The following is a 57,671-nucleotide window of genomic DNA, read 5'->3' on the forward strand; positions in this document are numbered from 1 at the left end:
GTTTTATTTATTAATGCCGGATCAGAAGGACATATCAATCCAACTATTGGAGTTGTGCAAGAGCTTATTTCCCGCGGCGAAGAGGTAGTGTACTTTACGATAGAACCTTTTCGAGAGCGAATTGAGAAGACGGGAGCTACTGTACGTACGTTGGACGGTCAAAAATTTATAACAGCCTTTATTTCGGGTGGAAGAAATTATTTACTTGAAAGAATTAACGGTCTTTTACTTACGGCAGATATTGTCATACCCAGCGTGCTTGAACAGATTGAAGGAGAACATTTTGATTACATCATTCATGATTCCATGTTTGGTTGTGGACGTTTACTTGCCCAAATCCTTAAGCTTCCGGCAATTAATTCTTGTACTTCCTTTGCAGAGACAAAAGAATCATTCGATAAAATGTTGGAACAGCTTTCTAAAAACATTCCTACAGAAGTGGTTAATGAAATAAATGAAGAATATCAAAGCCTGACAGCAATGCTTAAGGAAAAATATGATATCGAGATTAATTCTCCTTATGAAGTTTTTTGCAATCCTGCACCACTTACAATCATTTATACCACTAGGGAGTTTCAACCTAATGGAGAAGCATTCGACCAAGCTTACAAATTTATAGGTCCATCCATCTCTACACGATTAGTTCAAGAAAACTTTAATCTAGCAGCAATCCAGGGAAAAAGACCAATTTACATTTCACTGGGTACGGTCTTTAACCAAGCCATTGATTTTTATAAGCTTTGTTTTAAGGCATTTGGGAACACAAATCATACCGTTGTCATGTCGATTGGGGAAAAATCTCAACTATCTGATTTAGGAGAGATCCCTAAGAACTTCATTGTAAAAAGATATGTTCCACAAACTGAGGTACTGAAGTATACTAAATTATTTATTACACATGGTGGAATGAACAGTACCCATGAAGGTCTCTATTACGGTGTTCCGCTCATTGTAATCCCACAAAGCGCGGATCAGCCGATCATTGCCGGGCAAGTTGCCAATATGGGTGCGGGGATTAAATTACAAATGGATGGCTTGACTGCGAATCAACTACGTGAAGCCGCAGATTATGTGTTAAACAGCCCATCTATCCATAAGGCTGTTTCTAATATCAGGGAATCGTTTCAAAAATCGGGTGGATATCACCAAGCTGGTAATGAGATTTTTGAATTTAAAAGTAAATATAATATTAAAATATAAAAGATTCTCTGCTGAGTGTGAACTCACCAGCTCCTTACAATGCCCTATATACTCCACATAAGTCGAGGCTGTTGTAAAGTTTGAATTTAAATTAATTAGTAAGAAATAGGAGGTCCCTTGATGGACAATAATGATATACTAATTCGGTTGCGATATGCGCTAGAAATAAAAAATAAAGAAATGGCAGAGATCTTTAAACTTGGCGGTGCGGAAGTAACCGTACCAGAAGTAATACAAATCCTTACAAAATCAGATGACGATTATGAAGATGACTATCAAATAAAGTGTAATAACAGTATGTTCGATTCATTTTTAAATGGCTTTATTATTTTTAAAAGAGGCAAACAAGAGCCCAAACCGGAACAGTCTACTACACCGGAGCCGGTTTCACCAAAAACCGCTAACGTTAATAATCTCCTGTTAAAGAAAGTAAAAATAGCTCTATCATTAACGACCGAGGATATGCTGGAAATATTCGAATTGGCTGGAATCAGGGTATCAAAAGGAGAACTAGGTGCTTTATTAAGAAAAGAAGGGCATAAAAATTATAAAGAATGCGGAGATAAATTCGCTCGTAATTTCTTAAAAGGACTAGCGATTAAATACAGGGGATAATGCACCAAAGGTGATAAGATGATACATACGTACAAAGGTAAGACTATTCGTTTTGAAATAAAGTACAAAAACCGGACCTCCATAGGAATGACGATCGATAGCTATGGAAATCTAGAAGTCCAGGCTCCGAAAGGGACGCCTGATGAGAGAGTGCTTCAGTTATTAGAGCAAAACTGGGAATCAATTCAACAAAAATTAAAAGAAATGAAGGATAGACTGCATGGACCCCAGAAAAAGCTCTATGAGCCTGGTGAGAGTTTTCTCTATTTAGGAAGCACTTATCCTATACAATTTTGTGAAAACAAAAATATTGAGCAGGACTATGTGGTATTTGATGGTGAAACGTTACAAATCTATGTGAAGCAGCTAGAGGACGGGAGCATAAAACATGCTTTAAAACGCTTTTATTATCAGCAGTGTAAAGCACTAGTTGAGAAGAGTATCAGCTCCTATCAAAGCCACTTTAAAACAAAACCACGTTCTATACGGATTACGGATAGCAAAACTACCTGGGGAACCTGTGATTCCAGACAGCAGTTAACATTTAATTGGAGGCTGGCAATGGCACCACGTGAAGTCGTCGACTATGTAGTCGTTCATGAAATGTGTCATATGGTCCATCTGAATCACGACCGCTCTTTTTGGCGGCTTGTTGGAAAAATAATGCCCGATTATAAGGAAAAGGAAAACTGGCTGGTATTTTCAAATTGGAAAATGACTGTATAAAAGTTATTTTCTTGTTAAGTTTTCACCAGCACTCCAATATCAAATAAAGCATCTGCATTATGCAGGTGCTTTTTAAAAAGATAAGAAAGTAAAAATTTCAACTTTGAGAATTGTCCAGCTCTAGGCGCGATCGGCTCGAGGTCACAAGCTTATCCAGTTGCGGCTCCTTGGGACGCAAGTCTAAGCCGCCCCCTGACGAAGGCAAAAAACTCCTTCTTACAGGGTGCGGCTTATGCCTACGTCCCAGAACAGTGGCCTCCACATTTAGATCAATCCGTCCAAAAGGTTAAAGAACAACCTTTCGGCCGGCTCGTCTTGTGCTTGTCGCCGAAGTCTAAGCGCCTTGCGCTTTTCTTACATAAAAAACACATCTCCCCAAATTGCAGAAAGATGTGTCATTTGTTTAAACCTAATTACCAATAAGATGCAGACAAAAGTCTAAATCGGCCTGTAAATGACTTTTCATTAGCATTTCGGCTTTTTCACCGTCTCTGGCCTTAATGGCTTCATAGATTTCTTCGTGTTCATCAATGAGATGGGGGCGGTTGTAAAATACAACGGTTTTACGGAAAAGATAAATCGTAGATTGCATCCGATCAATAATATCAATCATAACTGGATTATTGCTGGCGTGAACAATAATTTCATGAAAGCGTTCATTAGCACGCATGATCTCTTCGACAGTACCTTTCCTTCCAATCTCAACACAATTATATAGAGATTCCAGTTCGTCTTCCTTCAGATAGGATGCTGCACATTTTGCTGAAAAGCCTTCTAATAAAATACGGACTTGAAACATATTTCTCAAATCCTTTTCGGTCGGCTTAACCACCCTCTTATTCACAATAAGCCCTTCTTGTTCCAATTTGCGAATGGACTCACGTATAGGGGTTCGGCTCACACCTAATTCGGCAGCAACCTTTTCTTCAACGATCTTGGTCCCTCCGGGAAGCTCTCCATTTAAAATCTTATCACGAATAATTTCATAGGATTGATGGAAAGCAGGACGAGAACGATCACTTCCTAACAAAGATTTCACCTCAAATATGATTTCACTAATAAAATTATCTTACCAAATTTAAAGACAAAAAAATACCAAATTCATTTTATAACCATAATACAGTATACACTAAATAAATTTTTGTATACAAAAATAAATAAAACCGTATACAAAATTAAAAAGTTAGTATACAATGACAAATGTAATCACTAATTGAAAGCGATTGCGACAATATTGAAAACGCAATCAGCTAATTGCATATAAAATGAAAAGGTGTTAAGGAGGAATAAAGATGGAACGGAAAGTTGGTTTTATTGGGCTAGGAATCATGGGAAAGCCAATGTCATTAAACCTTATCAAGGCAGGGCACTCACTGACTGTTTTTGATCTTAATCAAGAGGCGGTAAATAGTTTAGTAGAGGCTGGAGCGGCTGCAGCGGCATCACCTAAAGAAGTGGCAGAAAAAAGTGATGTCATTATTACCATGCTGCCAGCTTCTCAACACGTGAAACAAGTTGTTACAGGTGAAAATGGCATTTTAGAAGGAGCAAAAGAAGGTTCCGTCATCATTGATATGAGTTCTATTACTCCTGAAGTATCAAGAGAACTTGCAAATGAAGCGGCAAAAAAAGGTGTAGGAATGCTTGATGCCCCTGTAAGCGGCGGGGAACCAAAAGCCATTGACGGTACGTTAGCCATCATGGTCGGCGGTAAGGAAGAAGTTTTTGAAAGCGTACAATCCGTTCTTTACGGCATGGGAAAGGACGTAACCTTAGTAGGTGATAATGGCTGTGGTGTAACGGCAAAACTTGCCAATCAGATTATTGTAAACCTTAACATTGCCGCTATGTCTGAGGCACTTGTATTAGCAGCAAAGGCAGGTATTAATGTTGAAAAAATGTACCAGGCCATCAGAAGTGGACTTGCAGGAAGTGCAGTGCTCGATGCAAAGGTACCAATGATTTTAGACCGAAACTTTGTTGCAGGCGGAAGCATTGCTATCAATATGAAAGACATAACCAATGTAATGGATACAGCCCATGAAATCGGTGTTCCATTACCGCTATCAAGCCAATTATTAGAGATTTTCCATGCGTTAAAGGTGGATGGAAAAATAAAAGACGATCATGGCAGCATTGTTAGATATTATGAAAAACTTGCAAATGTTGAAGTAAAGAGGGTTTAAAACATGAATGAGACAAAGAGCGTATCCGTAGAAATTCTTGAAACTCTTCCTGAAGTAAACCGTGCCCAAGTTGATCTTTTGCTTGCGGAAGCACTAAAGACTTTGAATAAAAAAATTATTGTCCTGGATGATGATCCAACAGGTGTACAAACAGTCCATGACATTTCGGTTTTTACAGATTGGTCGCTAGAAAGCATTGAACAAGGATTTAATGAAGAACAGTCCATGTTCTTTATCTTGACCAATTCAAGAGGGTTTACAGCAGAAGAAACTGAGAAGGCCCACCGGGAAATGGCGGAAAATATTCTAACGGTGGCTTTGAAATTAAACCGGGAATTCATGATTATCAACCGTGGAGATTCAACTTTAAGAGGCCACTATCCTTTAGAAACAAACGTTTTAAAGGAAACGATTGAGACTGCTTCTGATTTGAAAATTGATGGCGAAGTAATCCTGCCTTTCTTCAAAGAGGGAGGACGCCTTACCATCAATAATATTCACTATGTTCAGTACGGTGAGGAGCTTGTACCTGCCGGCGAAACAGAATTTGCCAAGGATCGCACCTTTGGGTACACAAAATCTGATTTAGGTGAATGGATTGAAGAGAAGTCTAATGGAGAATTTACAGCTGAAAATACGTTATATATTTCACTCGAACAGCTGCGTTCATTGCAGATTGAAAAAATAACCGAGCAGCTTCTTCAAGTAAACAACTTTAATAAAGTAGTAGTTAATGCTGTTGATGAGGCGGATGTAAAAATCTTTACCATTGCTTTAGTACAGGCTATCAACAGAGGTAAGAACTTCTTGTTTAGGAGTGCAGCGGCTCTTCCAAAAGTTATTGGTGGAGTGAGCAATAAACCGCTGCTTACTAGAGCAGAATTAGTGGGAGAAGAAACAGGGAATGGCGGATTAATTATTATTGGTTCCCATGTGAAAAAAACGACCGAACAGCTGGAAGAGCTTAAAACGTTAAGTGCCATTGAATTTATTGAGCTTAATAGCCATTTAGTTTTACAGCCTGAAGCATTTCAGAAAGAATGTGACCGGGTAATTGAAACAACTGAAGCTCTTATTAGTTCCGGTAAAACCGTTGCGGTTTATACCAGCAGAAAGCGTCTTGACCTTGGGGAAGGCAAAAAGGAAGAAGAATTAAAACTCTCCGTTTCGATTTCAGATGCGGTCACAAGTATCGTCACTAGATTACAAGTTAGACCGAACTTTCTCATTGCAAAAGGCGGGATTACCTCAAGTGATGTTGGGACAAAAGGCTTGAAGGTGAAGAGAGCAACAGTCGCTGGTCAGATTCGTCCTGGTATCCCGGTGTGGAGAACAGGGGCTGAAAGCAAGTATCCTGGTATGGCTTATGTCATTTTCCCAGGGAACGTAGGATCCAAAACCGATTTAAAAGAGGTTGCTGAAATTTTAAGCGGTAACTAGAATTTCTAAAAGGATGCCAATTAAGTTTGGTTGGCATCCCCTTAAACAAAGGAGAAGATGGAGAAAATGCCAATAGTATATATCTGCATAGGGGTAGCATTATTACTATTATTGATGGTGGTCTTTAAGTTAAATGCATTCATCTCGTTGATTGTAGTCGGATTGCTCGTAGGTATAATGGAAGGAATGTCACCAGTCGAAGCAATGACATCCATTACAACTGGTTTGGGCGGTACCTTGGGAAGTCTAGCTTTAGTAATTGTATTTGGGGGTATGATTGGGAAACTGATGGCTGATTCCGGGGGTGCTCAGCGAATCTCTGTTACCTTAATTCGTGCATTTGGCAAGAAGCGAGTGCAGTTAGCTGCTGTTCTTACTGCATTTGTTGTTGGAATCGCTTTATTTTTTGAAACAGGCGTTGTTGTTTTAATCCCATTAGTATTCACGATTGCCGCAGAAGCGGGTGTTCCCATCCTATACATTGGAATGCCAGTTATCGCAGCGTTAATTACAATGCACGGCTTTGTCCCGCCGCATCCAGGACCAACAGCGGTTGCAGGTATCTATCAAGCAAATCTAGGGAAGACATTATTATACGGGATTATCATTGCTATTCCTGCTGTTATCCTTAGTGGACCATTATATACGAAGTTATTTAAAAAGGAAGATTTAGAAGTAGAGGTTCCAAAAGGTCTCTTTACACCGAAACACTTTAAAGAAGAGGAAATGCCGGGATTTGGTATTAGTATGTTTACTGCTCTTATTCCAGTTATTCTTATTGCCTTCCAGGCTATTGTAGAAATTGTAGCACCAAAATCAGGTCTTTTACCTGCTGCTCAATTTTTAGGTAATCCTGGTGTTGCGTTGTTAATTTCTGTAATCGTTGCCATTTTCACATTTGGTCTTAACCGCGGTAGAAAAATGCCGGAACTGATGAACTCACTTACAGCATCGATTAGTAGTATTGCAGTCATTTTATTGATTATCGGCGGCGGCGGTGCATTCAAACAAGTATTGATTGATAGCCATGTCGATAAATACGTTGCCCATCTAATGGAAGGATCATCGATTTCTCCATTAGTCCTAGCATGGTTAATTGCCGCAATATTACGTGTCGTTTTAGGCTCTGCTACTGTCGCAGGTATGACTGCTGCAGGGATTGCAGCACCACTGGTTGCAGCAACACATGTAAGTCCAGAGCTTATGGTTTTAGCTACTGGTGCTGGAAGTATGACGTTCTCCCACGTAAATGATGCTGGCTTTTGGATTTACAAAGAATTCTTTAACCTTTCCATTGGTAAAACCATTAAAACATGGTCAGTTATGGTTACGATTGCTTCTCTTGTCGGACTGGCAGGGGTGTTAATCATCAATCTGTTTATTAAGTAATCAATTGAAATTATCCATAAATAATCGGAAATATGAAAATACTAAAATGAATGAAATTACAAGCATCCGTAAAAAAGAAAGAAGGCAACTCTCACTAGTTGCCTTCTTTCTTTTAAATTATCAGTTATACCTTAAAGATTCACCATAACAACCTTTTTTTCGTTCCCCTCATAAAATTGCTTAATGGCCTGGTCCGTGTAAACCCAGCCCTTCCAGCCAATGTGAATAGTATCCTTCATGAAATACGGATCATATTCGTGGCCTGAGAAATCGGCAACTTGGAACCCTTCAGCAGCTATTTGCTGTTTAATCCGTTCATAATAAGCAGTACGTCCTTGTTTAGGAAACCCAGTATAATCATAATAATGCCCATTGACCGGGACAGAGATAAACAGAGGCTTTGCTCCGGATTGTTTTAATACATCTAGGACAAGCTGGAAGTCTCCGTATTCTTTCGACTTTCCATAGGAACGATTAATGTCTTTATTTTTAAAAGACGGCAAGAAACCTTTAATTTTATTATATTGCGAGTTTACGATATAAAAATGATTGTTCGTTGCCCTCTTGGCACCAAATTGATCCGCTTCCTGCGCTAACTCGTTCCACGATTTATTTCTGACTTTCGGGGTAAGGTCCCGGTGACGAGAAAAACCGCCGGCCAATGAGTAATATAAATCTTTTTTCTCTAGCAAATGCCGATAGACAGCAGCAACAGGGCGAAGAACACTGGCTTCCCGCTTTGTCCATGGATCATTCGTGATCTCAGCTTTGTATAGAGTAGAGAGAATAGGATCGTTTTTAACAGATGAATAGGTTAAGAGGCGCTTAATGGCCTTTTTCTTCACCTCTGAATCAATTTGGTTATTAAAAGCAAAATCATATCCTTGCAGGGAAGAATAATTAGGTACAAAATGCGATTCATCTGCTCCTAGTGGATTAAACCATTGCGGAGACAACACAAACACGATTTTCTTATCCTTTAGCTGATTAATATGTTCGGAAAAATTTAAAAAATGAATCAGTGATTCGGTTCCGCCGCGGCCTATCAGGAAAGGTGTGAAGTCTTCATGGACCTCTTTAAAATAGTTAGAAGGATGAAAACGATCCAGCCTAGCCAGTTCTGATGAACCATAGATAGGCAAATATCGGCTATCCGCAAGCATTTTTTGCTGTATATACTTCCCTTGAAACATGAAAGGATTTAATTCAGTTGCTGCTTGGCTGATTCGGTTTTTTGGAATCAGGCTCTCAATCCATCGATCTGGAATGATTACAAGAATAAATAAAACAAAGAAAGCTAAAAAAAGCGGTATAAATACTGGTCTTCTCATTTAAAATCAGCCAACTGAATGGCGATATTATTCGGAGTGTTCCAAGTTTCCCGGTCAAATTCAGTAATAGGGATCGTAATGCCAAAGCGCTCTTCTACTAAAACTAGTAACTCCACTGTTCCGAATGAGTCTAATAATGAGGAATCAAATAAATCAATATCCGGATTTTCCTTTACTACCTCATCTTGACAAATTTCTGCTATTACCTCAATTACTTGTTGTTTAAATTCCATCGAAATCATGCTCCTTTTTGAATAAAATGTCCCGAAAATATATAAAATCCAAAGCATATAAAGTGGAAGGTAATCACAATACTAACGACCCGAGTAAATCTAGTTTGCGGCCACCATTTATGCTTTTTATTAAACTGCTCGAACGTATTGTATCCGACCATCAATAAGGCATGATAGATTCCATAGAGAATATATTGAATCTCAAGCCCATGCCAGAAACCCATTAACAGAAATAACAAAATATATCCGAGGTTAGAGGTAATGTTACGGTTTTTAATCCATTTCTTTTTGGTCATCCAAAAAACAAACCGCATGTAAACATAATCTCGAAACCAGAAGGAAAGGCTCATATGCCAGCGATTCCAAAAATCTTTTATATTCCTGCTGATAAATGGCAGATTGAAGTTTTCCGGCGATTTGATCCCCATAATATAGCTGACGCCAATGGCAAATGCACTGTAACCTGCAAAATCGAAAAATAAATAAAAACTATACCCATACATATAAAAAAGCTGGCTTTGAAAATGACTTGTCGCAATAAATCTTAAGTTTGGAATGAAAAAATGATTAATAGAATAGCCAATAATATATTTATATAAAAAACCCAAGAATATTTTGTTAATGCCATCATATAAAAGCTGTTTATACTGCTCAGCTGTTACCTCTGCTTTTAAATCTTTGTCAAACCGACGGTACCGGTCAATTGGGCCGGATGAAATAGTCGGGAAGAATAAAATGAAATATAGCAGACTAGCAAGGGGGAGTCTTTGTTTTATTAACCCGTCCCTTGTTTCCATAATTAATTGTGTTCCTTTAAAAGTTAAGTAGGAAATCCCCAAAAAGGACATCCAGTTAGTATCTGAAAAGTAAGGAAGCAGTTTATAAATCGCTAATGGAAGAATTGAAGCAATTACGGCAAAGGAAAAAATCCAGCCGCTGTTTGCCTTTTTTCGATAGGCTATATAGCCTTCAATTAATAGAACCTGCCAGGTTGTAAAAAGGACCAAGGCAAGTGCACTAGCGAGCTTAGATGAAAAAATAATGGCTAAAACGATAACGGTTATAACCATGTTATATGATTGAAATCTCTTCCCTTGTAAACCAAGGATTATGGTTGGTGCTAAAAGAATCACTAGGATGAAAAAGAAGGTAAAAGAACTGTAAGGAATCATAGCAATACCTTATCTCGAATTTGTTTTCGGTCCACTTTTCCATTCGCAGTGATTGGCAATTCCTTGTGATACGAGAATTTCCGCGGGATCATATAGGCTGGCAGGACTAATCCTAGTTCCTTTTTTATCGCACCAGTAAGCTGAGATTCTTTTTCAAAATTATGTTCCGCTGGAATAATCAAGACGGAAAGGTACTCTATTTTATCGTCTTGATAAATAGGGACGACAACTGCTGATTTCACATATTTCGATTTTGCAATATGGTATTCGATTTCCTCAAGCTCCATCCGATACCCATGTAATTTGATTTGATAATCTAATCTCCCTTTATAAAAAAGTAACCCCTGTTTGGTGAAGCCGGCATCACCGGTTCGGTAAGCCTGCTGTCCATTAAAATTGAAAAAGGCTTTATCGGTGAGTTCTGGCTGTCCTAAATAGCCTTTGCTTACACTTGGTCCAACAATAATAATTTCTCCTTTTTCACCGTCTGGTACAGGCTTATTATCTTCATTTAATAGGATAATTTGCGTATCTGATTTTGCTGCTCCTACAGGAAGTGTTTGATATTCCTGTATCGCTGATTCGGTAATTTCAAAAAAAGTAACCGCGACAGTCGCCTCTGTCGGACCATAGGTATTAAAGATTTTTGCGTTAGGGAACCGTTCCCGCAGCTGCTTGCAAACCGAAACCGGCAAAATTTCGCCGCAGAAAAGAAATACTGAAAGTTGTGGAAGCAGGTAATCATTAAACGATGGGTCCATCAAACACATTTGGACAAACGATGGCGTAGAGGTCCATACTTCTGTTTCAGATCTTTTTAACTCTTCAAATAAGATCTTTGGCCTAGCGATCATTTCTTTTGTAATAGCAAATAATGTGCCACCACTTGCCAAAGCCGGGTAGAGGTCCATTACCGAAAGATCAAAGGAGAAGGGAGCTTGGTTTAAAAAACGAAGTCCTCCCTTAATTGGGAAGTCTTCCATCATCCAGTCCACGAAGCTTTGCAAATTGTTGGCAGTTATCTGGACACCTTTTGGGTTTCCCGTACTTCCTGATGTATAGATAATATAAAAAACATCATGGTCCTTAACCCAATTGGATGAACCTATTAAGTATTGTTTATCTATGTCCTCAGGGTTTACAACTCTTATCAATGATTCTTCCATCGGAAACTCGAGTCCGGACACATTAATTAATAATTCCGCGTTAGAATTCCTGATTATTTTTTCAACTCTTTCTAATGGAATAGAGGTATCAACAGGAATATAAGGATGACCAGCTTTTACACTTCCAAGGAAGGAAATCACCATTTCCGGTTCCATATGTCCATAAACCAAAATAGGTGAGTGCTCTTTGAGGCTATGTGTCATAATGAAGCCCGCTAATTGATCAGATTTTCGCCAAAGCTCACCGTAGGTAATCTGTTTAGTAGGAGAGATAAAAACCAATCTTTCTGGTTGTAACCAAGCATTGTTTTGAATGGCTTGTAGCAATTTCATTTTGGGATCCCCCCGTAATTAAAAATCATTGTAAATATACGAACCTGCACTTGCATCATTGAAGCCGTACATAAAAAACAGTAAAAGAAGAATAAGCAAGTAATACAAAAATCTACTGGCCCATCTAACTTTCTCCTGGTAAATGAAACTCTTTATTTTATCGAGCATAATGATACCCCACTATAAAAATAGTCAATTGTAACTATAATCCTATATTTTTACGTAATTATCATAATTCGGATTGAAACTCTTTGCATTAAGATTTAATGAAAAGAAAATTAATTTTTAATTTATTTCTTCAAAGATTAAAAGAAAGTTTGAAATTGACCGATTATGCTATATAAAAATCTGGGTGTCCGTGAGATGTAGACAAATGTATTTCGATGGTGCCTGACACCAAAAAGGAGTAAAGTGGATAAGGTAAAAAAGAAAGGAAGAAGGTTTTATCGTTGGAGAAGCTGCAACAAGGAACGACGGCCTTTCGAAGGGCTAATTTTGCGCTCTTTGCCGGAGGGTTTATTACCTTTTCGATTCTATATGATGTCCAGCCTTTACTGCCAATCTTTACAAAGGAATTTGATGTCACGGCGGCGACGGGGAGTTTGGCCTTATCGGTAACCACGTTTGCGCTTGCTATTTCCATGTTATTTATTAGTTCTTTATCCGAAGCGTGGGGAAGAAAGCCGATTATGTCGGCCTCGTTACTCCTCTCTTCACTAATCGTGATTATCACAGCCTTTAGTCCGACATTCAGCTCGTTACTTGGGTTTCGTATACTGCAGGGAATAGTGCTCGCAGGCCTTCCTGCGATTGCAATGGCCTATCTTGGTGAAGAGGTGGATTCTAGGAGTCTTGGAATTGCGATGGGCATATACATTAGCGGAAATTCGATTGGCGGAATGGCTGGCAGAATTATTACCGGGTCGATTACAGACCTGTTTTCTTGGCGCATTGCCATGGGGACTATTGGTGTCATCAGCTTAATCCTAAGCATCTGGTTTTGGTTTCACCTGCCAAACTCTCGTTACTTTGTACCCAAGCCATTAAAGCTAAAGGCACTAAGCAAATCGCTGGTTGGACATTTAAAGGATCCAGCTCTTTTGTGTTTGTTTTGTATCGCATTTATTTTAATGGGAAGCTTTGTTACCCTATATAACTATATCGGCTTTGAACTGCTGGCACCACCGTATCACTTAAGTCAAACCATTGTGGGCTGGATTTTTATCGTCTATCTGACTGGAACATTTAGTTCGACTTGGATGGGGCGTCTTTCGGATTCTCTAGGCCGGAAAAAGGTTTTATGGATTGGCCTCGTTATTATGGCAGCGGGGGCCATAGTAACCTTAGCTTCACCATTAGTGTTAAAAATAATCGGAATTGCTGTTTTTACGTTTGGCTTTTTCGGAGCACATTCAATCGCCTCGAGCTGGGTGGGAAGGCGGGCGCGAACTGCGAAAGCACAAGCCTCGTCGCTTTATTTGTTTTTTTATTACTCCGGTTCGAGTATTGCCGGTACAGCGGGCGGCTTTTTCTTTTCCAACTTTGGCTGGAAAGGGGTAATTGGTTTTATCATCTGTTTGCTACTGCTAGCCTTCCCATTAACGCTCAAGCTTTCTTCTGTAACGGGGAAGCCAGTACAGGCTTTGAACTGATTCATTTTAAAAAGAACCTTTCGGACAAAGAAAGGTTCTTTTTCGTGTTCTAGGAAGTTATAGATTTACAACTGTGGATAACTTTTTACAGGTTTAGACACGTCCAACTCCAGCGCCTAGCCCCTCGAGGTCATAAGCCAATCCGTTCAAAAGGTTAAAAAGCAACCTTTCGGCCGGCTCGTCTTATACTTGTCGGGGCTGACCAAGGCGCTTGCGCTTTTGTTCTGAGATAAGAAAGTATAAATTTTGACTTCGAGAATTGTCCAGCTCCAGGCGCCATCGGCTCGAGGCCACAAGCCAATCCGTCCAAAAGGTTAAAGAACAACCTTTCGGCCGGCTCGTCTTGTGCTTGTCGCCGATAGGCGGGCGCCTTGCGCTTTTCTTATGCCTTAACTATTTTCCCTGTTTTTATATTGGTAAAGTCTAAATTTCTAAAATATGAGTATTATTTTAAAAGAAAGGGAGGGGATATAGAAAATGGCGAAATCAATTGGGATATTAGGTGTCGGTCAGGCCGGCGGAAATATTGCAGAAATTGCAGTATCGATGGGCTTTCAGGCCGCACTAATAAATACAAATCAACGTGATGGTGCAGCTAATACAAGGGTTGAAAAGAAGTACTTCGTCCCAGGCTACAGCGGAGCCGGTCAGAATAGGTCGATTGGGTTAAAGGCAGTGAAAGAAAATTATCGAGAGTTAATTGACTTTGTCAAACGGTCTTTTAAGAATATTAAACTGTTATTGGTGGCCTTCTCTACAGATGGCGGGACAGGGTCAGGAATGAGTCCGCTCCTAATAGATATATTACTGGATCAGCTGCCGGGCATTAACATTGGTGCAATCGCGGTGGTCCCAGACCGTAACGTGCTGGCGGGAAATCGAATCAATGCAGCAGCCTGTATCGAGGAGATTTCGAGAATCGAGGCTCTGTCTTCTGTATTCCTTGTTGATAATGATCAATTACGGAAGACTAATCCTCAATCAAGTAAACATCAGATCTACCTTTCATCCAATCATCAAGTCATGGATGCCATTAATAATGTGCTGCAAATAACGAAGAAGAGTTCCTTATTTGGAAATTTTGATGAAACCGATTTAATGAATATACTAAGTACAAGAGGAGTTACGATTATCTCGTCAACCACCGTCACGGATGCAAGAACAACCGCGGATGTCTCCAGTAAAATCCAGCAATCGTGGATAAACTCCATATTCTGCCCTGTTGAGTCAACTGGGGTTATCAGAGCGGGATTAATCTATGAAGGACCGGAAAGTATAGCAAAACTAATAAATGTTCCATCCATTTTTGAAAGGGTTGGAGAACCGCTTGAATTATTCGAAGGAACGTATATTTCTGAATCAGACCCGACGATTACGACTGTATTAGCGGGACTTTCCTTTCCGGCCCGGCGGTTAAAGGCACTTGAAGACCTTCTTGAAAAAAATAAAGACCGCCTCCAGCACCTTGTCAATAAGGAGCATTCCCAACATTATGAGTCGCAAATTTCCTGGGCCTCTAACTTAAAAGTGCGGCCGCAGGAGAGAAAAGAGGGTAACGTTACATCTAAATTAACTAAATATCAAAAATAACCGATAGGTCAGCCTTCCGTTAGGGGGTTGGCCTTTTTTTCGCTGTCTTTTATTGGGTAATAGTTCCTCAATTTGGGAAGACTTTATTTAAATGGTGACACGCAGGTATTAAGCGAAAAACTAGTAGCTGCTGCCGTTTTTACGTTAAAATTAAATAATAGACAAAATGTCTTTTTTTAATAAAGGAGAAATGAACGATGTGGGAAGAAGTGGTTTCAAACTTTGCCTCTATGCTGGATTGGCAGATGTGGGCAGATGTGTTGTCCTCACCAAAGGCGTGGGGATTAATTTTATCTTTAGCGGTACTGGAATGTATCTTGTCTGCTGATAATGCCTTGGTTTTATCAGCCTTTGTAAAACCTTTGCCAAAGCAGCAGCAAAAAAAGGCCCTGATTTATGGACTTTGGGGGGCTTATATATTCCGGTTTATTTTTATCGGACTAGGAACATTTTTAATTAAACTATGGTTTATTAAACTAATTGGTGCGCTCTATTTACTCTGGCTGGCTGTCAAGTTCTTTATGGACAAGCTAAAACCTAAAGAAGATGGAGATGAGGAAGAGGAACGTAAACCGAAGGGCTGGTTGACCCAAACGTTTGGTGTATTCTGGGCAACGGTTATTAGTGTCGAACTAATGGATTTGGCCTTTTCAGTTGATAGTATCCTTACTGCACTAGCGGTTTCCGATGAAGTTTGGGTTGTCTTACTTGGCGGAATGATTGGGATTCTCTTAATGCGGGGTGTGGCGACCTTTTTTATCAGTTTAATGAACAGGGTTCCAGAGCTTGAGACGACTGCATATTTCTTAATTTTGTTTATTGCGGTTAAAATGGGACTTACCCTCGTCGATATCGAAATTCCTAATGAAATCTTTATCGTTGTATTGGTGGTAGCCTTTGTTATTACCTTTATCGTGCATGGTATTCGCAAGAACAGGACTGAAAAATATTCACATTAAAAGAACTTGGTTGGTATTGACATTATAGGAAGTAAAACTCAATATGGAAATATAAGCAGAAGAATAAAGTATAGGTTCTTCTGCTTTTTTTATGCACAGGTATTTCAGGACTTGCTAGATAAATAGGGGATATTAAAATGTTAAGTTTATTTCATTTAAACCTTTCAGAGTGGATATGGTTAATAGTCGCCGCTGTTTTAATCGGTTTTTCAAAAACGGGAATCAGCGCTTTTTCCATGCCGGTAATTCCAATCATTGCTTTAATCTTCGGTGGAAAAGAGTCCACTGGAATGATCTTGCCGTTATTAATTATTGGGGATCTTTTTGCGATTTATTATTATAATCGCCATGCTGACTGGAAGGACATAAAGGCTTTATTGCCATGGGTAGCTGCTGGCCTATTATTAGGATTGGTCGTGGGTGAGTATACCAACGACGCACAATTTAAAATGATTATCTCTATTTGTGTTATTTTATGTTTAATTATTTTAGTCTATACGGAGAAAAAAGGAGAGGGTGCTAAGGTTCCCAAGGGTAAATGGTTTTATGCCCTAACCGGAATCCTTAGTGGTTTTGCCTCGATGATTGGCAATGCTGCAGGACCCATCTTTAGTGTTTTTTTATTAGCAAAAGGCTTCAAGAAAGATAAATTTTTAGGCACAACCGCTTGGTTTTTCTTCATTGTTAATATTTCGAAGGTACCTATGCAGGCTTTGGTCTGGCATAATATACATTTAAAAACGCTGTTGTTTAGCCTGATGATGATTCCGGCGATTGCTGTGGGTGCCATTATAGGTGCGTTTTTAATAAAGAGGATTAATGAAAAGCCATTTCGTATTATTATTTTAATAGTTACTGCTTTATCCGCAATCAGATTAATATTTTAAAAGGTTTAATAGTAGAAAGACTAAGGCGCTTTAAGTACCTTAGTCTTTTTATGTTAAATTTTATCCTTTATAAACATACAACGTATCTCCGCCGCCAGGTCCAAATGATGTTTGACCTTGTGAGCTAGAATCCGATTGCCATTTGCTGCTCGGAACCTCCACACAATTGTCTTTAATCCACTGTGTTACCGATTGACTTTGTTCAAGGCCCCTTCCGCCGCGTCCAGAGATTAAGAAATACTTAACATAACCGGATTTGGCCATTTCTTCTAACTTTGCAGGAGTTAAAGCAGGATCGCTTCCTGAAAAACCTCCCATTGCCATAACAGCATAATCGGTATTAAGAATATATGGTGCTGCTGATTGTGTGCTGTCGGTAGCTAAGAAATATTTTTCACCGTCGTAATTTTTTTCTAAATAAGAAAGCAAGCCTGTGTTTAATTGGGTTTTAGTGTCCATTCCTTTATCATCAATATTCGCTGGTGCACTTGCTGGGATACTACCAGCCTGCTGACTAGTGGGTGGTGTCATATTCGAGCCATCTTGTTTTTCGGTGGATCCAGGTACAAAATTACCGCCCATTTTTCCGGCAAATTGGCCGCCTCTCATACCGCTGATACCTGAACCTGGTCCTGCAATCGGCGTGCTTGCATTATTTGTTTTATTAATCGTAATCCCCGTCCAGTATAGCGGCAAAATCAATAGAGCCAGCAGAGCCGCCATTGGCAGAGCAGGGGAAATGGCTTCTTTTTTCATCCGCAGAACCATCAGGACAAAGAGCACAGCCCCAACAAGAACAGTCCCGATTACCAAGATTTTTGATTGGGAGTTTTGGTTAAGAATTAACGATTCAAATAGGAAAGTAACCAGGATCCCTGAAGGTAGAAGCCGAGACTTCCATCCCTCTTTGTTTGTGAAAAAGTTCCAGAGTATCGTCCAGCCAATTCCAACTAATGCAGCTATGGCAGGTCCCATCATACTTAAATAATATTGATGGAAGAACTCGGCGATGCTGAAGAAAACCATCATTGGAATCAACCATGCCAGCCAAAAGGCTGCAAATTTAAGGCGGATATCAAATTGCTTTGATTTCAGGTATTCCCCAACTAAACCAATTACGGCAAACAGGATAAATGGTAACAACCAGCTTATTTGCCCGGAAAGCTCAGTTGAGAAAAGTCTTAATGGACCGGTACTACCCGTACCAAACATTCCACTTGTTCCTCCGCCTTTTCCGTCCATGCCTCCATCTTGAAAGTTTGGCGGAGTGCCAGCCCCCGTTGTCCCCTGGGCTTGGATAGCAGCTGTTCCTGATTGATTTTGCCCAGTCTGCTCTTTACTAGTATTGGTTGATGAGCTATTATCCTGCTTTTGAACCCCAGTAGACGTCCCATTATCCTGTCCCAACAAACGTTGGATCCCGTTATAGCCAAATGCTAGTTCCAAGACGGAATTGGTCTGACTACTTCCGATATATGGACGCTCACTGGCTGGAACAGAATCAACCACTAAAGCCCAAGATAAAGAAACGCCCGCCAACACTACCATTGCCGCTGCTAAATGCAGCAATCTCTTCTTCCAGTTTAATTTAACAGCTATCCAATAAAACAAGTAAATGGCTGGGACGACCATATAGGCTTGAAGCATTTTAATATTAAAGCCGACGCCGATTAAGAAAACACTTAGAATTAACAAGCCTAGCTTTTTCCTGTCTACAGCTTTCATTAATGCCCAAGTGGCAATTAAAAGGGTCACAATCAAAATACTGTCCACATTGTTAGTTCTTACAACGGCAACAAAGATGGGTGAACACGCAAGAACTAAACTGGATAGTAAGGACGCTGCGCGCCCGAATTTTGGTTTTACAAGGATATACATAAGGTAAACCGAGAATACCCCGGCCAGTGCTTCCGGCAGTAATACGCTAAAATCACTAAGTCCAAAGATTTTGGCACTTAAGGTTTGAACCCACAGTGCCACAGGCGGCTTATCAACAGTGATGAAACCTACAGGATCAAACGACGCATAGAAAAAAGCATGGAAATTCTGCATCATACTTTTGACTGCTGCCGTATAGTAGGTGTTTGACCCGGCATTGTTCAGATTATAAAAATTTAAACCTGCCGATAATACGAGAATCCCGACTAGGAGATAATCAACTCTTTTCTTTATTGTTTTCATTTGGTTACCTTCCAACTGTTATTTTTTAAAGTAATCGGTTCTTGTCTTATGCTTTTAATTTCATCCATCCCGTATTGGTCACGGACAATATATAATGGCCGATTCTTGGTTTCATCATATATCCGCCCGATATATTCCCCCATAACTCCTAACAAAATAAGAACAAACGAACTGAAGAACAACTGAATGATGATGAGAGAAGACCATCCGGGGACTGTTGCTTCGGTAAAAATTTTTAAATAGAACACGTAAAGCATATAAATCAAACCTGTAATCGCGAGCAATCCGCCCGCATAAGTTGCCAATTTCAGAGGTTTATAGGAAAACGATGTAATCCCGTCCATGGACAGTTTCAACATTCTTTTTAAAGGATACTTGGTTTCGCCTGCGGCCCGCTCATCGCGTTCATATTCGATTGCGGTCTGACGGAAGCCCACCCAGCTCGCCATTCCCCGAACAAATCGATTTTTTTCACGGAGGCCATTCATTTGCTGGACGACTTTCCGGTCCATTAAGCGGAAGTCCCCGGTATCAAGCGGTATATCAATATCCGTCATCGAGCGGAGTGTCCGATAGAAAAGAGAGGCAGATTTCTTTTTGAAAAAGCTTTCGCCTTTCCGTGACAGGCGCTTGGCATAGACGACGTCATAGCCTTCCATCCATTTTTCAATCATGTCTAGTATCAGTTCTGGCGGGTCCTGCAAATCGGCATCAATAATAATGACTGCCTCTCCTTGTGCATAATCCATCCCGGCTGAAATCGCTACTTGATGTCCAAAATTCCGCGAAAAGTTAATGAGCTTGACTCTTGCATCGGTTATCCCAATTTCAATCAGTATTTCTTCCGTTCTGTCTTTGCTGCCATCGTTGATAAAGAGCAATTCATAGGGGGCATCCGCGGAGTCCATCACAGTAATCAGCCGCTGATAGGTTTGCTGGATTACTTCTTCTTCATTAAAAACAGGCACAATAATCGAGTATTTTATATTTTTCACCGTTTTAATTCTCCTTTCAAAGAAATGATGAGAAAGTATTACGTGGTATCTGCCTTTACTTTAATGGTTCAAACTTAATTATTTCTTAAAGTACCAGGGGAAATTGATTTCTTTTACTAGGTAATTGATATACTTAAGGATACAAATGAACTTTTAGGAGAGGGATATAGTGGTTAAATTCGGAGTTATTGGGCTCGGGGATATTGCGCAAAAGGCGTATCTGCCAGTCTATAGCAGCTTAAAGGATCAAGAATTTCACTTTTTTACACGAAACCAGGAAAAGCTAAAGTCCGTTGGCAGCCAATATCGGTTCGAGCACCTCCACTCTACATTAGAATCCTTGCTTAGCAATGGGATTAAAGGGGCGTTTGTCCATTCGTCGACAGCCTCCCATGAAGAGATTGTCGAACAACTGCTCGCGCACGATATCCATGTGTTTGTCGATAAGCCGATTACCGACCATTATGATGGGGCAAAAAGACTCGTCGAACTTGCCGAGCGGAAGGGGCTAATCTTAATGACAGGCTTTAATCGAAGATACGCCCCTGCATACCAACGGCTAAAGGAAGTCGCTGACTCAAATATGGTCATAGTCCAGAAACATCGGAACTCATTGCCTGGTGAACCAAGGACATTCATTTATGATGATTTCATCCATGTGGTAGATACCTTGAGATATCTATTCCCGGCCCCAATCGAAGAAGTAATTGTCAATGGAAAAATTGTTGAGGATATTCTATACCATGTTGTTGTTCAGTTTATTTCAAGTGGCGCAACGGCGCTTGGAATTATGAACCGGGAAAATGGGACAAATGAAGAAATCGCGGAGGTCATGGGGCCTTTAGAGAAACGCAGCGTTTATAATGTTTCAAAATTAGTTGTTTCAAAGGGGATGGAAACAACTGAGGTACGGGGCAGTGACTGGGAATCTACCCTAAAAAAACGTGGTTTCGAGGAGATGGTCACGGATTTTGTCAATGCTGTTACGACGAACACAAAGCCAAGCATATCTGCTTCAGATGCACTGGAAACTCATGAAATCTGTGGAAAAATTCTTTCCAAGCTAAGAAGTTAGTTCAGGCATGGAGGTGAAATGAAAGGTCGGCTTAGGATCTTTTATTTAACCTCTATGCCTTTTTATTTTGTCATTCGTCCCAATATCAGTAATAGTAGTTAGGACCAGACAGTAAACTATTAATGGACACGGTCTTTAAGGAGGTGGTGATTAGAACACAGCCGCTATCTTTCTAGTTTGATAGTCATTATTTATTCGTTGTCTGTTTTTTTCAAGATAGCTGCAGCGTTAAAGAAAAAACATAAATAGGGGGTTCAGCAAATGAGGAAATATCTGCAAAGATTAGGAAGTTCGTTGATGTTACCGGTTGCGGTCCTGCCGGCAGCAGCGATATTAATGGGTATCGGATATTGGATTGACCCGACCGGCTGGGGTGCAGACAGTCCGCTTGCTGCTTTCTTAATTAAAGCTGGCAGTTCGATTATCGATAATATTCCGATTCTATTTGCTGTCGGTGTTGCCTTAGGGATGTCAAAAGAGAAGGATGGTTCTGCCGCACTGAGCGGTCTGGTTGCCTTCTTGGTTGTAACCACTTTGCTTTCAACAGGTACAGTGGCACTATTAGAAGGGGTTGATCCAACTAAAGTTGATCCATCATTTGATAAAGTCAAAAATGCTTTTGTTGGGATTATCTCCGGTATTGTGGCTTCCATGATGTACAATCGTTATAGTCATGTAAAATTACCGGATGCATTCGCATTTTTCAGCGGTAAACGGTTGGTCCCGATTATGACAGCTATTTCAATGCTGGTTGTTTCCGCAGTGTTATTCTTTGTATGGCCGCCGATTTATACTGCATTGATTACATTTGGTAAAGCAATTAGTGATTTAGGTGCTGTTGGTGCTGGTCTTTATGGCTTCTTTAACCGACTTTTAATACCGACCGGATTACACCATGCCTTAAACTCCGTATTCTGGTTTGATGTGGCCAACATTAATGATATTGGAAACTTCTGGGCGAGCAAGGGGGAAAAGGGCGTAACTGGTATGTACCAAGCCGGATTCTTCCCAATCATGATGTTCGGGCTGCCTGCAGCCGCTTTAGCTATGGTTCATACGGCTAAAACGAAGAAGAGAAAGCAAGTCGCGTCATTAATGTTAGCCGCCGGCTTTGCCGCCTTTTTTACAGGTGTGACGGAGCCGATTGAGTTTGCATTCATGTTCTTAGCTCCTATGCTTTATCTTGTGCATGCTATCCTAACAGGTCTGTCATTGGCAATTGCAGCAGCGTTCCATTGGACAGCTGGGTTTGGGTTTAGTGCCGGACTTATCGACTATGTGCTAAGTTTTAAAATCCCAATTGCTAATAAGCCATATATGTTAATCGTTCAAGGCTTAGTTTTTGCGGTTATTTATTACTTCTTATTCCGTTATATTATTGTTAAATTTAATTTAATGACTCCTGGCCGCGAAGATGACGAAGATGAGGCTGTGGAAGAGACCGCAGGCGAAAGTAAGTTTGCTTCAATGGCAGCGATCATTTATGAAGGATTGGGCGGTGATGAGAACGTCGTTTCAGTGGATAACTGTGTGACCCGCTTAAGATTAGAAGTGAAGGATATGAGTAAGGTCGACCAGAAGAAAATCAAATCGGCCGGGGTACCGGGAATTAACATCGTTGGTCCGCAAAGTATCCAAGTTATTATCGGTACGAATGTTCAATTTGTCGCCGATGAGGTTCATAAGCTAAGGAAAGAGAACTAATAAAGAGTGCCGCTTAGATTGATTTTGTATCTAAGCGGTTTTTTTAGGTCTTCTTTGTTAAAATAAATGGAAATAGAGAACTTAGGAGTCACCTATGAAAGAATATTACTATGATAAATTACTTAATATTAAAACCCGCGGCGACCAGCAGGGATTTAATAAGTCCATGCATTATCATCGTTACGAGCCCACACCGTACAGTGCACTAGAGGAACTGTTTCGCCATTATGGGATTCGTCATGACGACCATATTGTGGACTTTGGGTCTGGTAAGGGACGGCTCAATTTTTATCTTCATTTTTTCTATGATGTTAGAGTTGTTGGTGTTGAAATGAATGAAGACCTTTACGATGAGGCACTGCAAAATCAGAAGCGTTATGTGAAAAAGACTGGGAAGGACAAAATTCAATTTGTTTGCTGCCTGGCAGAAGAGTATGAAATCAGCAGCTTTGATAATCGTTTTTATTTTTTTAATCCGTTTTCGATTCAAGTGTTTCGAAGAGTAGTTAATAATATCCTGCGCTCTTTGGAGGGGAACCCAAGGGAAATAAAACTGGTTTTATATTATCCGTCTGAGGATTATATTTACTTCCTAGAACAGGATACTGCTTTTGAGTTACAGAAGGAAGTAATCTTACCGTATGTTTACGAGCATAATCAGAATGAACGGTTTTTAATATATCGGCTAGCGCTGTAGATAAGTGTAAAATAGTAGAAATGGTGCCTGTCACCATTTACAATCTCTCCAAGGGAGTTATAGTGTATGGAAAGTATTACGGTTGTTTCTCTTTTAGATGTGATTAGTGAGTTGTTTTCGGAGGAGATTTCGATTGCGGTTTCTAATACTCGGGAATATATTTATTTCCGGCCGAGTAAGCGGGTTGATTTAAAGATCAGGGCGGGGGATCCTTTGAAGGAGGGGACGATAGCCTATAAGGCGATCCATTCAAAACAAAAGATTTCCGAGTTTATAAATCGGGACCTATTTGGCGTCCCTTATCACGGAATGGCGGTTCCTTTCTTTCATGAAGGCAGGCTGGAAGGTTGTGTGACCGCAATTTATCCTGCTTTAACGAGCGGAAAGCTGGTCGTGACGATCAAAACAGAGGATGGCTGGATACCGGTTCCTTTTTCTCAAGTGATCTATATCGAAGCCAAGGATAAAAAAACGTATGTTACCACTATGGAACTTAGCGGTACACATAAGTACTCTTTACAGGAATTTGAGTTCCATCTGCCAAAGGATTATTTTATCCGTTGTCATCGCTCGTTTATCGTAAATGTAAATCATATTAAAGCGATCTTTCCTGACACTCACTCTACCTTCATCTTGTCGATGGATAACGGCGACAAAGTCCCTGTGAGTCAATCATATTCAAGTTATTTTCGAAGATTGCTAGGTTTTTAATTAGATAAGAAAGAATAGAAGTTTGTGACTTTGAGAATTGTCTAGCTCCAGCGCCTAGCCCCTCGAGGTCATAAGCCAATCCGTCCAAAAGGTTAAAAAGCAACCTTTCGGCCAGCTGGTCTTATGCTTGTCGGGGCTGATCAAGGCGCTTGCGCTTTTCTTAGTAAATACTGTTTGAGAACGTAATAATGCTGGTTTATCTGAATTTTCCGTAATTTATCCTGGAAATCTCTATTTGATAACCTATATCGGTTACAATTATCTCAAAATTCACTTAAGGGAGTGGAGATAGCATGGAAAATTATGTAGAGCGGATTCGTGATCAGCGTTTGTTAAATCGTATCGTAACACCAGAAGAGGCGGCTTCATGGATACAAGACGGGATGACTTTGGGGTTAAGCGGGTTTACACGTGCTGGGGATGTGAAAGCGGTACCATTTGCTTTGGTCAAACGTGCTGAAAAGGAGACATTTAAGGTAAATGTGTATACGGGTGCGTCCTTGGGTTCTGATGTTGATAAGTTGTTTGCAGAGGCCGGGATTCTTGGAAAAAGACTTCCCTTTCAGGCTGATCCGACCATGCGGAATAAAATTAATAATGGGGAAATGATGTTTGTAGACCAGCACCTATCACATACGGCGGAATTAGTAAGAGCGGGTGTAATGGAGCCTGTCGATTTTGCTATTTTGGAAGCGTTCTCTGTGACGGGGGAGGGAATGGTGATACCAACCACTTCAGTAGGGAACTCCCTCTCATTTGCATTAAATGCTAAATCTATCATTATAGAAATCAATTTGGCCCATCAAGTCAATCTTGAAGGCCTCCATGATTTATACGATCCCGGAAAGCAGGGGGAGCGCGGTCCGATCCCTTTAACAAAGGTCGACGATCGAATCGGAACCATCGGCATCCCGGTGGATATGGAAAAGGTGAAAGGGATTGTTTTTACAAATCAGCTAGATTCTCCATCGACGATTGTACCGCCTGATGATGAGACTGTCGTTATGGCGAACCATTTGATTGAGTTTTTGCGGACGGAAGTGAGGACAGGAAGATTGACGAAACGGCTTGCTCCATTGCAATCCGGGATTGGTTCGGTGGCTAATGCTGTCCTGCACGGCATGCTAGATTCGGAGTTTATTGACTTAGAAGTCTATTCAGAGGTATTGCAGGATGCTGTATTTGACTTACTTGATGCCGGTAAGGTGAAATTTGCTTCATGCTGTTCCATTACCCTTTCTGACGGAAAAATGAAGGAGGTTTACGGGAACTTTGAAAAGTATCGTGACCGGTTAATCATGAGGCCGCAGGAGATATCAAATCATCCAGAAATCATTCGCCGTCTAGGGTTAATTTCGATTAACACAGCTTTAGAATTGGACATCTATGGGAATGTGAACTCTACCCATGTTCTAGGAACTAAGATGATGAATGGGATTGGCGGCTCAGGGGATTTCGCACGTAATGCCCGTTTAGCTATTTTTGTAACAAAGTCGATAGCAAAGGGTGGAAGGATTTCAAGTATTGTCCCGTTTGTGTCCCATGTTGATCATACCGAACATGACGTGGACGTCATTGTGACAGAGCAGGGATATGCAGATCTGCGTGGATTGGCACCAAGGGAGAGAGCGGAGTTAATAATTGAGCGTTGTGCTCATCCGTTGTATCGCGAACAGCTGCGCGAATATTATCAAGAAGCACGAATGAGAGGCGGACAAACTCCTCATGTTTTAGAAAAAGCATTATCCTGGCACATAAACTTCTCCGCGAATGGAACGATGAAATTACCGGTTGGACAAACCGTATAATATAAGTGCAAACAGTGCTAAGAGTAGTATGGGTGACAGGCACCACAGATGGACAAATGTCCATCCGTGGTGCCTGTCACCTTTTTATTATCTAGATTTACGTGGATTTATCCTAGAAAAGGGTACAAACCTAGAGCCTGTCTAATTTGGGTTACATATCATGAAGTACAGTCATACAGAGAGATAAATGGAAGGGAGGGACAAGTGCTGACAAACCTGAGGGAGGAGGCAGGTCCGTCTTATGAAACATCATGAATCACTAACTAGAATGAAAGGGGATAGACATGTTATTACAACCAATGGTATGGATGACGATCCTATCTTTTGTGGTTACGTTAATTTTTATTCTTTGGAGGCCAAAAGGGGTTAATGAAGCAATTCCAGCAACAATTGGGGCGATATTTGTATTATTAAGCGGCAGTGTGTCGCTGTCTGACCTTGGAGTGATTACCGAGACTATAAGCGGTGCTGCCATAACGATTATTGCGACAATTGTCATGGCGATCGTGTTAGAAAGCTTTGGATTCTTTAACTGGGTTGCCGAGAAGCTGGCTGAAAAGGCTCGAGGGTCCGGGATTCGGTTATTTTGGTATGTGAATCTCTTGTGCTTCCTAATGACACTGTTTTTTAATAATGATGGAAGTATCTTAATCACTACGCCAATTTTGGTGATGCTGCTAAATAATATGGGGTTAAAGAACCATCAAAAGATTCCGTATTTATTATCAGGCGGGCTGGTAGCGACAGCATCGAGTGCTCCGATTGGTGTGAGTAATATTGTGAACCTGATCGCACTTAAAATCGTGCATATGAGTTTGTATTTGCACACAGCGATGATGTTTGTACCAGCAACACTCGGGCTTCTGTTCTTAGTTTTTCTGCTGTACCTTCGATTTAAAAAAGTCTTACCGAAAACTGTTCCTACCAAGGTAAGCGGATTAACACTCACATCTTACCATCCACTTAAGCCGGGGCCAAAATATTCTTCTGGAAAAGAGCGGTCCAAGTTTATGCGGAATGTGCTCCTATTTGTATTTGCTGTGAGGATAAGCCTGTTTGTCGCCTCTTACATTGGAATTCCTGTTTCCATCATGGCTGTGATTGGTTCGCTTGTCCTGCTTGGCTGGAGATGGGTCTACCTAAAAATTCCACCGGTGGATATGATTAAAAAAACGCCTTGGTATATTCTCGTTTTCGCGTTTAGTATGTACGTCATCATATATGGCCTCAACAATATTGGTCTAACGGACTGGTTAATCGGATTCATGCGCCCGATGGTTTCCGGAAGTTTATTGCATGCAAGTGTGATGATGGGGACCCTGCTATCCGTTCTATCTAATATCTTTAACAATCATCCGGCCCTGATGGTTGGAACGCTCACGTTAACACATATGGGGCTAGACATGCTTACCTTAAAAGTAGCTTATTTGGCTAACGTTATTGGAAGTGATATGGGTTCATTACTGTTGCCAATGGGAACCCTCGCCACGCTGATGTGGATGCATATTATAAGGAAGGGAAAGGTCAAGTTTTCTTGGTGGGAATACGTAAAAGTTACAGTAGTTGTTATACCACCTGCAACCTTGTTTACGTTAGTTGTCTTGTATTATTGGGTCTCCAGTTTGTTTGGGGGAGCACTTCAGTAAGTTAGAGATGGAATGCATCAAAGAGGTTATCAGTCTATAAGAAGGGAAAAGGAAAGGTGATTCACTTAGTAAGAAAAAGAAGCCAAAAAAATAATCCAAACTTGTTTGGCCGACAAAGGATGGATTAACACGCTCGTATTTGCACACTTATTAAGCCGTGGTTGTAAGTGACCACGGTTTTCTTCATTTCGGTAAAAGATCGGTATATAAATAAAATATGAATCTGAGTATAACTATGTTCATCACCATAAAAAAAATATAAAGCTCACTATTGGTGACAGGCACCATTAACATTAAGAAAACATGGTAAACTGGTGACATGGTAAAAGAAACTGATTAGGAGATTACTATGAGTGCAATAGGGGACAATGAGCGGATCGATGTGTTGGATTATCTGCGCGGGTTTGCTTTGCTGGGAATTATTTTGGTTAATATTGGGCCATTATTGGCTGCCAATCCCCCGGCAGCAAATTCTGCGGATGCTGCTTATTGGCGGTTTTTGTATTTATTTATTGAAGGCCGTTTTTATACGATTTTCACCTTCCTGTTTGGTGTTGGCTTATTTCTTTTCATCGACCGTGCCAATACAAAAGGGAAGAAAGGACAAGTGTTGTTTGTACGGAGACTGATCGTGTTATTCATATTTGGATGGGTACATGTGCAGTTCCATCCGGGAGAAGCATTAACAATCTATGCCATCTCAGGTCTGATCCTCCTGCCATTTTACAAAGTGAACAGAAACGTCAATTTTATCTTTGGCATCATCATGCTAGTAGTATTAGGACTTTTTGCTGCAAAAATCTTTATGGTTATTCCATTGATGTTGTTGGGGATTGCCGCGGGCCAATATCATCTGTTTCAGAGAATCCGGCATTGCATAAAGGAAACAGCTGTTTTTACGGTGATAATGTTAGTCCTAAGTCTAGCGGGACTGACCTTTCAATATCAAACCGCACCGAGTCCTGCGCAAGTCGCTAATTCCATCCAAACACAGCAGTTTCTGAACATAGGTGTTACGATTGGCCCTGTGATTTCCGCCTTTTATGCCGGATGCATCGTAATGCTGATACAAGTACCTTTTTTCCGTCAACTATTAGCTCCTTTAAAAAGCTATGGCCGAATGGCATTTACTAATTATTTAATGCAAACAACCTTAATCTTACTGGCTGGAAAAATCCTGCAGCTGCAAAATCATATTAACTATCTTCAAACACTCTATATATGCTTAGCTATTTATGTCATTCAATTAATCTATAGTACGCTATGGCTTCGTTATTTCAAGTTCGGTCCAATGGAATGGGTATGGAGAGCCTTGACCTATCAGGAGTTACCCCCAATGCGAAAAAGCTCCTAGCCGAGCCTAAGCCTTTCCGCCCTGGAGGCAGTTATACTAAAAAATCTCAGTGCCCGCTCAATTTCTTAGAATGCTGGGCGGGCACTTTGTTTAGTTTTGTAAACATTTAAGTATTAGTTATTGATTAATTTTAACATCATGATCTTTTGCCAGTTTATTCAACTTACTCTTATAATCCCGGATATGCTCTCTTGCATCGGCCAGCATATCATTTGCCTCCTGAACCAGCGCAGGATCCTGCTCCTCGAGGGCTTGTTTTATGGTAGCAAATGCTTTAAATTGAATGTCAGCCCCCTCAATATAAATCTCATGTATCTCCCTTAACTCATCAGTTTCTATCTTGACTGTATCCAATTCTTTAATAAATTCATTATAGTTTGGAATAACTTCTTTGGTTAACGCATCGTACATCGTTTGGTCATCCTTATAATTCGCTCCGGAGACACCTTCGTAGGCAGAAACCGCAGCCGCTTCTAACTTCCCTGCTTGTTTCATTTCTTTATTCACATAATTTAACAAATCATCTTGTACTGGGTCACTAAAGCATCCTGACAACAGCAAAATCAACGGTAAAACAATGGCTAATAGTCCCTTTTTCACTCAATCCCCCCCTAATCCTCAATTTATGAGACGCTGGAAGTCCAATATGTTAGGGAGTAAAAAAAGGACAGTATTCTTGGTCACAAATAAAGGGCAATTTTTTCCAACAGGTTATTAAAAGAGTTGATAAAAATTCTCAATTAACTATTGACACTATTTTCCTCAATTGTTTATACTTAAATTAAATGATAATGATTTTCAATATCATTAAAAAATATTTGGAGACAGCGATGAAGAAACGATATTTATTGTTAGTGTTAGCTATATTGTCAGGGGTCTCATTGTTTACAGGGGTCAGCAGCATTTCGCCTATCGATCTCATAAACTTCCAATCTGAAGAAACTCAAATATTTCTGATCAGCCGGGTACCAAGGCTAGTAGCCATCATCCTTGCGGGTGCAGGAATGAGCATTGCCGGACTCATCATGCAGCAGCTCAGCCGTAACAAATTTGTTTCACCGACAACTGCCGGAACACTGGATGCGACTCGTTTAGGAATATTGGTTTCGATGCTGCTGTTTGCAAATGCCTCGATGATGCAAAAAATGCTGGTTGCCTTTGCATTTGCACTTGCGGGAACATTTTTATTCATGCAAATTCTTGACCGAATTAAGTTGAAGGATGCAATCTTCATTCCACTTGTAGGCTTAATGTTCGGCAACATTTTATCTTCCGTCACGACGTTCTTTGCCTACCGGGCAGATGTGATACAAAATATGTCCGCCTGGCTGCAAGGGGATTTTTCCATGATTATGAAAGGGCGTTATGAGCTCCTATACATAAGTATTCCGATTTTAATTATCGCCTATTTTTATGCCAACCGTTTTACTGTTGCTGGAATGGGGGAAGACTTTTCAAAAAATTTAGGCCTTGCCTATCGGAGAATCGTCAATATTGGACTGGTGCTCGTTGCGCTAATAACGGTCACTGTTGTGCTGACAGTCGGAATGATTCCGTTTCTCGGTCTAATTATCCCGAATATCATCTCGATTTTTAAAGGTGACCACCTGCAAAAAACGCTGCCGCATACGGCTTTACTAGGAGCGAGCTTTTTGCTAGTTTGCGATATTCTTGGGAGAATCATCATTTATCCCTACGAGATTTCAATTAGCTTGATGGTTGGGGTCATAGGCAGCGGAATCTTCCTTTATCTTCTATTTAGGAGGAGAGCTTATGTGTAACCAGTGGATAAAAATGGGGAGCTTAGTCTTAGTCGCACTGTTGTGCTGCGGGATTTACTTATTTCACGATCTTAATGGCAGCTTTGATTATGCGCTCCCGAAAAGGGCAGTTAAGATCATCGCCATGATTATTACAGGATTTACGATTGCCTATGCGACAGTTGTTTTTCAAACGATTACCCATAATCGCATTTTAACACCGAGCATTATGGGGCTTGATGCCCTCTATTTACTGTTGCAAACTGTGATCATTTTCTTTCTTGGTTCTGACCATTTAGTAGCGGTCAATAAACAGGTTAATTTCTTAATCTCTATTGTTGTAATGATTGTTTTTGCCCTCGGACTTTATCAGTTTCTTTTTAAAAAGGGCAGTCAGTCCATTTACTTTTTATTACTCATTGGAATTATTGTCGGTACCTTTTTCTCAAGTATATCTACCTTCTTTCAAGTGCTGATCGATCCGAATGAATTTCAGATTGTCCAAGACCGCATGTTTGCTAGTTTTAACAATATTAATTCGGATTTGGTATGGCTGGCGCTGGTTCTGGTTTGTGTCGTCATAATTTATGCCTGGCGCTATATGAAATACCTCGATGTATTATCACTCGGGAGGGAGTGGGCCATTAATCTCGGTGTTCCCTACGATTCAATTGTGAAAAAAATGCTGATTATTGTGGCCATCTTTATTTCCATTTCTACCGCACTTGTAGGGCCGATTACCTTTTTTGGCTTAATTGTGGCGAACCTTTCTTATCAGTTTTTTAAAACCTATAAACATAAGGTTCTCATCAGCGGCGCAATTGTAATCAGTGTTATTGCCCTTGTTGGCGGGCAATGGGTAGTTGAACGAATCTTTACATTTTCGACCACGCTCAGCGTAATTATTAACTTTTTCGGCGGTATTTACTTTATCTATCTACTACTAAAGGAGAGGAAAGCAGCATGATCCATGTGAAGTCATTATCGAAGTTTTACGGGAAGAAGGCGGTTGTTGAAGATGTGACCGTTGATATCCAGCCTGGAAAAATAACCTCCTTTATTGGGCCGAACGGGGCAGGGAAATCAACGCTTTTGTCAATGGTCAGCCGGCTCCTCGATGCAGACACGGGTGAAGTGCTTGTCAACCAGTCCAATGTCCGCAAGATGAGGTCGAATGATTTTGCCAAATCCGTTTCGATTTTAAAACAATCGAATTACATGAATGTCCGGCTCAAGATTCGCGAACTGGTTTCGTTTGGCCGATTTCCCTACTCTAAGGGGAGGCTTACGGAGGAGGATGAGCGGATGGTGGATCAATCGTTAGAATACATGGATCTTACGGAAATGCAGGATTGCTTTTTGAATGAACTATCAGGAGGACAGCGGCAGCGCGCGTTTATTGCGATGGTGATTGCTCAAGATACGCAGTACATCCTGCTCGATGAACCTCTAAACAATTTGGATATGAAGCATTCTGTTCAAATTATGAAAATCTTGCGCCGCTTAGTAGATGAACTGGGTAAAACGGTTGTTATTGTTCTCCATGATATTAATTTTGCCTCCGTTTATTCTGATTGGATTGTCGCCATGAAAGATGGAAAAGTCGTCAAAAATGGACCGACAGAGGAAATTATCCAATCGGAGGCCTTAAGTGAGATTTATGATATGGATATACCAATTCAAGAAATGAACAATTGCCGAATTTGTGTTTATTTTAATTCATAAAGGCTCATTTTCGTAAACTTTGTTGCTTATGGACCTTAATGAGGGTCATAAACTTAAGTATCTAGGCAATTTTTGCAAATGTTTTTACAAAAAGATGCCACGAAGCATCAACTTATACGGGTTGATAAACTTATACGAGAAAAAACAATCTATGCGAAAATAGCCCATAAAAAAGGGAGAGTGGACTAGATGAAAAAGTGGAGTTTGCTAGGGTTTATTTTTACGGTGATTTTGGTGTTAGCAGCTTGCGGCGGGACAAAAGAGGAGGAGGCCTCTCAAACAGCCTCTGGTGAACAATCAGAAGAGAGGATGACGATTAAGCATGAATATGGGGAAGCAGTAATTGAGAAGAATCCGAAGAAGGTTGTTGTGTTTGATTTTGGCGTGCTGGATACCCTAGATGAGTTAGGTATTGAAGTAACAGGAGTTCCCCAAGCAACGATGCCTTCTTATTTAAAAAAATACAGTGATAAGAAATATACCAATGTAGGCAGCTTGAAGGAACCGGATTTTGAGGCGATTCACGCGTTGGAACCGGACGTCATTTTTATCTCAGGGCGTCAAGCCGAATTATACGACCAGTTTTCGGAGATTGCCCCAACCGTTTATGTAGGGATTGATTATACAAATTACATGGATTCCTTTACAAAGAATATGAATTTAATCGGTGAGATTTTTGGAAAAGAAGATCAGGTAGCAAGTGAATTAAAGGATGTTCAAGAACGCGTGGAGACGTTAAATAAAAAAGCTTCTGCTCTTGACCAAAAAGGCCTCATTGTCTTGGCGAATGAAGGAAAAGTGAGTGCCTACGGGCCAAGCTCTCGTTTTGGTATCGTCCATGACGTTTTTGGCTTCGGCGCGGCCGATGAAAAAATTGAAGTCTCTACCCATGGACAAAGTATTACGTTTGAATATATCAAAGAAAAAAATCCGGATGTCCTGTTTGTGATTGACCGGGCAACGGCTGTTGGCGGCGAAATTGGCGCCAAGGAAATTATAGAAAATGAGCTCGTCAAAAAGACATCAGCCTATAAAAATAACAAAATTGTCTACTTAGATGCAGACTCTTGGTACCTAAGCGGCGGCGGTTTAAAATCAATGAAAAGTATGGCAAAAGAGGCAGAAGCAGCCCTTTAATAAAAAAGCGTCAGGCACCATGAGAATTTCGGTGTCTGACGCTTTATTTCGTATAGCGATTGGCATAGCTAGAGGCTACAAAAGCATCCGGTTTGATTTTTGGTTCCACCCCCATTGATTCCATTCGTGTTACCATTTCTTTAACGAATTCTCTCGTCTTATTGCGTTTGCCGGCCCCTATATCGATATGCCCTTCCATGGTGAAGGTTGAACCCTCGTAAAGATAAGGGAGGACGATCGCGATAAGCTGATTTTTTCTTTCTTCGGTGAACATGGCAACTATTTCCTCTGTTAAGGATAATTCAAGTGAAATCCGCTCATGAAGCTGTGTCATCTTCCTTGGGACAACGACCTTTCTTATACAAGCCCACACCCCATTCCCTTCATTTTGAATGACAATTCCGGTGATAAAAACCGTTTGCGATTTATGGACCTGTGAATCTGTGCCCACCATCAAGCGATAGTTCCCCTTAGGATTGAACGACATAAAGGAAACAATCCGCTCAAACACCTGCTCGAATGAGAGTCCATTCTCTTGAAGATTTTGAAATGTATGGTGGTACGCTGAATTATTTTTCATATTGAAACACCACATCTTTCCCTTCGTTAAAAAGCTTAGACTTCCTCTTAATTCTATCTTATGCGGGGGGACAACTGTCGTGCCGAACTTAACGGCAATTTCAAGCTAATTAATATGTATGTCGTGTTTTGGAAAAATAGTAAAACGAGAGGAAGATGTGAGGCGAATACGGCTTGTCCTTTTGCCTGACGGCTATAATAATCGGGACAAAAAATTATATTAAAAACGTTATTTGCCTAACAATATTTGTGCCAGTCCATCATTAGATAAAGAAACAAGATTAATAGAAAAAGGATGATGAGAATGGCAAAGAGAAACAGAGGAAAGACAATCAGCAACCTGCCTTCAAATGGACGGGGGACATGCCCATTATGCGCAAAAACCGGGATAAAATTGCTATATTCACATAAAACAGAAACAGGCCAAACCATCCAGGTTTGTAAAAACTGCCGCAATAAATAAGGTAATTCCCCATTGCTTTCAATATTACCATTGTTAACTACTATTAATTTTTGGTTGACAATAATCCCCTAACCATTTATTTTAAAGATAAGATAAAAAATATGGGTGGGGGATTAAATGAGGAATTTAAGGGCACTAGATTTAACACTTGCTGCTATGTTTGTGGCACTGATGGCCATTGGGGCGAATATATCGACGATTGCTCCATTTTTACATGTCGGCGGAGTTCCGATTACACTACAGACCTTTTTTGCTATTTTAGCAGGAGCCATTTTAGGAAGCCGTTTAGGTTCAATTGCTTTGACCGTTTATATGTTAGTGGGCTTAGTCGGAGTTCCTGTTTTTGCTGACTTTACCGGGGGGCTTTCCATCATCATAAGACCTACATTTGGTTTTATTCTTTCTTATATATTGGTAGCATTTATGATTGGTAAAATGGTTGAAAGGAATAAAAGCCTGCCTGCGTTTATCACTGCTTCGTTAATCGGAATGGCGGTCAACTATTTTTTAGGAACCAACTGGATGTATTTTGCATATAAACTTTGGGCTGCAGCTCCAGAAGGTTTCTCTTACAAAATGGCATGGTTATGGATGGTTGCACCCCTGCCGAAGGATATCGTCTTATCCGTCCTAGCCGGAATAATGGCCCACCGCCTCGAAAAAACCGTCCTATCCAAGGGCCAATTCAAACAAATCAAACGTGGTGCCTGACACCATTAATCATTTTGTCACTATGCAAAAGCGGTTCTACCGATAGGTGGAGCCGCTTTTGCTTTAGATTTTGGATGCCAAAGGGCCTTTATGGAGAGAGTTGCTAATGAATTCGGTAAAGAGAAGGGAGAGGATAGATAGTGCAATGTAATACCATGTGTCCCACCATACTAAACTGTGGAGGATTCCGACACGTCTCAGTATGTGTGTGGCGCAGTACATACAAAGTCCTATAACAGGGTATTTTCCCCATCGTGGTAAAGGTTGAATTTTGGCCATAAACACGTAAACAATACTCGCACATAAATAAAAAATGGTTGAAAAAGCTGTCGTATCTTTAGATGGGTTAGCAAATAAACCAAACTCATAATAGCGATTAGAAAAAAACATAATCGGGATAAAATGCAGAGAACCTGAAAAGGGACTTATAATGAGATATAAACAAAGGGTGTGAAAAAAGCCTTTTAAAGGGACACTCACTTTTCGATAAAGAAGTTTAGCAAATAGAAAGTAAAAGGGTAGACCAATGGAGGTATAGACAGTCTTCCACCAATGATGCTTATAGATATGTAGTTCTAAAAAAAGCCATTCAATCCCCGCATACAGAGCAATCGTAAATGCCACCCAAAGCCAATTTTTACGGAAAGCTGCGAGAAAGGTGGCAGTCACAGGTAATGTTAAGGCATTAGATGCGATGGCCCCCAAAGCACTATCATAAATAGGATCGTGTTTAAGGATATGAGGATAATATTGATAGCTGCTTAAAAAGTTATAAATGACAGCCTCAATGATATACCCCAGCCCGACCATGCCCATAAAAGTTAATAAGGCTTGTCTGACATCTGATTTTATATATATATAAATAAGAAGAATGATACTAATGACGCCAAGTCCGAGATAGCATAATGAATTTAAATCCACTATCATACCCCCTTTAAAAAAATAGTATCCATCTCCAATCAAAATATATTCAATTAAAGCCTAACATAAGAAAATAGGCCCATGACACAGTAGAAGTCTATCATGTAAAATTTAGCTGTAATTGTAAAAATATTCTTTAAATTTACTTATTTAGTCCATTTTAAAACTTAATTTTGAAACGGGTTTCAAAATTGGTTAGTTATTTTGGTATCAAGAAATATAACATTAAAAAATAGTTGGTCAATCATCCGTTAATCAGACTATATAATAAACTTTGGCTGTTCAGAAAGGTAATGATGAAGTATCAGCAGTATAAAATATGGCGCCTTCAAGGTTCGTTTAGAAACAACACTTCGAAGGCCATTAGGGGGGTGATGAAAAATTTAGTTATCCAAATAATTGTAAGCGTTTCTATTTTAGAGATTAATGAAACCGATTTCAAAAAAGTTGTTTTTTGAGATCTAGCAGTCTAAAAAGATGATGTTTTCAAATTCAAAAGTACTTACTTTTCAGGATTAAGATTTATATCAAACGGGAGGTTGGCAAATGAATCGAAAATTCACTAGTTTTGGCATTGGTGTTCTTCTTCTTGGTTCCACGCTATTTGCTGGGGTGCCTAATGGCAAGGCAGATACAAACGGAACTACTGTGAATACTGCTGAACATGAACCGATGAATACGAAAGTGCAATCAATTGATGGAACGAATGTGTTATTTCAATATGGGGAACCAGTTCCTTCGTTTGATACATGGATATTAAAAGAGCAGAGTAGAAGTTATTTAAACCTTGATGGTAAGTGGAAATATGCCATGGACCCAAATAATCAAGGGATGAATGAAAAGTGGTTTGAACAAGGATACGATGATAAAAATTGGCAAGAAGAAAAGGTTCCGGGCAGTTGGGATCTGTATGATACCCCTGGATTTGGTACATACGATGGATCAAACTTCGGAAAAGGAAGTGCTTTTTACGATGGTTACGCTTGGTTCCGGACCCACTTTTCGCCTGATGCCAATTGGAAAAATCACTTCGTCAAGTTAAATTTTCTTGGTGTTAACTATCGTGCAGCTGTCTATGTAAATGGCCATTATGTTGGGGAGCATGAAGGGGGATATACACCTTTTGCCCTCGATGTAGGTGAATATTTACAACCAGGAAAAGATAATGTCATTGCGGTCCGTGTCTACCGAAAGCCGACCTTTGACTCTTATACAAACTCAAATCCGAAACCTGTTACAGCTGATACAGAACTGCCGTATAAACCGGTAGATTTTTGGCCATATGCAGGGATTACACGCAGTGTCTATTTGGAAGCAACATCCGATGTAAATGTTAGTAAAATACTAACGGCAACAGGCGATCATACCTTAACAACAAAAGTGGTTGTGTACAATCATGGTGACAAAGAAGTACATCGCCAATTAGTTGTCGATCCAGGGGAAAAAACAGGTGGAGATCCCAAGTCACAGGAGTTGGATTTAAAACCTGGAGAAGTAAAAGTTGTTTCAATGGATTTCGAGATTCCAAAAGCAGCCTATTGGTCTCCGGATTCCCCAACGCTCTATCAAGTAACCGCAGAACTTTATAAAGGTAAAGGGGAAGGTCAAGTTCAACAAAAAGGAAATGGATCTCTCGATGACAGTCTTTCCACAAATTATGGAATGCGAACCATTGCGGTAGAGAAGGGAAAATTAACACTGAATGGGAAACAGGTCTTTTTGAAGGGTCTTAACTGGCATGAGGAAACAGCTGCAAGCGGCCGCTCTATGACCATTCGAGAGTATGATACGGAGTTAAATCATGTACTGGATGTACATGCAAACTTCATACGTAATAGCCACTACAACCGTCATCCATATGTGTATGATTTTGCAGATCAACATGGATTAATGGTGCTCGATGAAGTAGAGAATATGTGGCTTGATACAAAGCAGGAAGCCCTGCAAACCAACTCTTATGGTCTTTCTAGAGCCTTAGCTTTAAGTATGGCTTGGAATCAAATCAATCACCCTTCCACCATCATGTGGTCATTACAGAATGAGTCAGGGATTTGGGATGATCAAACCGTTTATCGTAATTGGCTGGCAGATATGAAACAAGCGGTCAAAAGTGTTGATATCCAAAAACGTCCCGTCACATGGGCATCTGGAAGCAGCTGGGACCCAGCTTATGACTTGGCAGATGTCATCGGTTTAAATGAGTACTTTGGATATTTTTATATGCAGGACTCAGACCTAGGGCGGACAGTGGATATTGTTCATAATACCTATCCAAATAAACCGATTCTAATTACGGAAAATGGAACATGGGCCTATGCAGATGAAGTCAATAATCATGGACCAGAAACACAATCCGGAACAGAAGAATGGCAATCGTACAAGTTTCTAAATCACTGGAACCAGGTAACAGATCCTAGTCGTCTATCCTATATGGCTGGCTATACGTATTGGGTGTTAAAAGATTATAAAGAAAGAAATAATTACAACCAACAGATTAATGGAATTTCCACAATGGGCTTAATGTCTTTCGATAAAGAAAAACCGCGTTTAGTATATGACACCTTTAAAAACGCAATGAACCCTATCCGCTAATCGCTCAGGAAGAATGGTTCTTTTACATGAATGTACCTCTTTGACTTCAGAAGAAAAATGAATAGAGTAAGGAGGAATTTTGTTGCTTAAAATGAAAAAGGTTTTATCGACCATTTTAACAGCTTCACTTATTACAATCCCAACCTGTTCTTCAATTGGGCATGTTTCTGCTGAGGGGACAACTGTGGACACAGACGTGCTCTATTTTGTGAATGCAGGTGACCCGACCCCTGATACGGTGGAAGGAACCGATCAATTTGGTCTTTATTCTAGTAAAACAGAGCAAAAATACGGTGTAGACAGCGTGACAGGGAAAAAATGGGGATTGGTAACCACCACCAGTAATACTAATGTCTCTAATGGCGTTGATAAATTTGGCTCACTCCGATATTATAACGGACCACAGGTTCGGGATAAGGCATTAGAGTATAAGTTCGAGCTGCCGAATGGCCAGTATGATCTTACATTAGGATTCAAAAATCCGTGGAGCGGCCGAAGTGTCAATATCACCGGTGAGGGACAAAATCTATCCAATGGCGATTTTGATATCGGAAGCTATAACGCTGTAAAAGAGGTCACGTATCAACAGGTTTCGGTAACCGATGGAGCATTAGATGTCAGGATCCAAGGTCCTGCCACAGCTGCCCTATCAAACTATAATGACCCATTAGTAAACTATATCATGATCAAAAATTATGTAGTGATACCACGATCAAACTTAGAAGCCAAAATAGAAACAGCGAAGAAAGAGGCAGAAAAAACAAATACCTATACCCAATTCAGCCTAGAATCACTAAATAAAGCCATCACACAAGCAGATGCCCTGGTTAAAAATATCAATGAAAACGGGTTAGATAGTGAGAATAAAACGATTCAAGAGCAAATTCGAACAGCCATAAAAAATCTAGACTCTGCATTGGCAGGGCTTACTGTATACGCTCCGAATACTTCCTATAAACCCGGGCAAGTATGGACAGATACAAACGGTGCCCCTATTCAGGCGCACGGCGGCGGGATTATGTATGATGAGCAAACAAAGAAATATTATTGGTACGGCGAAGATAAAACGAATGGTTATCTTCCTGCCAGAGGGGTAAGAGTTTATTCTTCTACTGATTTATATAACTGGAAAGATGAAGGATTAGCCCTTACTGCGATTGAATCGATGGACCAATTTGAAACCGATCCATTAATCTCTAAGCTTTATGAAGGCAGAAAGGACAAGTCCGATATTCTAAATGATATTGGTACAGACCGGGTAATAGAAAGACCTAAAGTCATCTACAATGAAAAGACGAAAAAATATGTCATGTGGATGCATACCGATGGCCCTTCGAAGACATCGACTGCGTTGTATGCAAAAGCGGAAGCAGGTTATGCATTAAGTGATTCTCCTACAGGACCTTTTGTTTATCAAGAAAGCAATCGGATGGATAGAGCGCCTAAAGATGCGACATACAATGGTCAGCCAGACCAGCCAGGGATGGCCCGTGATATGAACTTGTTCAAGGATGACGACGGTACCGCATACTTGATCTATTCCAGCGAAGAAAATAGGACCATTTATATTTCAAAGCTAAATGATTCTTATACTGATGTGGTAGGCTGGCATAAGGACGGAAATATAGAACGTGATACTGAGTATAAAGCGGTTTATGGTGAGGATTATGTGAGGGTCTTCCCAGGGGCGCAGCGTGAAGCACCGGCAATGTTTAAATATCAAGGAAAATACTATTTAATAACATCTGGCGCTACCGGCTGGGACCCAAATCCAGCAAGGTATACAGTGGCGGATAATATTTTCGGAGAATGGAAGCCTTTGCGTGATCCTTCGATAGGCGATAAAGCTTCCACAACATTTGATTCACAAAGTACTAGTGTCATTCCAGTCGATGCTAAAAAGGGTAAGTTTATTTTTATGGCTGACAGATGGAAGGCTAGTGATCTAAAGGATTCAAGATATATATGGCTGCCAATTGAGTTTGGCCAGGGTGATGAAATGAGTCTGCAATGGTATGACGAGTGGCAGCTGGACGCATTAGACAGAATGGGGAAAGTCACCATCAATACAGAATTGCCTCAGAAGGTGTCTGTTGGTCAAGTGCCTGCTTTACCGAATAAAATCAACGTAACAAATTCAGAGGGGGAAAAGCTGGATACGGCGGTAACATGGGCAATTAATCTAGCCGATTTCTCAAAGCCTGGTACTGTTGTCGTTGCAGGCACACTTTCTGAGTTAGCCAATAAAGTGATTAGAATAAAAATCTTAGTTATTCCGGATCATGTAAGATATTTTGTCCATGCCGGCGGAGTGAAAACAGGTGATTACGTGACATGGTCTTCTTATATGGAGAATACACTATTAAATAAAGAAGTAATTGATCAAAAGTATGACCCAGTTAATGGTCAGACATGGGGATTTGTTGGGGATAAAACAAGACTTGCTGGCGGAGAAGGTGATGATCTATTTTCTTCATTACGCTACCTTTTGGCGAATTCTGGTGATGACCTTTCATATAAGTTTGATCTGAAAAATGGTAAGTACACAGTATATACCGGTCTATATGATCGCTGGTATTCATCGACTAAGGGAAGCAGAAAAGCGGATATCCTAATTAACGGTGAAACAAAAACGAATGGATATGTATTTACAAGCTCCTATGATGTCCTAAGTTATCAACATGTGAACGTAACAGATGGAAAATTGGATGTGACTGTTCGCAGGGTACCTGGTTCACCAGATCCGCAAATCAGTTGGATTATGATTGTGGAAGAAGATACAACCGCTCCCGTCATTACGGTTAAAGGTAATGAGGGAACCTATTCTGTTGATGGAAACATATCCATCTCCTGCAGTGCGAGCGATGATTTATCTGGAATTGCATCTGTTGATTGTCCGGCCATTGAAGGTCCAGCATATGAATATAGTATTGGTGGAAATAAATTTACAGCAAAAGCTACAGATCATGCAGGGAATACCTCGAAAGCTGACATTCAATTTACAGTGACTGTTGACTTCGACAGTCTAAGCCGATTGACTGAGTCGTTTATTACAGACGAAGGAATAGCGCATTCACTTACCGCCAAACTTGCTGCAGTTAAGGAATCCTCAGCTAGAGGAGATAAAGAGCCAGTTGAAGGCAAGCTTACTGCATATGTGAATGAACTGTCTGCCCAAAGCGGTAAATCCATTACGGAAAAGCAGGCAAATCTATTAATATCACTGTCTAGTAACCTTTTATTAAAATAAAAAAGACAGGTCTAAAGGAAAAATAAAGTAAAACGGACACGCCCTAGTTGAGTGATGAATCAGCCACTAGGGCGTATCCTCATTGCTTTTAATTGATGATTTATTATTAGGTACTTTTCCAACATATTGTTTTCGGAACTGATTGGGAGTTAAATGTTCCAGCTTTTTGAAGATTCTACTGAAATAAGCGGATTGTGTGAAACCACTGCTTTCTGAAATCCTATCAATGCTCCAATCTGTTGAAACCAATAATATCTTTGCTTGATCAATACGAATTTTATTTACATATTCAATCGGTGTACAGCCAAAGGACTGAATCATGCATCTTGCAATATGATTGGGATGGAATTTGAGAGCCCGGCCAATACTTTCATAGGTCACTTTTTTGGCATAATTTTTCCGCAAATAAACGGCTGCTTTTTCTGCGACCGCGAATGCGGGCAGTGAATTGGCTAAGTGCAAATGATTTGAAAGTTCTTGGAGTAATTGCTGAAAAAGGATCTGCCGCTGCCATTCTCTAGAGTAGATAGACTCATTTTCCGATGAAGTAATTTTTGAGCACAGGAGTTCAACCGCTTCAGGATTGGATACTTTGCAATATTTGGGTAGTGTAATTCCGAACGGGCTCTCTGATAAAAAGTTTCCACAATCTTCAGCAGCTCTTTCCTCGTAATGAAAAGGTTTAGAAATGGTAAGATCCTGCCAGCCCTTCGAAGAAACAAAATGAAACCAAAAAAAGTCGGTAATTTCATCACACGGTGAAATAGAATAATGGTGCCGATCGGGGTAGAGAATCAATGCATTTCCTCTACTAACCTTATATTTACGATAATCTTCACCCATGAACAATTGTCCTTTTGTGACAAGTAATAAATCAAAAACACCAATATTATTTCGATTTAGATGTGATTGACCGATATCAAAAGTATTTTTACCGGCGGCAAGAAGTGTTGGTAAAGGCGGGGCAAACAATTGAAGCATTTAATCACTCCTTTAATGTTAGGATTGTGCAATTTTATGTTATGATTTGATATTTTATTCTTTAATAATAACACTATAATAGGTTCATAAATGTTTTTATTTTAATGTATTTATAGTAAAGAGGTGTTGGAAGGGGGAGGGGAATTATGCAAAGCATACGGTGGGTGTGGGGGTATATTAAGAACTTTCGCATTCGATTATTCAGTGGACTATTTCTGGCATTAGTTGTTTCCCTGCTAAACATGCTGAATCCATATTTTGCAGGGAAAATTGTCGATAAAGTGATTTATGGCCACCAGAACAATTTATTATGGCCCTTTTTGGGGACTATGATAGGGGTTGCCGTTATTAAAACGGTCATTCGCTATAATTACCAATTAATGTTTGAAACAGTGTCACAAAACGTCATATTTAAAATTAGAGAACAATTGTATGACCGGCTTCAAAAATTAGATTTTAGTTTTTTCGATCGGACCAAAACGGGAGATATTATGGCCCGTATGACTGGGGATTTAGAAGCAGTAAGACACTTTACAGCGTGGGCTATTTATATGATCTTCGAAAATCTAACTATTCTACTCATTGCGATTGGGTTTATGTTCTATATTAACCCATTGCTGGCTTTGGCAATGATAGCGGTAACACCAATTATTGGTTTCTTTGCTACTCGTCTATCCTTCACGGTCAAACCGACATTTACTGAAATCAGGGGGCAGTTTGCCAGGTTAAACTCAGTGGTACAGGAAAACATTAGTGGAAATCGGGTTGTAAAGGCATTTGCAAAGGAAGACTATGAAATTGACAAGTTTTCAGTCGAAAATGAGGCTTTTAAGAAAAAAAGTCTTGATTCTGCAAAAGTGTGGGAAAAGTATTTGCCTGTGCTCGATTCACTTGCAGGGGTATTAACTGTTGTGATGATTCTAGTTGGAGGAATTATGGTCATTAATGGTTCACTAACGTTTGGGGAATTAGTAACCTTTAATTCCTTGATTTGGGCGTTAAATAACCCAATGCGAATGGCTGGATGGTTAATCAATGATGTGCAGCGGTTTATTGCTTCAGCTGAAAAAGTGGAGGACTTGTTAAATACTGAACCAGAAATCACCAATGAAGCAAAACGAGCAGCGGTCAGACACATTAGTGGGGGCGTTGAGTTTAACCATGTGTCCTTTAGTTATGGGGATGAACAGGTCCTAAAAGATATTAGCTTTAAAGTGCTTCCTGGCCAAACAGTGGGGATCATCGGTCCAACCGGAGCTGGTAAATCTACATTGGTAAACCTTTTAAGCCGTTTTTATGATACAGCCGGCGGGGATGTAATAGTGGATGGGCTTAAAGTTAGAGATTGGGATATTTCTAAATTGAGAGATAGTATGGCAATGGTCATGCAGGATATATTCCTTTTCTCCGATACGATTGAAGGGAATATTGCGTATGGAAATCCAGATGCTACTTTGGAAATGGTGCAATCTGCTGCTAAAATGGCGGAGGCTCATGATTTTATTACCAAACTTCCAGAAGGTTACGACACGATTATTGGGGAACGGGGTGTAGGTCTTTCGGGAGGCCAAAGGCAAAGGATTGCTTTAGCCCGGGCTATTCTAAAGAACCCATCCGTCCTAGTTCTTGATGACACAACATCAGCTGTAGATATGGAAACGGAGCTTCGTATCCAGCGGACATTAAAGTCATTACTAAAAGAGAAGACCTGTTTTATCATTGCTCATCGGATTTCTTCTGTAAAAGAGGCCGATTTAATCCTTGTCATGGAAAATGGCGAAATCATTGAAAGAGGTAAGCATAAAGAGCTGCTTGCGAAAAAAGGGTATTACTACAAAGTGTTTATGAATCAAAATGGCAATTTTGATGGTCAGCACAATGGTGAGGATGTGATCTATTTAAATGGCGCGCAATAAATTTGATGTGGATGAAGAGTTGGAATCACCATTCAGCTTTGTTCATCTGAAACGATTATTTACTTATTTAAAACCGTACAGAAAAAAGATTCTATTGACCGTTTTGATTATGCTGATTGCCAGCGGAGCAAATTTAATTGGACCCTATTTAATAAAAAAAGCAATCGATGATAGTATTCCGAACAAGGATGTAGGAAGTTTAGTGGTCCTTTCCTGCATTTACCTTGGTGCCCTAGTGATTACCGGGATTTGTATGAAATTTAGAATTAGAATGATGTCCGAGATAGGGCAAAGCGTCATCCTCAACATTAGAAAAGACTTGTTTACCCATTTGCAAAAATTGTCTTTTTCCTTTTATGACAGCCGCCCGCACGGGAAGATTTTAGTGAGGGTGGTTAACTATGTTAACTCCTTAAGTGACTTATTATCAAATGGTTTAATTAATTTGATTACCGACCTGTTTAGCCTGTTCGTGATTGTCGGTTTTATGTTAGCGATTGATGTAAAGTTAACGCTAATGGCAATGCTCGGATTTCCTGTCCTTGCTGCCGTCATTCTCCTTATTAAAAATGCACAGCGGAAAGCATGGCAAACATTAAGTAATAAGCAGTCCAACATGAATGCTTATATTCATGAAAGTATCAATGGAATCAAAGTAACCCAGGCTTTTACAAGGGAAGAAGAAAATAAACGAATCTTTAGAGACGTATCGGAGAGTTATCGAAGCTCATGGATGAAAGCGGTTAGAATTCAGTTCCTGCTATGGCCATCGATTGAGAATATTTCAGTTCTCACTACTTCAATCATTTATGTTTTCGGTATATCCCAGATTGGAGAAGGAGTAACCGTTGGTGCTTTGGTTGCCTTTGTTGGCTATATAAGCATGTTTTGGGCTCCAATTGCCAATATCGGAAACTTCTACAATGCGATTATTAATGCAACCGCCTATTTGGAACGAATTTTTGAAATGATTGATGAAAAGCCTACCGTAGAAGATCAACCAAATGCTGTGGAGCTTCCTCTTATCAAAGGAAAAGTTGAATTCAAGGATGTTATCTTCGAATATGAAGAAGGCGAAAGAATCCTTAAAAATGTAAGTTTCTCTGTCAATCCTGGTGAAACCATCGCACTTGTCGGTGCTACCGGATCGGGAAAGACCACAATTGTCAGCTTGCTCAGCCGTTTTTATGATGTAAGCAACGGAAAAATTGAAATTGACGGTGTTGATATCAGTACTGTTACCATTCCTTCTCTAAGGAAGCAAATGGGGGTTATGCTTCAAGATCCATTTATTTTTTCTGGTACGATTATGGATAATATCCGTTATGGCCGGCTTGATGCTACTGACGAGGAAGTGATTGCCGCTGCGAAGGCTGTCCAGGCACATCAGTTTATCAGCGGTCTAGCCGATGGTTATCTAACAGAGGTCAATGAACGTGGCACAAGGCTTTCTACCGGACAGAGACAATTGATATCTTTTGCTCGTGCACTCTTGGCCGATCCTAAGATTTTAATTCTGGATGAAGCTACCTCATCGATTGATACGGAAACCGAACTGGCGCTGCAAAAAGGCCTTGAGAATTTACTTGCGGGAAGAACATCTTTTATTATTGCTCACCGTCTTTCCACGATTCAAAATGCAAGCCGTATCCTTGTCATTGATAAAGGCAGAATCATTGAGGAAGGATCACATAACGAGTTATTAAGCCGAAAGGGTTTCTATTGGAACCTGCATCAATCACAACATCAATCCTTAGAAGTCGGATAAATAGGAATAAAAGAGAAGGGTATAAGGAATCTGGTAAAAGCCGGATTCCTCTTTTTAAAAGACTTTTTTTGTAAGTAAATTAAATTGGAGGTTAATAGCTTGATCATTGTTGATTATAAAAGATTGCTAGAAGTTAATACTTCTTTGTTATTTTCAAGCAAGGAAGAAAAAAACAAATGGTGGAGATCTATCAGCCACAATGCCGTTTTTCAACCGCTTCTTGATGAAATTAGGAATGAGGCAGGGAGGATTTTGACAGAAAAAGACCCGGAGCTGCCCTATTCACTGTTTAAAAATTTTTTTGAAACCGGTTTCAGACTGGAATATGAAAAGGTTTATTTTGAAAAGAGGAGACGGCTGAATACCTTTACGATCATGGTTTTGCTAGAACCTACAAACATTGATTATTTAACGGCGTTGGAAAATACCATTTGGTCAATTTGCAATGAGTATAGCTGGTGCCTGCCCGCTCATTTGCTAAATAGTCCGGAAACATCGGTACAAGTCAGTTACTCTTTAAAAGAAGCTTTTGTGCAAGCATATTCGATTGACTTGTTTGCAGCTGAAACCGCATTTTCTTTGGCAGAAATATTGAGACTCACAGAGGATTACTTGAATCCCCTCATTTGTAAGCGTATTTACGAGGAAGTGTATAAACGAATATTCCATCCATTTAAGGATAATCACTTTGGCTGGGAAACACAGACCCATAATTGGGCTGCTGTTTGTGCGGGATCAATTGGATCAGCAGCGCTGCATTTACTGAAGGATCCTGGAGAACTTGCCATAGTAATCGAGCGGGTGCTTCCAGCCATGGATTCTTATTTAAAAGGTTTCAATGACGATGGCATTTGTCTTGAGGGGTACGGCTACTGGCAATATGGCTTTGGCTATTATGTGTATTTTGCAGACTTATTAAAAAAGAGGACTGGAGGCAAGTTGAACCTCTTTGATTCTGAAAAGGTCCATCAGATTGCCCTCTTTCAACAAAGGTGTTTTCTGAGTCGGAACTTGGTTGTGAACTTTTCAGATGCCCAGCCGACAGCCACCGTTTTTTTAGGCCTGAGTCATTATTTAAGCAAAATTTACAATGATTTTGAGGTCCCGGAACAGGATTTACGCGCGAAGTATACCGAGGATCATTGCAGCAGATGGGCTCCAGCCATTCGCAATCTACTATGGTTTGATGATACGGCATTACCGACACAAAGGAAGAGCGAAACCTTTTACTCGGAAAAACCTGCATGGTTTATTTCAAGGCATCAATCAGAATCCGGCTGTTTTTCCTTCGCAGCAAAAGGCGGTCATAATGATGAACCTCATAATCATAATGATCTCGGCCATTTTATCTTGCAAGGTAATAATGAAGTGTTTTTAAAAGATTTGGGCGCTGGTTTATACACTAAAGATTACTTTAATGACAAACGCTATACGTATTTATGTAACGGTTCCCAGGGACATTCTGTTCCTATTATTAATAATCAATTTCAAAAAGATGGTGCAGAGCATTTTGCCAGGATTCGTCATGCTTCACTAGAAGAAGAAGTGGATACCTTTGAACTGGATATTGAAAATGCGTATGAAGAAGAGGGTCTTCAAAAATTATCCCGAAAGTTTTCTTGGATGAAACTAAATCAGCCTAAGCTTATTTTGGAAGATAAATACACTTTTACCGAACAGCCCGTTTCAATTATTGAACGGTTTATTATACCCCCACTTTCGATAACGAAGGATGATAAAGGAGTCTCCCTTGAAGGGCAAGAACGACTGAGAATCTTATATGACAAAACAAAGCTTTCTCTAGTAGTAAGAATACTAGAATTTGAGAACCATTTTGGAAAAACAGAAAATAATATGGCGCTCGATTTTATTGTAATTAATCCAGAAAGGAATTGTAGTGTTAAACTGGTTTTCCAATTTGATTAGAAAGGGTGAAGAAAATGACAGAACAACCAAACTGGGTAAGCGAGGCATGGCAGCAAGTTACGCAAAAGGTAAACAGAACCAGCAAAACAATAGGAGCCAATTTTCCGCACGCAAGTGAAAACGGGACTTATATTCTTGCGGAACCGCACTGGTGGACAGCTGGTTTTTGGCCAGGATTGCTGTGGCTGGTATATCAGGATACGAAAGATGCTGCATTAAAGCAGCTGGCAGAGGAATGTGAGGCCAAGCTGGACACTGTTCAAAATGAGTATTATCGGCTCGATCATGATATGGGCTTTATGTGGACTTTAACGAGTGTTGCCCACTATAAACTCTTAGGAAATGAGGATTCCAAACGACGTGCACTCTTGGCTGCCAATCTCCTGATGGGAAGATTTAATGTGAATGGAAATTTCATCAGAGCTTGGAATCCATGGACAGAGGGAGAAGACAATAGCGGAGTAGCGATTATTGATTGCATGATGAATTTGCCGCTATTGTACTGGGCAAGTGAAGAAACAGGTGATCCAAGGTTTAAGAGTGTTGCCAAAAGGCATGCTGACACGGTGTTGGAGCATTTCATCCGCAATGATGGCAGTGTTCACCATATTGTCCGTTTTGATCCCGAAAGCGGGAGTAAGGTTGAGGCTTTGGGGGGGCAAGGCTACAGCCTGGACTCAGCATGGTCTAGAGGAACCGCATGGGCAATATATGGTCTGACATTGTGCTACCACTATACTAAAGAGGCAAAATACTTGGAAACTGCCAAACGGGTGGCTCATTTCTTTATCTCCCATCTTCCAGAAGATTTTGTTCCTGATTGGGATTTTCGTCTTCCTGCAGATATCGATTCACCAAAGGATTCGTCTGCCGGTGCGATTGCGGCATCGGGTCTCTTGTTATTGGCAAATCAGGTAACAGCGGCAGAAGCACCTGTTTACAAACGGGCTGGGGAAAAGATTCTCGAATCCCTTTTTAGGAATTATGGTAATTGGGAGGGCTCGGAGGAGGGATTAATCTTGCATGGGACAAGCCATTTTCCTGACGGGAAATATACGGATAACCCGCTGATTTACGGTGATTACTATTTTGTTGAAGGCCTTGCCAGATTAAAAGGTTATAAGGAATTATTTTGGTAGAATGATCTGCCCGCTGGGAGCACTTGTACTTAAAAGGAGCCATTATGTATGTTAAAACTCAATTTACCTATACAAAAGAATCCTCTCCAATCAAGACGAGATTTTATTAATGCTGTAAATCAAATAATAAACCCATTGAAACCCTATTACAGCAAGGGAAGAGCACTTTTGCAAATTGGAAGTACAGGTGCCGGTTACTCTGATTTGATTGCTGGAATGGAAGGATTCTCAAGGGTGCTTTGGGGCCTCGTTCCACTATTGGCTGGAGGAGAAGAATCGGAAATCTGGGAAGATTGTCTGCAAGGAATCAAGAATGGTACAAACCCTTCCCATGAGGAATACTGGGGAGAAATTACCGACTTCCATCAAAAGGCCGTCGAAATGGCGGCATTTGGCTATTGCTTAGCACTAACACCCGAAAAGGTCTGGGAACCGCTAAGTAATCTTGAAAAAGCAAACCTATTTAACTGGCTCAATCAGATTAATCAAATCAGAGTATATGATTGTAATTGGCTGTTTTTCCCGGTGCTTGTGAACCTTGGTTTTAAGAGAGTCGGATTACCTTATGATCAGGAAAAAGTGAAGGAAAACCTTGACCGCATTGACCAATTTCATTTAGGAGAAGGATGGTATGCGGACGGAAAAGATGCTCATTGTGACTATTACGGACCATTTGCAATCCATTTTTACAGTCTTCTATATTCAGCACTAATGAGTGAAGAGGATCCAATAAGGGCGCAGCGCTATAAAAGCAGAGCCGAGTCTTACGCTAAAGACTTTATCTATTGGTTTAGTAGTGATGGTTCTGCCCTTCCATATGGAAGAAGCTTAACCTATAGATTTGCCCAATCTGCTTTTTGGAGTGCGCTCGTTTATGCTGGAGTGGAGCCGTTTCCTATGGGTGTAATGAAGGGACTGATCTTAAGGAACCTCCGCTGGTGGTTCAGACAGCCTATTTTTGATTCTAATGGTTTGTTGACAATTGGCTATCGCTATCCCAATTTGCTTATGGCGGAAAATTACAATTCACCTGGCTCACCGTATTGGGCCCTGAAGACCTTTTTACCTATAGCGTTGCCAGAGAATCATCCTTTTTGGCAGGCAGAAGAAATGCCGCTTCCAGTTTTAAAAACAAAGGTGGTTCAACCAGCACCACGCTTTATATTGTGCAGACAGGATGAAAAAGACCATCTTGTTGCGTTTAACGCGGGATATCAGCATATGAATGACCACTCCCACACTGCTGCTAAATACGAGAAATTTGTTTACTCAAATGTATTCGGCTTTAGTGTTTCAAAAGCAGAGTGGGGACTTGGGCAAAGTGCATTTGATTCAATGCTGGCTATAAGCGAGTGCGATAATATTTTTAGAGGTAAAAGAAAGTGTGAAAAATATACCATTGATGAAAACGTGATTTATACAAAGTGGAAACCGTGGAAGGATGTTGTGATCCGAACCTGGATTGTGGCAGGGGCACCATGGCACATCCGCATTCATTGTATTGAGACAAGTAGAAGCCTAGATGTTGCGGATGGGGGATTCGCACTAGGACTAGAAGATAGCGCATTTATAGATCAAAAAATGGAAGTATTGGCAAATAAGCAAGAAAGCTTGGCCTTATTACCGTGGGGAGCAAGCGGCATCAAAAGTATTTATGGAAACGGGCAGGCGGAGGTGGTCTATCCAAATGCAAATACGAATTTGATGAATACCCGTACAGTCATTCCGACGGTAAAGGCAAGCCTTAATCCAGGTACGCACTGGCTGGTAAATGCAGTGTTTGGGCAACCGGGCAGTGTGAATGCTATTAATCTATGGGACAATGTACCGCATGTTGTGGTTACGGATGGAGAAATTATTATTGGAGAGGGACTTGAGAAAATTACTATTCCAATAGGTAAGGAAGATTAGCAAGAAAGAGCCTGGGTATACAGGCTCTTTTCTTATGTAAAAAAGCTTTGGCGATCTAGGATTTAAATTCGATGTGGAGAGGCTGTAAACTAAAGTACTTTTAGGATAGCTTGACCTATTTAAGAAAAACTAGTAAAATACAGGTAAAAAGTTTTACTTTATTTTGTGGAAACAAACCATTGATAAATAAGTGAAATTAATATTTTTAAATTTTTATGTAAACGATAACAGAAGTGGAGGTGAATAGAATGGCGACAATTAAAGATATTGCCGAAGAGTCGGGTTTTTCAATCTCGACGGTTTCACGTGTCTTAAATAATGATCAAAGCCTTTCTGTTCCGGATGAAACAAGGGAAAAAATATATGAAATTGCGGAAAAACTTAACTATCGTAAGAAAACGGTAAGGCTTTTAGTAAAGAATATTGCCTTTTTGTATTGGTTAACAGACATTGAAGAATTAGAAGATGTCTATTTTAAGACCATGAGGATAGAAATTGAAAAGTGGGCAAGTAAATATAACATCGAGCTAACCACTTATAAAATAAGCGATGGAATCGAGAAAATCCCTGATACAATTGAGGGCTTTATTGCCGTAGGTATGTTTTCAGACAAAGAGTTAGCACACTTGAGAAAGATTACTACAAAGGGTGTTTTCCTCGATACAACACCTGACCCGAATCATTATGATTCTGTCCGGCCTGATTTAGTGCAAATGACGCGAAGAACTGTTGACTTTCTAATAGAAAAAGGCCATTCCGATATCGGTTTAATTGGCGGTACCTATCATAACCCCAATACAGATCAAGATGAAATGGATATTCGTGAACAGACGTTTCGTTCGTATATGGTGGAGAAGGGGTTATTAAAGGAGCAGTTTATTTTTTGTCATAGAGGTTTTTCTGTTGAAACTGGCTACCGTTTGATGACAGATGCCATAAAAAAACTCGGTGATGGATTACCAACCGCCTTCTTTATTGCGGCAGATCCGATTGCCGTTGGCTGTCTGCAAGCATTAAATGAAAATGGAATCGCCATTCCCAATCGGGTAAGCATAATTAGTATTAACAATATTAGTGTAGCAAAATATGTTTCGCCGCCATTGACTACATTCCATATTGATTTGAAGGAAATATGTAAAAACGCAATCGAATTGCTTTTGGAACAAGTGCTGGAAAAACGTAAAATCGTAAAGACTTTATATTTAGGATCGGAGTTAATAGTCAGAAAAAGTACCAATTAGAGAGCAGTAAAATTACTGCTTTTCTTTTTGATTAATTTTCGTAAAAAAATTCACTTAATTTAGTAAAAAAGTTGTTTACACTTTTTCTTAACGGTGATATATTTATTCTTGTAAACCGCTTTCACTCATTTGACTTGAAAGGACGAAAAAGATATGAAAAATTTTAAGAAATATGCCGGGATCGTAAGTGGACTTGCATTGAGCTTCTCATTGGTTGCTTGCGGACCACAAGACAGTAGTAAGTCAGGTTCTGATACTGCAAATAAAGATTCAAAAGAAACAAAACAATTACTAGTTTGGGAAGACCAACAAAAATCTGCTGGTATCAAGGATGCCATTTCCCAGTTTGAGAAAGACCATAACGTAAAAATCAAAGTGGTTGAAAAACCATACGCAAAACAAATTGAAGGCTTACGTCTAGATGGCCCAGCTGGGACAGGCCCCGATGTATTAACAATGCCTGGTGACCAAATTGGTACAGCTGTAACCGAAGGCTTAATTAAAGAGTTAAACGTTGGTGACGATGTTCAATCCATTTATACGGATGTTGCTATGCAGTCACAAAAAGTAGATGGCAAGGTTTACGGTCTTCCAAAAGCAGTGGAAACAACAATGCTTTACTATAATAAAGACCTAATTGCAGAGAAGGACCTGCCAAAAACTCTTAATGAATGGTACGAGTATGATAAGAAAGTAACTAAAGGCGGCAATTATGGATTCTTAGCTCTATTTGACCAAATTTATTATGCTCAAAGTGTAATGAGTGGTTATGGCGGCTACATCTTCAATAAAGATGATCAAGGTAAATATGACCCAGCGGACATCGGTATTAATAATAAAGGTGCGGTTCAAGGGGCAGAAGTTATTCAAAAGTTTTATAAAGAAAAATTATTCCCTGCTGGTATTATCGGTTCACAAGGTATAAATGTTTTAGAATCATTATTTACATCAGGAAAAGCAGCGGCAATCATTTCTGGACCTTGGAACATCGACCCGTTTACAAAAGCGGGCGTTAACTTTGGTGTGGCGAAACTTCCAGAGTTAGACAATGGTAAAAACATGAGTGCGTTCGTTGGTGTAAAGAGTTATAACGTAAGTGCATATTCAAAAAATGCAGAACTAGCTCAAGAGCTAGTTGAATTCTTAGCTAACAAAGATAATTCGAAGAAACGTTTTGAAATTACAAAAGAAGTTCCTGCAGTAAAAGATTTAGCTAATGACCCAGTTGTCACAGACAGTGATGCAGCAAAAGCTGTTGCACAGCAATCTCAATTCTCAGAATTGACACCAAATATTCCTGAGATGAACGAAGTTTGGACACCTGCTGATGCAGCATTACAAACTATTGCAACAGGCAAGGCGGAACCAAAAGCAGCCTTAAATCAAGCGGCTGAAACTATTAAAGGACAAATAAAAGCAAAGCACAGCAAATAATTAAATATAAGGAATGGTGTCAAACGCCTAATGAGGTTTGACACCATTTGTTTTCTAATGATTCCTGACTTTGAATTATGTCTAGCTTCAGCGCCAAGCCCCTCGGGGTCATAAGCCAATCGCTTCGGAAGGCAAAAAGCGCCTTCTGTCAGCGCTTGTCTTATGCCTGTCGGGTCTGAACTGGCGCTTGCGCTTTCAAATTAAAGAGGTGAAGAGAATGCAGCATCGTAAAACCGCCTTAGTACTATCTATTATTCCCGGGCTTGGGCAATTGTACAATAAACAATGGGTAAAAGGTTTATTGTTCCTCATTTTTGGGATATCGTTCATTGCGGTATTTAAAGATTTATTAAATATGGGTTTTTGGGGGCTAATGACACTTGGGACGGAAGTGCCGCGGGATAATTCCATATTCCTGCTGGCTGAGGGGATTATTGCCCTGATTGTTACCAGTTTTGGACTTGCATTTTATTATGCAAATTTCAGGGATGCTTATAAGAATGGAAAAATGCGTGATGAAAACATGAATCCAAGTTCTCTTAAAGAAGATTATCACAATTTAATTTCACAAGGTTATCCTTATGTGATTAGTGGACCTTCGCTATTTATTTTAATTTTTGCAGTTGTATTTCCAATATTATTTAGCTTTGCATTAGCCTTTACGAATTATGATTTATACCATTCTCCTCCAGCGCACTTAGCTGATTGGGTTGGATTAAGTACATTTAAGCAAATATTTACAGTGGATATCTGGCGTTCAACCTTTTTCGATGTTTTAAGCTGGACGGTCATCTGGACACTTGTTGCTTCAACAGTTCAGGTTGCACTTGGTATTTTCTTAGCGGTACTAGTTAACCAAAAAGACCTTAAATTTAAGAGACTTTATCGTACGATTTTAGTTTTACCATGGGCGGTACCAGGATTTGTTACAATTTTGATTTTTGCCGGCCTATTTAATGACAGCTTTGGTGCGATTAATAATACAATTTTAGCTGCATTTAGCATTGATCCAATTCCTTGGATGACCAATGCTGCTTGGTCCAAATTAGCGCTTATCCTAATGCAGGGCTGGCTCGGATTTCCGTATATTTTCATCGTGACTACAGGTGTCCTTCAGTCAATTCCTGATGACCTATATGAAGCGGCCACGATTGATGGGGCCTCTATCTTTGCTAAATTCAGACATATCACCATGCCAATGATTTTACTCGCAATGGCGCCGATTATCATTACGCAATATACTTTTAACTTCAATAATTTCAATATTATTTACCTGTTCAACGGCGGGGGGCCGGCGGTTCCTGGGTCAAATGCCGGTGGAACCGATATATTAGTTTCTTGGATTTACAAATTAACCATGCAGTCGAGTCAATATTCACTTGCGGCCGCATTAACCATTTTGTTATCTGTATTTGTCATTGCGATTGCTTTATGGCAATTCAGAAGAACAAATTCGTTTAAGGAGGGGGCTTAATAGATGTTAACAGGTATGAAGGGAAATCGATTTTTTCGTCTCTTTGCTTCCCATTTAATCTTAATTCTGATGGCGGTTATTATCATTTACCCCCTATTATGGACAGTCGGTGCAAGCTTTAATCCCGGTAACAGTTTAGTCAGTAATTCTATTATTCCAAAAAATCCAACGTTGGATCATTATAAAGAGCTATTTGCAGGAAAAGAAAGTCTGCAGTATGGTCATTGGTATTTAAATTCTCTTAAAATTAGTATTTTTACAATGATTGGATCCGTTATCAGTGTTTCCTTTACAGCATATGCCTTTTCGCGATTTCGCTTTAAAGGCAGAAAAAATGCTTTAACTCTGTTTTTGTTGCTGCAGATGATTCCGCAGTTCTCAGCGTTAATTGCTCTGTTTGTACTGGCGCAGCTTCTAGGCATGATGAACAGCCATTGGCTCTTAATCCTGCTGTATATTGGCGGGACGATTCCAATGAATACTTATCTGATGAAAGGATATATGGACTCTATTCCTATGGACTTAGATGAGAGTGCCAAGATTGATGGTGCAAGCAATACAAGGATCTTCTTGCAAATTATCATGCCATTATCAAGGCCAATGTTAGCGGTTGTTGCGATGAATGGATTTACTGGTCCACTTGGGGATTTCGTCATGTCATCGACCATTTTGCGAACACCAGAATCTTACACATTGCCAATTGGGCTATACAATTTAGTCAATGAAGTAATGGGTGCAAGTTATACAACCTTTGCGGCAGGGGCCATTCTCATCAGTATACCTATTGCCATCGCCTTCCTGTTGTTACAAAAGCACTTTGTTTCTGGCTTAACGGCTGGTGGGACAAAAGGTTAATGAAATGTCTGTATAAACTAATGGTAGAAGGAGATTGTTATGACAAATCATGAAAAGACCTATACAACGAAAGCAAACTTCATGCTTCATGGAGGAGACTATAACCCGGATCAATGGCTGGATCGACCCGATATATTAGCGGATGATATCGAATTGATGAAACTAGCTCATACGAATACCTTCTCTGTCGGAATTTTTGCTTGGGCTGCATTGGAGCCGGAAGAGGGAGTTTACAAGTTTGAATGGTTAGACGAAATTTTTAATAACATCCACGGTATTGGCGGACGTGTAATTTTAGCTACACCAAGCGGGGCACGACCTGCTTGGATGTCACAGAAATACCCAGAAGTATTGCGTGTGAATAGTGCGAGGGTAAAGCAACTGCATGGCGGACGTCATAATCATTGTTTTACCTCGGAAGTATACCGTGAAAAAACACAGAAGATCAATCGTTTGTTGGCTGAAAGGTACGGCAATCACCCTGCGTTATTAATCTGGCATATTTCAAACGAGTACGGCGGAGAATGCCATTGTGATAGATGTCAAGATGCTTTTAGGAATTGGCTAAAGGAAAAATACAATCAAGACCTTAAAGCATTGAATGATGCATGGTGGGGTCCTTTTTGGAGCCATACTTTTACTGACTGGACACAGATTGAATCTCCATCACCAATTGGGGAAAGTATGGTTCACGGGTTAAACCTTGATTGGCGCAGGTTTGTTACTGACCAAACGATTTCATTCTTTGAAAACGAAATTGTCCCAATAAAGGAATTGACACCGAATATTCCGATAACGACTAACTTTATGGCAGATACGCATGAACTTATTCCATTCC

Annotated in this window: 46 protein-coding genes (2 of these 46 cut by a window edge); 34 read left to right on the top strand and 12 right to left on the bottom strand. The window is 40.1% G+C overall.

All coding sequences use genetic code 11. From position 1 onward, the window contains the following. From M3226_RS15840 to M3226_RS15850, 3 genes are all read left to right on the top strand, one after another. On the top strand, positions 1-1,200 hold the 3' portion of the coding sequence (locus tag M3226_RS15840) for a macrolide family glycosyltransferase (RefSeq protein ID WP_251566709.1). The gene continues 9 nt to the left of window position 1, outside the view; 1,200 of the gene's 1,209 nt are visible here — the last part of the coding sequence; the start codon falls outside the window, past its left edge; it ends in the stop codon at positions 1,198-1,200. A gap of 120 nt (positions 1,201-1,320) precedes the next feature. Next, the gene (locus M3226_RS15845; protein WP_251566711.1) at positions 1,321-1,815 is read left to right on the top strand and encodes a YehS family protein; all 495 of its coding nucleotides are present in this window, start codon (positions 1,321-1,323) and stop codon (positions 1,813-1,815) included. 18 nt (positions 1,816-1,833) lie between these two features. Continuing rightward, positions 1,834-2,541, top strand: a complete 708-nt coding sequence (locus M3226_RS15850) for a M48 family metallopeptidase (RefSeq protein WP_251566713.1) — start codon at positions 1,834-1,836, stop codon at positions 2,539-2,541. A 409-nt stretch (positions 2,542-2,950) separates the two neighbouring features. Here M3226_RS15850 and M3226_RS15855 read toward each other — a convergent pair whose 3' ends face one another. Continuing rightward, a complete protein-coding gene (locus M3226_RS15855; protein WP_251566721.1) occupies positions 2,951-3,571 on the bottom strand; it encodes a GntR family transcriptional regulator in 621 nt (206 codons plus the stop codon). A gap of 262 nt (positions 3,572-3,833) precedes the next feature. Between M3226_RS15855 and garR the strand changes: the two genes are divergently transcribed. From garR to M3226_RS15870, 3 genes are all read left to right on the top strand, one after another. Next, positions 3,834-4,727, top strand: a complete 894-nt coding sequence (garR, locus tag M3226_RS15860; protein ID WP_251566723.1) for a 2-hydroxy-3-oxopropionate reductase — start codon at positions 3,834-3,836, stop codon at positions 4,725-4,727. 3 nt (positions 4,728-4,730) lie between these two features. After that, complete coding sequence (locus M3226_RS15865) at positions 4,731-6,167, top strand: four-carbon acid sugar kinase family protein (RefSeq protein WP_251566725.1); 1,437 nt, start codon at positions 4,731-4,733, stop codon at positions 6,165-6,167. Positions 6,168-6,233: 66 nt separating this feature from the next. Continuing rightward, positions 6,234-7,556, top strand: a complete 1,323-nt coding sequence (locus M3226_RS15870; RefSeq protein WP_251566727.1) for a gluconate:H+ symporter — start codon at positions 6,234-6,236, stop codon at positions 7,554-7,556. 131 nt (positions 7,557-7,687) lie between these two features. Here M3226_RS15870 and dltD read toward each other — a convergent pair whose 3' ends face one another. The 5 genes from dltD to dltX are packed head-to-tail and all read right to left on the bottom strand — an operon-like array spanning position 7,688 to position 11,959. After that, on the bottom strand, positions 7,688-8,887 hold the full coding sequence (gene dltD / locus M3226_RS15875; protein ID WP_251566729.1) for a D-alanyl-lipoteichoic acid biosynthesis protein DltD: 1,200 nt from the start codon (positions 8,885-8,887) through the stop codon (positions 7,688-7,690). Next, positions 8,884-9,120 carry a D-alanine--poly(phosphoribitol) ligase subunit 2 gene (gene dltC / locus M3226_RS15880; RefSeq protein ID WP_251566731.1) on the bottom strand — a complete coding sequence of 79 codons (237 nt, stop codon included), beginning with the start codon at positions 9,118-9,120 and terminating at the stop codon, positions 8,884-8,886. The genes dltD and dltC overlap by 4 nt, the downstream gene beginning before the upstream one ends. Positions 9,121-9,125: 5 nt before the next feature. Then, positions 9,126-10,292: a D-alanyl-lipoteichoic acid biosynthesis protein DltB gene (dltB, locus tag M3226_RS15885; RefSeq protein ID WP_251566733.1), complete on the bottom strand. Its 1,167-nt coding sequence runs from the start codon at positions 10,290-10,292 to the stop codon at positions 9,126-9,128. Beyond that, entirely contained in the window at positions 10,289-11,791 is a 1,503-nt protein-coding gene (dltA, locus tag M3226_RS15890; RefSeq protein WP_251566735.1) for a D-alanine--poly(phosphoribitol) ligase subunit DltA, read from the bottom strand. Before dltA ends, dltB begins: the two co-directional genes overlap by 4 nt. A gap of 18 nt (positions 11,792-11,809) precedes the next feature. After that, positions 11,810-11,959: a teichoic acid D-Ala incorporation-associated protein DltX gene (gene dltX, locus M3226_RS15895; protein WP_144567134.1), complete on the bottom strand. Its 150-nt coding sequence runs from the start codon at positions 11,957-11,959 to the stop codon at positions 11,810-11,812. A 281-nt stretch (positions 11,960-12,240) separates the two neighbouring features. On the opposite strand from dltX, the gene M3226_RS15900 reads away from it, so the two are divergent. From M3226_RS15900 to M3226_RS15915, 4 genes are all read left to right on the top strand, one after another. Further along, positions 12,241-13,443, top strand: a complete 1,203-nt coding sequence (locus M3226_RS15900) for an MFS transporter (protein ID WP_251566737.1) — start codon at positions 12,241-12,243, stop codon at positions 13,441-13,443. A 477-nt stretch (positions 13,444-13,920) separates the two neighbouring features. Further along, a complete protein-coding gene (locus M3226_RS15905) occupies positions 13,921-15,033 on the top strand; it encodes a tubulin-like doman-containing protein (protein WP_251566739.1) in 1,113 nt (370 codons plus the stop codon). A 197-nt stretch (positions 15,034-15,230) separates the two neighbouring features. After that, positions 15,231-15,992 carry a TerC family protein gene (locus M3226_RS15910; protein ID WP_251566741.1) on the top strand — a complete coding sequence of 254 codons (762 nt, stop codon included), beginning with the start codon at positions 15,231-15,233 and terminating at the stop codon, positions 15,990-15,992. Between the two features lie 137 nt (positions 15,993-16,129). Further along, positions 16,130-16,879, top strand: coding sequence for a sulfite exporter TauE/SafE family protein (locus M3226_RS15915; RefSeq protein WP_251566743.1), 750 nt, complete (start codon positions 16,130-16,132; stop codon positions 16,877-16,879). A 60-nt stretch (positions 16,880-16,939) separates the two neighbouring features. Here the strand turns inward: M3226_RS15915 and M3226_RS15920 are convergent, their stop codons facing one another. Continuing rightward, positions 16,940-19,060: a glycosyltransferase family 39 protein gene (locus tag M3226_RS15920; RefSeq protein ID WP_251566744.1), complete on the bottom strand. Its 2,121-nt coding sequence runs from the start codon at positions 19,058-19,060 to the stop codon at positions 16,940-16,942. After that, positions 19,057-20,055, bottom strand: a complete 999-nt coding sequence (locus M3226_RS15925; protein WP_251566746.1) for a glycosyltransferase family 2 protein — start codon at positions 20,053-20,055, stop codon at positions 19,057-19,059. The genes M3226_RS15920 and M3226_RS15925 overlap by 4 nt, the downstream gene beginning before the upstream one ends. Positions 20,056-20,224: 169 nt before the next feature. Between M3226_RS15925 and M3226_RS15930 the strand changes: the two genes are divergently transcribed. The 7 genes from M3226_RS15930 to M3226_RS15960 all read left to right on the top strand — a co-directional run bounded on the left by M3226_RS15930 (position 20,225) and on the right by M3226_RS15960 (position 29,050). Next, positions 20,225-21,130, top strand: a complete 906-nt coding sequence (locus M3226_RS15930; RefSeq protein ID WP_251566747.1) for a Gfo/Idh/MocA family protein — start codon at positions 20,225-20,227, stop codon at positions 21,128-21,130. A gap of 261 nt (positions 21,131-21,391) precedes the next feature. Further along, positions 21,392-22,834 carry an N-acetylglucosamine-specific PTS transporter subunit IIBC gene (gene nagE / locus M3226_RS15935; protein WP_251566749.1) on the top strand — a complete coding sequence of 481 codons (1,443 nt, stop codon included), beginning with the start codon at positions 21,392-21,394 and terminating at the stop codon, positions 22,832-22,834. Positions 22,835-22,928: 94 nt separating this feature from the next. Beyond that, positions 22,929-23,531, top strand: a complete 603-nt coding sequence (locus M3226_RS15940; RefSeq protein ID WP_251566751.1) for a class I SAM-dependent methyltransferase — start codon at positions 22,929-22,931, stop codon at positions 23,529-23,531. A 66-nt stretch (positions 23,532-23,597) separates the two neighbouring features. Beyond that, positions 23,598-24,242 carry a LytTR family DNA-binding domain-containing protein gene (locus M3226_RS15945; protein WP_098531147.1) on the top strand — a complete coding sequence of 215 codons (645 nt, stop codon included), beginning with the start codon at positions 23,598-23,600 and terminating at the stop codon, positions 24,240-24,242. A 293-nt stretch (positions 24,243-24,535) separates the two neighbouring features. Continuing rightward, entirely contained in the window at positions 24,536-26,050 is a 1,515-nt protein-coding gene (locus M3226_RS15950) for an acetyl-CoA hydrolase/transferase family protein (RefSeq protein ID WP_251566753.1), read from the top strand. A 284-nt stretch (positions 26,051-26,334) separates the two neighbouring features. Then, on the top strand, positions 26,335-27,696 hold the full coding sequence (locus M3226_RS15955; RefSeq protein WP_251566755.1) for an arsenic transporter: 1,362 nt from the start codon (positions 26,335-26,337) through the stop codon (positions 27,694-27,696). A gap of 349 nt (positions 27,697-28,045) precedes the next feature. Continuing rightward, on the top strand, positions 28,046-29,050 hold the full coding sequence (locus M3226_RS15960; RefSeq protein ID WP_251566757.1) for a DUF418 domain-containing protein: 1,005 nt from the start codon (positions 28,046-28,048) through the stop codon (positions 29,048-29,050). 117 nt (positions 29,051-29,167) lie between these two features. Here the strand turns inward: M3226_RS15960 and M3226_RS15965 are convergent, their stop codons facing one another. Next, entirely contained in the window at positions 29,168-29,650 is a 483-nt protein-coding gene (locus M3226_RS15965) for a hypothetical protein (protein WP_251566759.1), read from the bottom strand. A gap of 230 nt (positions 29,651-29,880) precedes the next feature. On the opposite strand from M3226_RS15965, the gene M3226_RS15970 reads away from it, so the two are divergent. The 4 genes from M3226_RS15970 (at position 29,881) to M3226_RS15985 (ending at position 33,672) form a co-directional block, all read left to right on the top strand. Continuing rightward, complete coding sequence (locus M3226_RS15970; RefSeq protein WP_251566761.1) at positions 29,881-30,831, top strand: ABC transporter permease; 951 nt, start codon at positions 29,881-29,883, stop codon at positions 30,829-30,831. After that, a complete protein-coding gene (locus M3226_RS15975) occupies positions 30,824-31,777 on the top strand; it encodes an iron chelate uptake ABC transporter family permease subunit (RefSeq protein WP_251566763.1) in 954 nt (317 codons plus the stop codon). The genes M3226_RS15970 and M3226_RS15975 overlap by 8 nt, the downstream gene beginning before the upstream one ends. Continuing rightward, positions 31,774-32,535 carry an iron ABC transporter ATP-binding protein gene (locus tag M3226_RS15980; protein WP_251566765.1) on the top strand — a complete coding sequence of 254 codons (762 nt, stop codon included), beginning with the start codon at positions 31,774-31,776 and terminating at the stop codon, positions 32,533-32,535. The genes M3226_RS15975 and M3226_RS15980 overlap by 4 nt, the downstream gene beginning before the upstream one ends. Positions 32,536-32,724: 189 nt before the next feature. Further along, positions 32,725-33,672, top strand: coding sequence for a siderophore ABC transporter substrate-binding protein (locus tag M3226_RS15985; RefSeq protein WP_251566766.1), 948 nt, complete (start codon positions 32,725-32,727; stop codon positions 33,670-33,672). A 43-nt stretch (positions 33,673-33,715) separates the two neighbouring features. Here M3226_RS15985 and M3226_RS15990 read toward each other — a convergent pair whose 3' ends face one another. Next, entirely contained in the window at positions 33,716-34,252 is a 537-nt protein-coding gene (locus M3226_RS15990) for a ribonuclease H-like YkuK family protein (RefSeq protein ID WP_251566768.1), read from the bottom strand. Between the two features lie 579 nt (positions 34,253-34,831). Here M3226_RS15990 and M3226_RS15995 point away from each other — a divergent pair. Next, positions 34,832-35,425 (top strand): biotin transporter BioY, encoded by a 594-nt coding sequence (locus M3226_RS15995; RefSeq protein WP_251566770.1) that lies wholly within the window; start codon positions 34,832-34,834, stop codon positions 35,423-35,425. Positions 35,426-35,488: 63 nt separating this feature from the next. Here M3226_RS15995 and M3226_RS16000 read toward each other — a convergent pair whose 3' ends face one another. Then, positions 35,489-36,346, bottom strand: coding sequence for a hypothetical protein (locus M3226_RS16000; RefSeq protein ID WP_251566772.1), 858 nt, complete (start codon positions 36,344-36,346; stop codon positions 35,489-35,491). A 546-nt stretch (positions 36,347-36,892) separates the two neighbouring features. Here M3226_RS16000 and M3226_RS16005 point away from each other — a divergent pair. Together M3226_RS16005 and M3226_RS16010 are read left to right on the top strand one after the other, a co-directional pair. Beyond that, positions 36,893-38,938, top strand: a complete 2,046-nt coding sequence (locus tag M3226_RS16005) for a glycoside hydrolase family 2 protein (RefSeq protein WP_251566774.1) — start codon at positions 36,893-36,895, stop codon at positions 38,936-38,938. 91 nt (positions 38,939-39,029) lie between these two features. After that, a complete protein-coding gene (locus M3226_RS16010; protein WP_251566918.1) occupies positions 39,030-42,188 on the top strand; it encodes a family 43 glycosylhydrolase in 3,159 nt (1,052 codons plus the stop codon). 66 nt (positions 42,189-42,254) lie between these two features. Here the strand turns inward: M3226_RS16010 and M3226_RS16015 are convergent, their stop codons facing one another. After that, complete coding sequence (locus M3226_RS16015; protein WP_251566776.1) at positions 42,255-43,169, bottom strand: helix-turn-helix domain-containing protein; 915 nt, start codon at positions 43,167-43,169, stop codon at positions 42,255-42,257. 146 nt (positions 43,170-43,315) lie between these two features. Here M3226_RS16015 and M3226_RS16020 point away from each other — a divergent pair, with 146 nt between their 5' ends. The 10 genes from M3226_RS16020 to M3226_RS16065 form a co-directional block, all read left to right on the top strand. Continuing rightward, the gene (locus M3226_RS16020) at positions 43,316-45,085 is read left to right on the top strand and encodes an ABC transporter ATP-binding protein (protein WP_251566778.1); all 1,770 of its coding nucleotides are present in this window, start codon (positions 43,316-43,318) and stop codon (positions 45,083-45,085) included. After that, complete coding sequence (locus tag M3226_RS16025; RefSeq protein ID WP_251566780.1) at positions 45,072-46,853, top strand: ABC transporter ATP-binding protein; 1,782 nt, start codon at positions 45,072-45,074, stop codon at positions 46,851-46,853. Before M3226_RS16020 ends, M3226_RS16025 begins: the two co-directional genes overlap by 14 nt. 99 nt (positions 46,854-46,952) lie before the next feature. Beyond that, positions 46,953-48,779: a heparinase II/III family protein gene (locus tag M3226_RS16030; protein ID WP_251566782.1), complete on the top strand. Its 1,827-nt coding sequence runs from the start codon at positions 46,953-46,955 to the stop codon at positions 48,777-48,779. A 14-nt stretch (positions 48,780-48,793) separates the two neighbouring features. Next, entirely contained in the window at positions 48,794-49,918 is a 1,125-nt protein-coding gene (locus tag M3226_RS16035; RefSeq protein WP_251566783.1) for a glycoside hydrolase family 88 protein, read from the top strand. A 48-nt stretch (positions 49,919-49,966) separates the two neighbouring features. After that, positions 49,967-51,829, top strand: coding sequence for a DUF2264 domain-containing protein (locus M3226_RS16040; RefSeq protein WP_251566785.1), 1,863 nt, complete (start codon positions 49,967-49,969; stop codon positions 51,827-51,829). Positions 51,830-52,077: 248 nt separating this feature from the next. After that, the gene (locus M3226_RS16045; protein WP_251566787.1) at positions 52,078-53,070 is read left to right on the top strand and encodes a LacI family DNA-binding transcriptional regulator; all 993 of its coding nucleotides are present in this window, start codon (positions 52,078-52,080) and stop codon (positions 53,068-53,070) included. A 153-nt stretch (positions 53,071-53,223) separates the two neighbouring features. After that, positions 53,224-54,504: a sugar ABC transporter substrate-binding protein gene (locus M3226_RS16050; RefSeq protein WP_251566789.1), complete on the top strand. Its 1,281-nt coding sequence runs from the start codon at positions 53,224-53,226 to the stop codon at positions 54,502-54,504. Positions 54,505-54,721: 217 nt separating this feature from the next. After that, complete coding sequence (locus M3226_RS16055; RefSeq protein WP_251566791.1) at positions 54,722-55,978, top strand: carbohydrate ABC transporter permease; 1,257 nt, start codon at positions 54,722-54,724, stop codon at positions 55,976-55,978. 3 nt (positions 55,979-55,981) lie between these two features. Then, positions 55,982-56,833 carry a sugar ABC transporter permease gene (locus M3226_RS16060; protein ID WP_251566793.1) on the top strand — a complete coding sequence of 284 codons (852 nt, stop codon included), beginning with the start codon at positions 55,982-55,984 and terminating at the stop codon, positions 56,831-56,833. Between the two features lie 39 nt (positions 56,834-56,872). Beyond that, positions 56,873-57,671, top strand: partial view of a beta-galactosidase gene (locus M3226_RS16065; protein ID WP_285857871.1) — the 5' end (the start) only. It continues 1,268 nt past the right edge of the window; 799 of the gene's 2,067 nt are visible here — the first part of the coding sequence; its start codon is at positions 56,873-56,875; its stop codon lies beyond the right edge, outside the window.

The sequence above is a fragment of the Neobacillus cucumis genome (assembly GCF_023715505.1).

Excerpts from the sequence above, each read along its gene's own strand:
- M3226_RS15845 (WP_251566711.1), top strand. The coding sequence starts at position 1,321 with ATGGACAATAATGATATACTAATTCGGTTGCGATATGCGCTAGAAATA.
- M3226_RS15850 (WP_251566713.1), top strand. The coding sequence starts at position 1,834 with ATGATACATACGTACAAAGGTAAGACTATTCGTTTTGAAATAAAGTAC.
- garR (WP_251566723.1), top strand. The coding sequence starts at position 3,834 with ATGGAACGGAAAGTTGGTTTTATTGGGCTAGGAATCATGGGAAAGCCA.
- M3226_RS15865 (WP_251566725.1), top strand. The coding sequence starts at position 4,731 with ATGAATGAGACAAAGAGCGTATCCGTAGAAATTCTTGAAACTCTTCCT.
- M3226_RS15870 (WP_251566727.1), top strand. The coding sequence starts at position 6,234 with ATGCCAATAGTATATATCTGCATAGGGGTAGCATTATTACTATTATTG.
- dltD (WP_251566729.1), bottom strand. The coding sequence starts at position 8,887 with ATGAGAAGACCAGTATTTATACCGCTTTTTTTAGCTTTCTTTGTTTTA.
- dltC (WP_251566731.1), bottom strand. The coding sequence starts at position 9,120 with ATGGAATTTAAACAACAAGTAATTGAGGTAATAGCAGAAATTTGTCAA.
- dltB (WP_251566733.1), bottom strand. The coding sequence starts at position 10,292 with ATGATTCCTTACAGTTCTTTTACCTTCTTTTTCATCCTAGTGATTCTT.
- dltA (WP_251566735.1), bottom strand. The coding sequence starts at position 11,791 with ATGAAATTGCTACAAGCCATTCAAAACAATGCTTGGTTACAACCAGAA.
- dltX (WP_144567134.1), bottom strand. The coding sequence starts at position 11,959 with ATGCTCGATAAAATAAAGAGTTTCATTTACCAGGAGAAAGTTAGATGG.
- M3226_RS15905 (WP_251566739.1), top strand. The coding sequence starts at position 13,921 with ATGGCGAAATCAATTGGGATATTAGGTGTCGGTCAGGCCGGCGGAAAT.
- M3226_RS15910 (WP_251566741.1), top strand. The coding sequence starts at position 15,231 with ATGTGGGAAGAAGTGGTTTCAAACTTTGCCTCTATGCTGGATTGGCAG.
- M3226_RS15915 (WP_251566743.1), top strand. The coding sequence starts at position 16,130 with ATGTTAAGTTTATTTCATTTAAACCTTTCAGAGTGGATATGGTTAATA.
- M3226_RS15920 (WP_251566744.1), bottom strand. The coding sequence starts at position 19,060 with ATGAAAACAATAAAGAAAAGAGTTGATTATCTCCTAGTCGGGATTCTC.
- nagE (WP_251566749.1), top strand. The coding sequence starts at position 21,392 with ATGAGGAAATATCTGCAAAGATTAGGAAGTTCGTTGATGTTACCGGTT.
- M3226_RS15940 (WP_251566751.1), top strand. The coding sequence starts at position 22,929 with ATGAAAGAATATTACTATGATAAATTACTTAATATTAAAACCCGCGGC.
- M3226_RS15945 (WP_098531147.1), top strand. The coding sequence starts at position 23,598 with ATGGAAAGTATTACGGTTGTTTCTCTTTTAGATGTGATTAGTGAGTTG.
- M3226_RS15950 (WP_251566753.1), top strand. The coding sequence starts at position 24,536 with ATGGAAAATTATGTAGAGCGGATTCGTGATCAGCGTTTGTTAAATCGT.
- M3226_RS15955 (WP_251566755.1), top strand. The coding sequence starts at position 26,335 with ATGTTATTACAACCAATGGTATGGATGACGATCCTATCTTTTGTGGTT.
- M3226_RS15960 (WP_251566757.1), top strand. The coding sequence starts at position 28,046 with ATGAGTGCAATAGGGGACAATGAGCGGATCGATGTGTTGGATTATCTG.
- M3226_RS15970 (WP_251566761.1), top strand. The coding sequence starts at position 29,881 with ATGAAGAAACGATATTTATTGTTAGTGTTAGCTATATTGTCAGGGGTC.
- M3226_RS15975 (WP_251566763.1), top strand. The coding sequence starts at position 30,824 with ATGTGTAACCAGTGGATAAAAATGGGGAGCTTAGTCTTAGTCGCACTG.
- M3226_RS15980 (WP_251566765.1), top strand. The coding sequence starts at position 31,774 with ATGATCCATGTGAAGTCATTATCGAAGTTTTACGGGAAGAAGGCGGTT.
- M3226_RS15985 (WP_251566766.1), top strand. The coding sequence starts at position 32,725 with ATGAAAAAGTGGAGTTTGCTAGGGTTTATTTTTACGGTGATTTTGGTG.
- M3226_RS15990 (WP_251566768.1), bottom strand. The coding sequence starts at position 34,252 with ATGAAAAATAATTCAGCGTACCACCATACATTTCAAAATCTTCAAGAG.
- M3226_RS15995 (WP_251566770.1), top strand. The coding sequence starts at position 34,832 with ATGAGGAATTTAAGGGCACTAGATTTAACACTTGCTGCTATGTTTGTG.
- M3226_RS16005 (WP_251566774.1), top strand. The coding sequence starts at position 36,893 with ATGAATCGAAAATTCACTAGTTTTGGCATTGGTGTTCTTCTTCTTGGT.
- M3226_RS16010 (WP_251566918.1), top strand. The coding sequence starts at position 39,030 with ATGAAAAAGGTTTTATCGACCATTTTAACAGCTTCACTTATTACAATC.
- M3226_RS16015 (WP_251566776.1), bottom strand. The coding sequence starts at position 43,169 with ATGCTTCAATTGTTTGCCCCGCCTTTACCAACACTTCTTGCCGCCGGT.
- M3226_RS16020 (WP_251566778.1), top strand. The coding sequence starts at position 43,316 with ATGCAAAGCATACGGTGGGTGTGGGGGTATATTAAGAACTTTCGCATT.
- M3226_RS16025 (WP_251566780.1), top strand. The coding sequence starts at position 45,072 with ATGGCGCGCAATAAATTTGATGTGGATGAAGAGTTGGAATCACCATTC.
- M3226_RS16035 (WP_251566783.1), top strand. The coding sequence starts at position 48,794 with ATGACAGAACAACCAAACTGGGTAAGCGAGGCATGGCAGCAAGTTACG.
- M3226_RS16040 (WP_251566785.1), top strand. The coding sequence starts at position 49,967 with ATGTTAAAACTCAATTTACCTATACAAAAGAATCCTCTCCAATCAAGA.
- M3226_RS16045 (WP_251566787.1), top strand. The coding sequence starts at position 52,078 with ATGGCGACAATTAAAGATATTGCCGAAGAGTCGGGTTTTTCAATCTCG.
- M3226_RS16050 (WP_251566789.1), top strand. The coding sequence starts at position 53,224 with ATGAAAAATTTTAAGAAATATGCCGGGATCGTAAGTGGACTTGCATTG.
- M3226_RS16055 (WP_251566791.1), top strand. The coding sequence starts at position 54,722 with ATGCAGCATCGTAAAACCGCCTTAGTACTATCTATTATTCCCGGGCTT.
- M3226_RS16060 (WP_251566793.1), top strand. The coding sequence starts at position 55,982 with ATGTTAACAGGTATGAAGGGAAATCGATTTTTTCGTCTCTTTGCTTCC.